Raw genomic sequence first — 57671 nt, 5'->3', positions numbered from 1 at the left:
TATTTGGCCTACACTAGCTCCCAGTACTTTACGTATCCCTATTTCTTTAATCCTTCTTTCGGCATTAAAAGTTGCCAAACCAAATAGCCCAAGACAGGCAATGATTATTGAGAGTATGGTGAATGTCATAAAAATACGACCCAATCGCTGTTCTGACTGATATGTATTATTAAAAGACTCATCCATAAAATAATAGGTAAAAGGTGCTTCTGGAGCTATATCATTCCAAATACTTTCTATTTGAGCAATAGATTCAGAAAAATTTCCAGCTTGAAGTTTGACAACCATCACGTCAGAATTTCTTTCTAAAGAAAGACTTAGTGCCCTAATATCATCTTTTAATGAAGTGAAATGAAAATTCTTTACCACTCCTATTACGGTAGAAAAAGTAGGATTCTCTAATTCTATGTCAGATGATAATCTCATTCCCAAAGCTTCCTCCGCATTAACACCCAAAATTTTTATGGCAGATTCATTTAAAATAATTGCTGTCGAATCGGCTATGAATTGTGGGTTAAAATCTCTACCCGCAATAATTTCAAGTCCTACCGTATTTATATATTCATGATCTACTTGCCAGTTTTGCATATTCACTGCATGCTCTTGGTCCTTCAAACCTTCTTTAAAAAAAGAAGCATCACTTCTTGAAGAAGGTGTAGGAAGAAAATTACTCATTGAAGCACTTTTTACCGATCCTAATTTTTGTACTTCTTCTTTAAAAGACAAAGCTTGATCACCAGCACTATACACATCTTCTATCACCAAAACCTGATCCCTAGAAAAGCCTAAATCTTTATTTTGAATGAATTTAAGTTGCTGAAAAACGATCAACGTACTTACCATCAAAAAAATTGAGATGGTAAATTGTACTACTACCAGAGAATTTCTAACACCACTACCCCCTACAGCGCTATTACCAGATCCTTTAAGTACTTTGACCGGAATAAATTTTGACATGAAAAAAGCAGGATAAAATCCCGAAAAGATTCCTAGTAATAATGCCGATACTAATAACAGTATCCAGAAATATGGATAATTAAAAGGAATTGTAATACTAGTGCCAGCAAGGTCATTAAAAAGAGGTAATACCAAAGTTGCTATTATGACTGAAAATAATAGTGAAATAAAAGAAATTAATGCAGATTCAGTAAGGAACTGGCTTACTAACCCGGTTTTGTTTGATCCCAATGTTTTACGAATTCCTATTTCTTTAGCCCTCTTAAGAGATATTGCTGTGGACAAATTCATAAAATTAACACTTGCCAATACAATTAGAAATAGAGCGATTACCGATAAAATATATACATTTTGTATGCTTCCATTTGTACTTAGCTCTGAAGACCTGTCTGAATACAGGTGGATATCTGTTAAGGCGATGGTGTCATACCGTAAATGATTTCCCGCTTCTATAAATTGCTCTTCGGTAATACCCGGAAAAAAATCTTGTGCCCATGGTATTACATAAGCCCCCAAGACAGTATTTAAATACTCTTGAAAATCATCTACCTTGGCATTTGGGCTTAGCTTTATAAATGTAGGATAGTTATGATTTCCCCATCCTCCTTCTCTAGAATCCTGATAGCCTGCCATGGCCATAAAGACACCATGATTTCTAAGAAATGAATTTTTTGGCATATCCTCAATAATACCGGTTACGGTATATGTTTGCTCATTATCTAAAATCAAAGTCTCCCCTACGGCGTTACTACTATCAAAATGTTTTTCTGCTGCCGTCTTGGTAAGTATTAACGTATTGGGTTCGGTTAATGCCGTTTTAGAATCCCCGTACAGCAAACTAATTCCGAACATATTGAAAAAAGTGGAATCAGCATAGGCAACACCATTTTCTTTTACATTTAACGACGCATTCTTTTTTCTGATCAGTATGCTCCCATTATTTCTAAATCGTGTAACCAATTCTATATATGGGTAATCTTCTTTAACGGTTTCTGCCATGGGAGCAGATACTTCGGCGAACTCTTGTTCACTACCTCCAAACTTTACATCTGCATTGATTCTGTAGATACGATCTGCATCTTTGAACATAGTATCAAAATTGAGTTCGCTGTGGATATACAAAGAAATAAGGATGCCTCCTGCCATTCCTATAGCTAGCCCAAAAGTATTTAAAAACGTAAAAAATGGTTGCCTTCTTAGGTTTCTCCACGCGATTTTGATATAATTCTTAAACATAACTTTTTGTTTTTTGATCCGCCTCGGCGGACAAGTTCATATTTATTCTGTTTGCAAGCTTTTTACCGGATTTGCAAGTGAAGCCTTAATGGCATGGAAACTAACAGTTCCCAAAGCAATGATTAATGCGCAAATTCCTGAAATTAAAAACATCCACCATTGCACAGATATTCTATAGGCAAAATCTGACAACCAAATATCCATGATAAACCAAGCTATCGGAGATGCTATAAAAAATGCAATGATTACTAATTTTAAGAAATCTGAGGATAACAATTTTACTACCTCGGCAACCGATGCACCTAAAACTTTTCGGATACCAATTTCTCGTCGGCGCTGAAGTATAGAATAAGCCGCAAGGCCTAAAAGACCTAAACAAGAAATCAAAATCGCGAGAATAGCAAAATTGAGAAATAAACTTCCAAATTGTTCTTGAGATCGATATTGTCTATCGAAAGCTTCGTCAAGGAAATAATAATCAAACGAGTCATTTGGTAAAATAGTTTCCCAAGTGCTTTGAATACTTGATAGTGTCTTTTCAATACTTTGACCACTTATCTTGATGGCCAACACATCTGTTCTATCAGGCATTATAGTCATAGTAAGTGGTTGTATATTATCTTGTAAAGATCTGAAGTGAAAGTCCTTAACCACTCCAATAATCTTACCCTCTTTTCCCCATTGAGAAAATTTCACCCCTAGAGCACCTTCAGGTGAGGTAAACCCCAATAATTTTGCTGCTTTTTCATTAATGACCATTCCCTCTGAAGAGTCTGTAACGAATTTTCTAGAAAATGCACGCCCTGCAACCACTTGTAATCCAAATTGTGAGATAAAATCATGATCTACAAAATAGGCATCAATACTAATTACTTGATCTTCTTGATTTCTATTCTCGATAATCGAATAAGCAGTACTGTTGGGAATTCCCGGGGCAGAAGAAGTAAGCGTGGCAGAAATAACGCCAGAAATGTCATGAATACTATTTTTTAGTGCTTTTTGAGTTGGTGATGGTGTTACTGGTAGCATTACCGTATGCTCTTTATTAAATCCTAACTCTTGGTTACGCATAAAATTCATTTGATAATAAATGATTATGGTACCAATAATCAGGGTAATCGAGATTGTAAATTGTGTGACAACTAAACATTTTCTTAATATTGTGCCTCTTGAACCCGTTGAAAAACTTCCTTTAAGCACATGAACAGGTTTAAAGGATGATAAAACGAATGCCGGATATATTCCGGCCAAACCACCAATCGTAATCGCCATCACAAATAGATACAGAATATTGGTTGGATTAGAGAATATTCCATCACTTATATTCTTACCTGCTAATTCATTAAAAACTGGTGTAATCAAAATCGTTAACCCTACGGCTATTACAAATGCAATCAAACTTATAATGATTGATTCACCTACGAATTGTAAAGATAAATGACGTTTTTCTGCTCCGATTACTTTACGCACCCCTACCTCTTTTGCCCTTTCGACAGATCTAGCTGTTGTAAGATTGATAAAGTTAATACAGGCAATTAATAAAATAAAAATCGCGATAATCGAAAAAACATAGGTTGTTACTAAATCTCCATTATATTCTGCTCCTCTATCAGAACGCAAGTATACATCACTAAGAGGTTCTAGAAAAAGAGACACAAATAATTTATCATTTCTCATCATTTCACCAGTATTTCGCTCTAAAAAAGCTGGCAATTTGGCCTCTAATTCTCTTGGATCTGTGTTTGGATTTAGCAATATATATGCTGAAGGATCATATAGTCCCCAAGCATCATTAACTCTAGGCATAATTCCCTCGGTATATGTAGTCATAGAGAGAATCATATTTGCCTTTATGTGAGAATTTTCAGGGATTTCGGCCATAATACCTGTAACCGTGAAGTTAAGATCGTTAATATCTTCATCTTTAATCTTTATCGTTTTTCCAATTGCAGATTCATTTCCGAAGTATTTATTGGCGGTTTCCTGGGTAAGTACAACACTATAAGGTGCTGTCAAAACAGTTTTTTTGTCACCTTGAAGGAGATCAAAATCGAAAACTTCGAAAAAAGCTTTATCAGCTACTGCCGCGTCGTTTTCTGTTAACTTCACGTCATTTCTTCTTACCAATAGATTAACTCTCATAAATCGTACTGCAGAAATAACCTCTGAAAACTCCTCTTCTAAATGAGGAGGTACCGCAAAGGATGGATTATTTAAATTCATCACGCCTGTTGGAGTTTCCAGATCAGCGACTACCCGGTATATAAAATTTTTATTAGAATGAAATGTATCATAACTCCTTTCGAAGTTTACATACTGTAAAATAAGAAAGCCAGCGGTTAACCCTATTGCTAAACCAAAGATATTTATCCCAGAATATATTTTATTTTTTACCAAATTTCTCCACGCGATTTTGATATAAGTTCTAAACATAACCGTTCTTTTTTTGATTGATGAATTAGGTTTGATTGATAGGTTTCTAGTCCATTTTTTGAATTTTGGCTTTGCCAATGATGATTCCCTTGTTTATTGCAGGGTTTCCATGATACGCCACAGTCGCTTCGCCATATGCCGTTACCTTTAAATTATTTGAAACCCTAATTCTGAAATTCCCTTCTCCATAGGCAGTAATTTTGGTGCTTTCATTACTAATTCCTAAAGTATTTACTTCACCTTCTCCGTATACAGTATATTTTTGATTATTTACAATCCCTTCTTTTATTTCCAGATAGCTCTCACCATACATCGTAGCCTGAAGTTTATTCACCTGCAAAGAATTCATAGTTATTTTGGACTCACCATAAATCTTCAGTTTAAAATCTTCCCTTTCGATAGGACTTTTGCAGAGGATTACTTCTTCACCTCTTATTGAAAGTTCTTGAAGGTTTTTGTATGTTACTTTGGCAACTACTTGTGTTCCTTTGTAAATAGATCTTTTTGTTTTCCATCCCTTCTCGTTGTATACTTTCTCATTCTTGGTGATCATTTTTGCACCATCCAGATAGATTCTCAGTGTTTTTCCTTCGACTTTGATATTGATCTTGTCTTCTGGGACATTTGTACTTTCGATAACTACATTTTCATCATTACCTTCTTCAAAAGTTATCTGAATATGTGGACTAATAATCACTTTGTCAAAATTATCAACTGCTACAGTTTTCTGAGCATACCCTGCAATGATCGAAACCAAAAAAAGTATGAATGTTACCAGGTATTGAGCTATTTTTGTCATGATGTAAGATTTTTGTGTGTTTTTATACTGCTATTATTATACATTCACCGCAAAGGGTTTGTTTTGACTTTCGGTAACAATTTGGCCATCAAAGAGATTAATTACTCTATGCGCATAATGAGAATCTCTGTCTGAGTGGGTTACCATCACGATAGTTGTTCCTTCTTGATTGAGTTCTGTAAGTAGATTCATTACCTCGATCCCGTTTTTTGAATCGAGATTTCCTGTGGGCTCATCTGCCAAAATTAATTTTGGGTTAGTAACCACCGCTCTTGCAATAGCAACTCGCTGTTGTTGTCCTCCTGATAGTTGCTGTGGAAAGTGTTTTTCGCGGTGGGCAATCTTCATACGCTCCAGTACTTTTTTTACTTTTTGCTCACGCTCACTTTTTTTCATATTAAGATAAATCAGTGGAAGCTCAACATTTTCAAAAACAGTAAGCTCATCGATAAGGTTAAAACTCTGAAATACAAATCCGAGGTTGCCTTTTCTAATTTTGGTACGTTGATTTTCTTTGAGCCCACCTACTTCCTGGTTACCAAAATGATAAGTGCCTTCAGTAGGATTATCCAGCATACCAATGATGTTTAATAATGTAGATTTTCCACAACCCGAAGGACCCATTATAGCAACAAACTCTCCTTCTTCAACTTTAAGATTTACACTATTTAACGCCAGGGTTTCGACTTCTTCGGTTCTAAAACTCTTTTTTAAGTTTTGTATCTGTATCATTTTTTGATTGATTTATTTTAATACTATTTTTTCGGCATCGCCAAAACTATCGTAATTTGAGGTTATAACTCGTTCTCCAGATTCCAGGCCTTCTAACAGTTCGTAGTATCTGGAATTCTGTTTTCCAATTCTGATTGGTCTTTTCCAGGCAACATCGCCGGAAGCATCCACTACAAAAATCCATTGTCCTCCGGTACTCTGAAAGAAACTTCCTTTTGGTAATAAAAGCGCATCATTAGAGGCTCCTAATTGTAACTTGAGGTTATAACTCTGACCGGATCTTATGGTTTCTGGCTTTTGGTCTACAAAAACCAGATCTACATTAAACTTGCCGTTACGAACTTCGGGATATACTTTTCTCAAGCGCAATTGATATGCTGTCCCATTACGTTCTAATATAGCTGTTAGATCCCTTTTTACACGATCAATATAGTGCTCGTCGATAGAAGCTTCTATTTTATAATCTGTAAGCACGTTTACTTGCCCGATTCGCTGACCTTGTTGTATATTTTGACCTATTTCTGCATCCAAAAACCCTAATTGCCCATCTGCAGGAGCTCTTACATTTAAATGATCAATACGTTCATAAACCATAGATAATGTTTTTTTCATACGGGCAAGATCTGCGTCTAACTCACTTAATGAAGTGCTGCGTAATACATTGTCCTGATCGGTTTGCAATTTGATAATTTCAAATTGCTTTTGTGAAAGTTCATAATTTTCTTTAGAAGTAAGAAATTCTTCTTTAGAAATCAGTTCATCTTCGTATAACGCTTTATTCTGTTCGTAGTTTCTTTTTAGTTTCTGTAATTCGTATTTAGAACTTACCAAATCTTTCCTTCCTTCTACTTGTCTAGAATCAAAAGTAAGTTTTGTAGATCTCAGGTCATTTTGTTTTAGCGCCAAGTTATTTTCGCTTGCCAAAATCTGTTCATAAAGTCCCCGGTTTTCCAGCTTTAATATAATATCGCCTTTTTTGACCATGGCTCCTTCTTCGATTAATTTTTCTGTGACCCTACCTCCTTCATAAGCATCCATATAAATAGTACTTATCGGTGCTACGGCTCCATTGATAGTAATGTAATCATCAAACTTTCCAAAGGATACTTCGGCAATTGACAATTTTTCTTTATCTGTTCTAAAAGTAGCCGCAGAATTACCGAATGCTATTTTCCATCCTGTAAAAAGTAATATCAAGCCTATAACGATATACCCATAATGTTTAGGTCGTAATCCCTTTTTCTTTTCAATTTTTATATCCATTTTTTACTGTGTTCTATTGATATTAAAAACAGGTAAGCCTTTATAAAAGTCAAGTGTACTCTCATTAACTTTTAACCGTAATTGTACCTGTAAATTCTCATTTTGCGAATTTGCAAAAAGATTTTTCGATTGATTTAATTCTATGGCATTGATCATCCCTTTTTGATATCTTTTTTGAGCTATTTCGAATGCCAGCATCTGAGCTTTCATTTTTTGCAAACTTTGCTCATATTCTGTTCTTAGCGCATCTCCTTCTTGCACAAGTTGTTGTATCAATTGATACATTTCCTGCTTCTGAATATCATAATTGTTCTCTGCACGCATCAATTCAACCTTTTGTTGTTTAATGCGAGAGTGGTTAGACCATCCGTTACTAATTGGTATGTTAATTGAAAGCCCTACAAACTGAGACGCATTATCTTTTATTTGTGTTGAAAAAGGAACAAGTATTCCTGTTTCTTCATTAAAATTATTATCCACATATCGAGACTGATATCCTGCTGAAACAGTTAATGTGGGAAACAAATTTCCTTTAGCAATAGCTAGCCGCTTTTTTGCAGCTTTTGCTCTAAGTTCTTGTGCTTTGATAATTGGCACGAACACTTTAGCCTTATTAAAAATTGAATCTTCATTTATTTCCAGAACTTCGTTAGTATTAGTTTCTACACTCAAAGATTGGATGGCAATGGTAGACGCTCCCTCGAGATTCATTTCCTGAATCAATCTCAATTTTGCGGCAACCACGTTATTTTGATTTTGAGTAACTAATAGTTGATCTGCAATCAGTGCCGATTCTGCCTCATATAAATCTGCTTTGGCTTTCTGACCCAGTTCTACTTGCCTTTCTACTAGATTGTAATTGTTCTGGGATACCGTTTCTTGCTCTTTTGAGATTGAAAGCAAACCCTCCATAAACTGAATATCATAAAAGGCTGCCATCACTCTAAATGCCAATAAATATTTTTGGTGTAGTGTCTCTTCGTTGGTTGCTTTGTATATAAACTTAGATGCTTTTATGGTGTTAACTTTCTGGAAACCTTGAAACAAATCAATCTGAGCACTTACCCTGTAATTGTTAGAAACAAACTCGTTATTTACAAACGTACTTGTATTTGGATCCAATGATCTACCAAAATTAAGATTGTAATCGGAATATGCATTGATGTTTGGTAGCAGACTTCGTACCGACTGGCGATATGTTTCTTTATTGGAGTCTTGATTATATTTAAAATCTTTAAGCTGAAGATTATGATCTACAGCATAGGTAACGCATTCGTCTAACGACCAATATTCTTGTGCGTAACTCATGCTGGATACAAGAAATAATAAAAATAATATGATGTTGTTCGTATAATTCATCTGTAGTGTTGCGTGTAATAAATATAACTAGCTGATAGGTAGAACTGATTCTATTATATTACAATAGTTTTATTTTGTTTTCTTATTTTCAAGTTTGATTGCTAATTCAATTGCTTTATCTTTCTTATTTTTCAAATCATCAAATAATTGATCAAAAAATATGTCTTTATCTGTTGAATATTCCAATGGGAAGTCTGGGGAAATCCCAATATTCTCATAATTATTACCTTTTAGGTCTTGGTAAACTTCGTTTGACAATTCATACTCCCACCCGTTTGGAAGCTTTTTATCTAAGGTAGATGAAAAAATTCCTTCTGTGGTCGAGCCAATTCTTGTGAAATTAGGATTTTGCATAGAAGCCAAAACAAGAATTTCAGATGCACTTGCCGTTCTACCACTTGTCAATAAATATACGTTCCCAGTAAAGTTTTGGTTATTTGGAAAAATATGTATCTCTTGATCTTTTGTAAATCCGCTTCCCAATCGTGCCTTTTTAGTAAAAGCAACTTTTTCTGTATTTGAAAAATGGTTTAAGATAGCAAGTGCAACTCCGTCTTTTCCGCCGCCATTAAATCGCAAATCCAATATATAGGATCTGGCATCTTTCAATTCTTTGATAATTGAGTTTAAAATTTTATGTATTCCGTCAACCTCTTCTTGTCGTTGTATTTCATCTTTGCTCTTTTCTGCAACCTCCCAGTATTGATTGAAAAAATTCATCAAATTTAAATCCCTTTGCAAATTATAATCTGCAAGCATGAGCATTGAATTAATTTGAATATAACCTACGTTCTTGTTTACAAGTCCGTATCTTATCATCCCTGCATTATAGTTCCTCAAGCTGTCGACATATAATTTTGCAATTTCCTCGTGCAATTCAAATTCGTCTAGTTTCGAGTACTTTTCCTTCTTTTGTTTTACTTTATCATTATATTGCTCTTCAATACTTTCGGGTACTTCCATTTTTACATGTCCATCATCAAGTAGTGTAATCATTTCTTGAAATATCATGTATAATTCTAGTTCTGTAGTATTTGAGGTAATTTTAGAATTATACGTCTCATACACTTTCTCCCAATCAATTCCTTTTATTTCGAAAGAAGAATAATGTTCATTAAATGTGTTCCAAAACACATTAAAGTTATGCTTTGGGTCATTTTTTAATTCTTTTACAGGTGTATTACATAATTCAGGTAATTTATCCAATCTTGTAAACAACCAATTATCAATTCCATGTTGAATTGTTAATGTATCTTTTGTCCAACTTTTAATTTTTCCAAAATCAAGAATTTCTTCCTCATACGATAAATCACAATTCTGTTTGGCTATATCATACACTTTGATAGTAGAATCTTTCACTTCAATGATATTTCCATATCCAATCTGTTTCCAAATCCCGTTAGGTTTAGGGTTTTCATGATCTGTCTTTTTATAGTTGTATGAGCAACAAATCAAAATGAGAACAAGAGTAGATAGAATTTTAGTTTTGGTCATTCTTTTTAGGATTTAGTATATAAAATTATGTGTACATAAATTTCTTGATGCCAAACTATAACCTAATGCTATGCCATAATTATAAAAATTTGAAAATCAAATACTTAAAAACAAAATCTATAATTCTGAAGTAACAGATTGTAAAAAAATTATACAAATAGTGTCCACTTTTTTTACACATTGTAGAATCTACCATCTCAAATTTGTAGTTTTGTTCAAGAATTCAAATCTTTAATCATGCAAGACGGAAAAATCTTAGTGATCGATGATAACAAAAGCGTTTTAAGTGCGCTAGAAATTTTATTGCAGTTCGAGTTTAAGACCGTAAATACAATTTCTAATCCCAATCAAATCTCGTCATTGGGTGATTTGAATACATTTGATATCGTATTATTAGATATGAATTTTTCAGCAGGAGTAAATACTGGTAATGAGGGATTATTTTGGCTACGAGAAATAAAGAAAAAAGCTCCACTTATTTCGGTAATAATGATGACGGCTTACGGTGCAGTAGATTTAGCTGTAAAAGCATTAAAAGAAGGAGCATCAGACTTCATTCTAAAACCATGGAATAACGAAAAACTGCTCGCAACTATTAAATCAGCCTATCTTTTACGCAAATCACAAAACGAAGTACAAGAATTAAGGCAAAAAGAAAGTCATCTTAAACAGGTAATTAACCAAGATAGTAATTTTATTATCGGAAATTCAAAAGCGCTAACGGCTGTTCTTAATTTGGTAAGAAAAGTTGCCAAAACCGATGTTAATGTTTTAATTACCGGTGAAAACGGAACTGGTAAAGAATTAATTGCTCGCGAGTTACATAGGCTTTCTTCAAGAAAAAATGAAGTGTTTATAGGAGTTGATATGGGTTCGATATCAGAAACTTTGTTCGAAAGTGAGCTTTTTGGTCACATCAAAGGTGCTTTTACTGATGCTAAAGAAGATCGTGCGGGTAAATTTGAAGCCGCCAATAAAGGCTCTTTGTTTCTGGATGAAATTGGAAATCTTTCTTTACAAACCCAAGCCAAATTGTTGTCTGCTATACAAAACAGAACGATTGTACGAGTAGGATCAAATAAAGTGATTCCGGTAGACATACGACTAATTTGTGCTACCAATTGTAATCTTGGTCAAATGGTTGCAGATGGTATCTTTAGGGAAGATCTACTTTACAGGATCAACACCATTCATATTGAAGTACCTCCGCTACGCGAAAGAGATAATGATATTTTGGTTCTTGCTGATTTTTATTTGAAAAAATTCGCATCAAAGTATAACAAACCTGCTCTTAGAATAAATAATGCTGCTGAAGACAAATTACTAACTTACAAATGGCCGGGAAATGTTAGAGAATTACAACATACGATAGAAAGAGCTGTAATCCTATCTGAAGGCAATGTTCTAAAACCAACAGATTTTTTACTGAGTAAAAATTCAGATTCGTTGCTGGATACCAGTCCAGAAACCCTTGATGAGATGGAGCGTGTCATGATTAATAAAGCATTAAATGCTAATAACGGAAATTATAGTGCTGCTGCCAATCAGCTGGGAATATCCAGGCAGACTTTATACAATAAAATTAAGAAATTTGATCACTAATGGCGAGTAGAAATTTTTACGTTAAACTAATTATAAAAGTATTGTTACTGGCCATTATTGCACTTCTTATGGCGTTTGCTTTTTTTAACAAACAGTATTCGATTTCAATTTTTTTATTATCATTATTTTCTGTACAGACCGCTTTTCTAATAAAATATCTAAATCATAATAACAGAAAAATAGCATTTTTTTTTAATGCTATTAAAAATGAAGATTTTACACTTAGATTTCCAGAAAAAGGGGATGTTGGCTCATTTAATGAACTAAATCAAAGCCTTAACACCTTAAACCACATGATGCAGGAGGTGCATCTAAAAAACCAGGCACAAGAACAGTATTATCAGGAAATAATAAAACAAGCCGAAATAGGTATGTTAACCTTCAATAATAGGGGACATATTCTATTTGCTAATCCTAAAGTCGAAAAACTATTAAATTATACTCCTTTAAATCACATTAAGCAACTAGCACAGGTTGATGTAAAATTATATGAGATCTTTAAAAACATTGAACCCTTTGAGCGGAAGCTTTTTCAGTTAACAAACGAACGAGAAACTATTCAGTTGGCTATAAAATCTAATGAGATCTTGTTAAACAAAGAAAGGCTAAATCTTATCACTATACAAGACATCAATAACGAGTTAGATAAAAAAGAAACCGATTCATGGATTAAGCTAATTCGGGTTTTAACACATGAAATTATGAACTCTGTCACCCCGATCACCTCTATTTCAGAATCTATCCTAAGTTATTATAAAGATGAGAAAGGAGTTGTTATGGCTGATCAAATAGATAGAAACAAAATATACAATACCGCCAAAGGGTTAGAGGTTATTAAGAATCAAGGAAAAGATCTTATGAGTTTTGTGCAATCTTATCGAAGCTTTTTAAACGTTCCGACTCCAGACAAAGAGCTAATTAAAGTGGATCAATTATTCGAAAAAGTAAAAGTTCTTACCAGTCAGGAAAAAGGATTCGATACGATCTCTTTTGAGCTTATTAACTTGTCAAAAGACCTCGAGATTTATGCCGATGAAAAACTAATTACTCAAGTATTGGTGAATCTTTCAAAAAATGCAATTCAATCACTTAAAAAAACGCCTGATGCCCAGTTACAATTTATTTCGGGTATTACCGAAAAAGGAAAAAAATATATGATCGTAAAAGATAATGGCCCCGGTATTCCATCTGAAATTATGAATCAGATCTTTATCCCCTTTTATACTACCAAAAATGATGGTACTGGTATAGGACTTAGTCTTTCTAAACAGATCATGCACCTGCATGGAGGGACATTAAATGTATACTCTATACCAAATCAAGAAACCTCATTTACATTAACTTTTGAATAACGCGAACTCTTCTGATGTATGTATAGCTTTAAGAAGCTTCTTTTAGTATATTGAGCACTCTACGCCATAGAATGTCAGAAAAAATCTCTGAATCCTCCATTCCTTCCATAATTGGAGCTAAATTAGCATGAGTAAGTTTGGCACTAACACTATCAATATCTATATCTCCTTTTTCGCCAAGGAAAGCCAATGACCAGTCTCCAAAAGTTCGCTTTGGTTTAACCCCCTGCCAGATCAACTCTACATCATAATGCCGTTTATCTTTTAAAAGTTTTTCATAAAGCCTTAAAATATCAGATTTAGAGCCTTCAATTATTTGAAAAAACACATTTGAGTAATATACAAGGGCACCCGTTATTGAATCGTTTAAATTATTAACCACAGCTTCTGCAACAAGATTCTCTAAATCTAGAATTGACATATCATTTGAAGCCTTTGATTTATAACTTAGTTCAAAAATCATCCCTTTTTTATCGATAGAAGCCTTAAAATCAGATGGGAGAATTCCAAAATGCTCTGAAAAAATTTTTGAAAAATAACTGCGACTCGAAAAGCCTATTTTATAACAAACTTCAGATACTGTTAATTCTGTATTTTGCAACAATTGCCTTGCCCGCTCAACACGTAGTCGCTGGATCAGATTCCCAACAGTTTCACCATATAGATAATTACAGGCTTTTTGCAATTTTTTTGGATTTAATCCTGATATTTTAGCAAGTTGATCAATACTTATTCTCGTACTAATATTATCTCGAATATAATCTCCAAGATCGATTATCTTTCTTAAATCACCTTTAGAAATTTTAGTAATTTTCGATGTATTTCTATATTGTTCATGATTTATCAATTGCGAGGCTAAAGTATTTAATATGGCACCCTCTGTAATTAACATACCAATGACATCAATTCTTTTATTTTCGACAAGTACTTCGGCAAACTGAGAAGTCTCGGGATTGATTTCACCAAAAAATTTGCTTTTCTGATCCAATTCAAAATTATTGGCAAGATTTTTCATAGCACTATCAAGACGTTTGGCTTTTCTGTTTTCTACTTTTTCGAACTTGTTTGCACTCAAAAAAAGTATACTTATTTGTAAATCAATAGCGCTAGGAAGAAAAATCTCATGACCATTAAGGTTGTTACCTGATAGGATGACGTTTTGATTTTTAGAAATTTTTTCTAGGGCAGATTCATTTTTAAACTTATGAAAATAATACCCTTTAACGCAGTATATAAAATAAGTGGGGTAATCATCTATTTCCTTTTTGGTGAATTTTAATTCCTTTGCTAGCCTAACATTATACACTTTGGCTACCAGTCCAGGAAATACCTGATAAGTAGAAATATAACCCTTACCATGTTCATTATTAAAAGTAAACCTTGCCGAGTTATGATTTTCTATAAAATCAGCCTGAAAATAATTTGCCATTTGGCGTAATTGTTCAATCTCATCATTCGTCTCAATGTGCAACATAAATTACCCTTAAATTAAATCATTGCAAAAATAAAGAATGGTAATAACATTATTCAAACAAATATTAACATAATCGAGTTAAATTACCCACAATGAGTTCGTTAAACCTAATGGATTATCCCTCTTAATTTCTTAAAACAATAACGTTCTGGTTGTGATCTCAATCTAGCTTTAAAGTTTTTATTAAAGCCTCAAAATAATAATCTTCCTGCTCAGGAACAATGATCGCCTTATACGCAGTATTTTTAATAACATAGTATGAATTGGTTTCTGGATCGAGTATGCCAGAATGAACATTAACAATCTTCTGAATAAAATCATTAATCAAAAGCACCTCATCATAGGTGATTTCCCGACGAATTGTTGGTTGATCACTTTTGTAAACTAGATAGTCATTTCTAAAACTTAATGATTCACAATCACCGCCTTTTTTATGAAACTCAAATGTAAAGTCTCTTGAAGCAAATATTTTATTGATATTTTCTATGGTAGGTTCTACTTTGCGAGCACAACTTACCAGAAAAATAAGCATTAGAAATAGTGCAATCCTTCTCATGAGCAATTTTTTATACCAATTCTGATGTTAATTTACGCAAAAGAAAAATAATAGATTTTTGCGTTAGATGAAAAAGAAAAATAAGTAATAGCCTTAGCTACGAGTTATTTTTATTTTAAAATATGACGTAAAAAGACATATTTTAATGGTGTAAATTAACATTGGAAATGGTATTAGAGATCAACCAAAAAGAAAAGTAGTAAATAAATAGTAAAATGCCGTATATAGACTCGTTAATTAAATCGTATATACGGCATTCAATAAGGTTGATACTATGATCAATTTTATTTTACGGCAAGGCGTTTGATAGAGTTTTCAAAGTCTACATCCTCAACATTGCTAATAGATAATCCGATACCTCCATTTTTGGAAGCTACAATATATTCGGTTTGAAATTTCTTTTTCGTTTTGTAAGCCTTCAGATATTTAAGTTTTACCACTTTTGAAGTTGGAGTAAAGAAATATCTCCCATGGATTCTTTTATATTTTACCTTTTGATTATTCGATTCGTCTTTCAATTGATCATTAAGACTTGCCACAACTCGAGCTGCTCTATGTTCATCCAATTTATAGAAGTCACAAGCATACACGAATATGTAGTTCTCTACATTATCTTCATGTACAAATATTTCGTAATCCACCTTTTTCTTTTCAATTTTCTCTAATTCCTGAAGTGCAACCGTTTTAAATTTTGCCTTATCCTCAAGCAAATTTACTCTCTTTTTAAACTCTTCTGACGTAGTCTTTGTATATCCACTTGTAAGAAGAATCGTATTGTTTTTAAACTCGATTGTGTTTTTCTTAAACTTAGGGAATTTTGAATTTTCTGCTACTCCGTTAGATAAGTATTCGCAACCAGTAGCAAGGATTACAATACACAATAGTAGAAGTTTTTTCATAGGGCACTTGTGTTAAATATTTAAATCACAATAAGATAATACTTAAGTGATTGGCCCGCAATATAATAAAAAAAAATCACATTATAACCATTCAACCGGTTTTTTGAGCACTTTAACCAATTTTTCTTCATCGCTTTCCGGTTTTGGATGATGGTCGTAGCGCCATTGTACATGGGGCGGAAGACTCATGAGAATACTTTCAATTCTTCCATTTGTTCTTAATCCAAATAAGGTTCCTTTATCATGAACCAAATTAAATTCTACATATCGCCCTCGACGAATTTCTTGCCAATTTCTTTGTTGCTCGGTATACGACAAATCCTTTCTTTTTTCTACAATAGGCACATATGCTTTTAAGAAACTATCGCCTACTTCGGTTACAAAATCATACCAATTTTGCATCGACATTTCCTCTGTTGCTTTACAATAATCAAAAAATAAACCTCCAATACCACGTGCTTCTCCCCGATGTGCATTATAAAAGTATTCATCACACTTCTTCTTATATAAAGGATAAAAGTCTGGATTATGTGCGTCACATGAAGTTTTACAAACCTGGTGAAAATGTTTTGCGTCTTCTTCAAAAAGATAATATGGAGTTAAATCTTGACCTCCACCAAACCAACTATCTACTATGGTTCCTTCTTTATTATACATCTCAAAATATCTCCAATTCGCATGTACGGTTGGAACCATGGGGTTTTTTGGATGCAGTACCAGTGATAACCCACATGCAAAAAAGTCAACATCACCCACCTTAAAATAATTTTGCATTGCCTCGGGAAGTGCTCCATGTACGCCAGAAATATTTACTCCTCCTTTTTCAAACACATCACCGTTTTCGATAACTCTGGTTCTTCCCCCACCTCCTTCTGTGCGCTTCCAGATATCTTCTTGAAACGTTGCTTTGCCATCTAATTCTTCAAGTTTGGTTGTAATTGTATCCTGAAGATTTTGTATGTAGTTGTAAAATTTATCTTTCATTATAATTTAAGTATCATTCTTTTTACTGAACAAAAGCCTACTCTTCTACTTCTTTAGGTTGTTCTGTAGAGATTTTACCAGTTATCAACCCTTTTTCATTCAAAATTTTTACGGTTTCTGTTGATGCAGCCACTACCGATATGGGCAAAGTAATTATAAAACCAATAATCGGTATAAAAAGCATCAATACAAATACCATCCCGTTACCAATAGCAGTTCCTCTATGTCTTCTTACAAACTGCACACTTTCTTTATAGTTAAAATGACGCTCCATCGTATAGTCCATATTCCCGAAACCGACATAATATGCCTGAATTAAAAATATAAGAATGGTGCCTATAATTCCGATTACCGGAATAAAACTTATAATCAACAGAGGAACCATAAAAAATAGTTCTTTGAGTAAATTACGCGAGTTGATACGAATTCCTCTTGCCAATTGTTTTCCAAATGATGATTGGGAGGTAGTATTTCCCTTATTTCCTAATAGATATCTTTCTATTTTTTCTGAAACCGGACTCATAAACGGTGCAGATAATGCCATAACTATATGCTTATATAAAATTAGCCCCAACACAATAATTACTAATCCACCGATAAAGGTGCTTATTGTCGAAAACGTTTCTGATCCCCACTCCCAAAGCCAAATCTTTGAAATAAAACGCCCCAAATTATCTGAAAAAGAATAGGCTAATGCAACAAAAGTGACCCCTGTAATTAGGCTTATAAGCACAGGTATTGCAAAATATTTCCATAATCCAAGTTTTGAAATCAGGTTGAATGTTCCAAAATAAGCTTTAATTGCATTAATAAAATTTTTTACCATAATTACTTTTTTGATCAATTTACCTGTAATTGACAGCTTTCTCAAAGAGTTATTTAAAACTAAACAGCTATATCTTCTTCTAGCACTTCTCTTTCTTCATTAGTAATTGTTTTGGACCATATCGCTAAACCAAAGGTAAGAACTCCAAGCCTACCAATAAACATTAGTAGAATAATGACAGATTTGCCTACACTCGATAAACCTCCTGTTATTCCGGTACTTAATCCTACGGTTCCCAGTGCCGAAGCCACTTCGAATAAGATTTTTTCAAATTCAAAGGATTCTGAGAAAGTAAGCAAAAAGGTTCCGAAAAAAATTATGGTGGTATAAAATATGAAGGAAGAAGTAGCAATGTATAGCCGTTCAAAAGGAATCGTTTTGCCTAAGAAAGTGATTTTTTTACTACCTCTTATTCTACTCTTCATAATAGAAAAAACCGCTGTAAGGGTTGTAATTTTCATACCCCCTGCAGTACCCGAGGGCGATGCTCCTATATACATCAAAAATGTAGTAACCAATAACATAGGTAGTACAAAACTACCAAAGTCAACAGTATTAAACCCGACCGTAGTCATTGCTGTCATCGATTGAAAAAATGCAGCTAAAAATCTCTCCTTACCCTGTAAATCTGCAACAGCAGGCTCTAAGAAATAAAAGAACCCAAAACCGAAGCTTAGTAAAAGTAAGAAGCCAATAAAAATAATCTTTGTGGTAAAACTCAATTTATGACTTTTTTTCTTAAACCAAAGAATAAAATCAGTCACTACGATGAAACCTAAAGATCCTCCAATCGCCAGAAAGGAGATAATGAAATTTATAAAAGAATTATCTGCGTATTCAGTAAAACCAGAATTGAAAAGACTAAATCCAGCGGTACAAAAAGCACTTATGCTATGAAATATTGATATCCAAATCGCTTCAGAAAAAGATTTACCTTCTTGCATAAATGCAACCAAAAAAAGTATAGTTCCCAAAACCTCCATGACCAATGTAAAAAGAATTAAAGATTTCAAGAAATCTTTAATTTTTATCGTTACTGGTAGTGTAAATTCCGATTTTAACAGGTTTCTATGCCAATGGGTTATTCTTCTGGTAGTAGACAAGATCATGAATGTGGTAAAAGTCAGGTATCCAATACCTCCTAATTGAAAGAGAATCATCACCACAAGCTGTCCCCCAATATTATAAGTATCGAAAACACTTACAGTAACCAACCCTGTAGTAGAGACTGCTGAAGTGGCAATAAATAAATGATCCAGTAGCGGCGCTGATTCCTTTTGTAACCAAGGAAGACTTAAAAGAATGAAGCCACCTAGAACATAGGTTAAAAAACCGTAGAATAAGTTTTGTTGTGGAGACCAGCTTCTTTTGAGTAAAACATACTTCTTGTTCAGATTGCTTAAAAATTCTTTCATTGTACTAAAGATGAACTAAGATTCCAGGAAATTTTTTTATCTCATTACTATTTTTAACACGAACAGACTTTTTTGTTTTTTGTATTAAACATTCAACTATTTCTGTGTCAGATTTGCCAGCAAGTGAATTAAAAAGCTCTCTTCCTACCCCATTATTATGAAGATCCATTTCTCTTTCAAGATGATTATTAGGAGAAAGATCCTCATGCAAATCTGTCACTTGCTTAGCCCAATCTACAGCTTTTTGTTGATTTTTATTAACTCTATACGCAACTTTACAAATCAAAAGATTCCACAATGCATGTCTGAATGCATTTTCTCTTCCATTAGCATGGTGAGTTTTTCCATAAAATTTATCGCTTATATGCAGTGTTTGCTTTGTTGCTTTTAGTGCTGGCCAAATCAAAAGAGGTTTGCGAAGCATTAAAAAAGTTAGCAAGAATACTTCTTGCAGACTTAACTTTTTTACGGTACCCCAGATATTCATTCCTACCCCTTATATTCTTTTACTGCATCTACAAATGCTCTGGCATTTTCAACAGGAATGTTGGGCAAAATACCGTGACCTAGATTAGCAATATATCGATCCTTGCCAAATTCATCGATCATTTGCTTGACCATTTTTTTAATTTCGGCCGGTGGTGACAATAATCTTGATGGGTCAAAATTACCCTGTAACGTGATATTACCACCTGTAAGATAACGCGCATTTCTAGCAGAGCAAGTCCAATCTATACCCAGTGCAGATGCACCCGATTTTGCCATTTCCTGTAACGCAAACCAACATCCTTTACCAAAAACGATTACTTCGGTGTCTTTTTTTAACGCGTCTACTATTTGTTGAATATATTTCCAGGAAAATTCCTGATAATCCACTGGAGATAACATGCCTCCCCAACTATCAAATACCTGTACCGCATTTACTCCGGCCGCAACTTTGGCTTGTAGATAGGCAATAGTAGTATCAGTGATTTTTTGCAACAACTGATGTGCTGCTTCAGGTTGCGTAAAACACAATTCTTTTGCCTTGTCAAAATTCTTAGATCCTTGTCCTTGTACAGCATAACATAAAATGGTCCAGGGAGAACCTGCAAAACCTATTAAAGGAACTCGATTATCCAAACGTTCTTTGGTAAGTTTGATGGCATCCATAACATATCCCAGCTCCTCTTGTATATTGGGTACAATGACTTGCTCAACATCTTTGAGCGATCTAATTGGGTTAGGCAACCAGGGACCAATGCCTTCTTTCATCTCAACTTCGATGTTCATCGCTTGCGGAATCACCAAAATATCACTGAACAAAATTGCTGCATCAGGACCAATAATATCAATGGGTTGCACGGTAATCTCTGAAGCTAACTCAGGCGTTCTGCAACGAGTAAAGAAATCGTATTTTCTCTTTAACGCCATAAATTCAGGAAGATACCTTCCCGCTTGACGCATCATCCAAACCGGCGGACGCTCTACTGTTTCTCCTTTAAGAGCCTTAAGAAATAGGTCGTTTTTAATATGTGTCATAACTTAGCTGTCATCCTGAACTTGTTTCAGGATCTTTTTATCGTTTTACGTTATTCTAGATGGATCCCAGATCAAGTCTGGGATGACAAATCTTGGTTAAAATATTTCACCGCTTGAACAATAACATTCTCTACGGTAGGCTTGTTTGCTATTACAACATGCTCTGTATATTTTTTAGCTTCAGAAGCTGTGGTGTTTCCAATACAAAAAACGATACTTCTGCCAATTGTATTCTCTTTAATATAGCTTTGAATTCCTGATGGACTAAAAAATAAGATTCCATCAAACGAGCGATTAAATTTCTTCGAATTTAAACTCGTTTTGTAGACTATTTGCTCTTTTAATGCTACTTTTTGATCTTTCAGAAGTTCTGGCAGCTCCTTTCTTCTTAAATTTCCGCAAAAAAACAAAAAAGACTCGTTTTTATGCTTTTTTACTATGAAATTAGCCAAATCTGAAGCATTTAAAGCAGTTTTGATTACTTTTTTTCCATTTTCCTCTAAAAGTCTTTTTGTATTTTCACCTACACAAAAACAATTTGAAACGTTTATTTCAGAATTCAATACCGCTTTTACGGCATTTTTACTCGTAAAGATCATATTTTGAATCTCGTCTTGCACATCAACATGCAATAATTCGATGTTAATAGCATCATACGCTATAAAACCAATCCCAGAATTAAGCAACAATTCTTTTTGAGCAGTTGTAAGCTTTTTGGTAGATAGTATTGTAGTGGATTTATTCCCTCTCCTTGGGGAGAGGGCTAGGGTGAGGGGATTTTTACCATCTGTCTTTTTTGGTGTTCCCTTGTTAACTGATTTTTTAATACTATCAAAAATTATTTTGAGATTCTCAAAAACTACTTCGTTTTCGAATCTAAGAACTGAATATCCCAAAGCTTCAAGATGCAAATCTCTTAATTGGTCCTTTTCTTGTTGAAGAATATCATTATGGTATTCTCCATCCAATTCAATAATAAGTCGATTATCTATATTTATGAAATCAACAATATATTTTTTTAATGGATGTTGTCTTCTGAATTTCAAATTTTCAAATCTGCGATTACGAAGATACTTCCAAAGTTTTGCTTCAGCTTTGGTTTGTTCTTTTCGAAGTAATCTTGATATTTGAGTTTTTACATTCATGCAACCCCTCACCCTAGCCCTCTCCCCAAGGAGAGGAAACAAGAGTGCGTTTTTATATTTTTACTTTAGATTCTTTTTTATCTTCGACATCAATTCCTTACCGCCATTATTCAAAATCTCACGTGCACAATTTTGACCAAAGTTTTGCTCTTCACCTATTTTTACCTTTTTGATGACCTCAATCTTATGTTGGCCATCAAGGCTAAACAAAGCTCCCCTAAAAAGAATTGCATCATTTTCTAGTGTTGCTAAGGCACCAATTGGTGCGGTACACCCTCCTTCTAATTCTCTTAAAAACGCTCGCTCTATATGCACACAAATTTCTGAGGGCTTATGATTTAAATGCGCAAGTGCCTCTTTACAATACACATCATCATCTTTGGCAACTACCAACATAGCTCCTTGTGCGGGAGCTGGTACCATCCAATTTAAATCAATGTAGTTTTCTGGTTTCAGATCAATACGTTCTAATCCTGCTGCTGCGAATATGGCGCCATTCCAATTACTATCCTGTAGTTTTTGCATACGGGTATTCACATTTCCTCTTAAATCCACGACAGCATGAGTTGGGTATTTATGTAACCATTGCGCTTTTCTACGAAGACTACCTGTTGCAATAGTCCCATCATTTTCTAGAAAATTTACTCCTTTATGTACTAAAATATCACTTACATTAGCTCTTTTTAATATTGCCGCTTCAACAATTCCCTTAGGCAAAGCAGTGGGAACGTCTTTCATCGAATGAACAGCAATATCAATATCGCCATTGATCATAGCTACATCCAGGGTTTTGGTAAAAATACCTGTGATTCCCAATTCATATAATGGTTTATCCAAAATAATATCCCCTGTAGATTTTACTGGTACAAGCGCTGTATTATAATCCAAATCACGAAGATGATTTTGCACCGTACGAGCTTGCCAAAGTGCCAATTCACTATCTCTGGTACCTATTCGAATTATTCTGCCCAAGACTATTTGTTTTGTAATTGGAAAACTTTCTGAATCAGTTCTAAACTTTCATCTGCCGAAGTGTTTTCATCTTTAAGATGATTGGCAAAGTGATTGGTAATTTTCTGGATTATTCTGCTACTGATAATATCTGCCTGTTCTTCATCAAAATCTGAATACTTCTTGCGTTGCAGATTAATCTCTGCTTCTTTTAATGAAGTTAGTTTGTTTTTTAAGGCTTTGATGGTTGGTGCAAATTTTCTAGTTTCCAACCAATTGTCGAACTCTACTTTTATCTCTTCAATAATAGTTTCGGCTTTTGGGATATGCTCTTTTCGACGTTGCAATGTCCGATCGGTCATTTTAGAAAGATCATCCAGGTGTACCAGGGTCACATTGGGCAACTCTGTGACATCGACCGCTACATTTCTTGGAATAGACAAATCCAAAATAAGCAAGGGCTTCTCAGAATGGATCAATTCTTTAGAAATTGTAGGTTTTTGTGCTCCTGTAGCTACAATAAGTACGTCAGAAGTTGCAATTTCAGACTGAATGTTAGCGTAGTCTTTTACTACAAGATTAAACTTTCCTGCAATTTCTTCTGCTTTGGTCTTAGTTCTATTGACTAAAACGATATGATCGTTCTTGGTATGTTTTACTAGATTTTCACAGGTGTTTCTTCCTATCTTTCCAGTACCAAAAAGCAATAAATTCTTGTCAGAAACATAAGGTACTCTTGCTAGTATATATTGTACCGCTGCAAAACTTACTGAAGTAGCACCACTAGAAATCTCGGTTTCATTCTTAATCCTTTTACTTGCTTGAATCACTGCATTCACCAAACGTTCCATAAAAGGGTTTACCATTTCCTCTTTCTTGGATTGCTTAAAGCTTATTTTTAATTGGCTAATAATTTCAAAATCACCAAGAATCTGGCTATCCAGCCCGGTACCCACCTTAAAAAGGTGAGCAACAGCAGCACTATTTTTATGAACATAGGCTACTTTCTCAAATTCTTCTATCGTACCGTGTGTATGTTCACAAAGTAATTTGATTAACTGAAAAGGATGCTCTGCAAAACCATATAATTCGGTTCTATTGCAAGTAGAAATAACAATAAGAGAAGAAATTCCCTCTTCTTTAGCTTGTAAAAGGATATTTTTTTTGGCCTCATTTCCAATACTAAAATGACCTCTCACCTCGGCATCAGCTTTCTTGTAACTAAGACCGATTGTATAAAAATGTTTTCCTTTGGCTCGCAGATGGGGCTCCATGTATTTTTTATTCCGTTTACTGAGGCAAAAGTATTTTACAAAATCCTTAAAAAATAACGCTAGAAGAATAATAAGTAACGGAATGTGGTATTATCGATAGTTTTTTACCTTAAAATCGTCTAAAACCTTTATTTTTGCTACAATCGAACAAAACTTTTCTCGATAGTTTAAATTGTTTCTAAATAAAATGTATTTGCCATTATGGAAATTGAACTAAAAAATAACGCTCCAGGGATTTTAGAGGAAACTCAGATTGAAGACGGTTTTTTAATTTTAAAATTTCAAAACGAAACTCATGATAATCAAAGAGTTATACGTGATATTAATAGTAACTTCATTCAATTTCACTTCTGTATAAAAGGAGCTATCAAGTTCAATTTTAACAACGGGAGCTATGCCATCAATCTTATTGAAGAAAACTCTCTTTTACTGTATAATCCGCAACGAGATTTACCCATGAACCTTGAAATGGAAAAAGATTCCTGGTTAATTACGATTCTTATTTCTATTAAGAAATTCCATTCTTTATTTTCTCGAGAGGCAGGCTTTATTCCTTTTCTTGGTGAGGGCAATCGCGATAGAAAATACTATACCGATGCCAGTATTTCACCTTCGATGGCAGTAGTTTTAAATCAAATAATGAATTATAGTCTTCATCGGTCTATTAAACTATTATATTTCAAGGGGAAGGCTTATGAACTGTTAAGTCTATATTTTAATCGGCCGGAAGATGCAGATACAGAGCAATGTCCTTTTCTGGTCGACGAAGAAAATGTATTAAAAATTAGAAAAGCCAAAGAAATTATCATTGCAAGAATGGCAGAACCTCCTACTTTGCAGGAATTATCTAAAGAAATAGGATTGCCATTAAAAAAATTAAAAGATGGTTTTAAACAAATCTATGGTGAACCAGTCTATGCTTTCTTGTTTGATTACAAAATGGAGGTAGCCCGACAATTGCTCGCATCAGGAAGTCATAATGTAAATGAAGTAGGCCTGAAGGTTGGATACAGTACGGCAAGCCATTTTATTGCCGCATTTAAAAAGAAATTTGGCACTACTCCAAAAAAATATGTGATGAGTCTTAATTAAAGACCATCTAGTCTGCTGATTCCACTCTGGGAATTCCCACTCCTTTTTGTAAAGATACTATTGAGTCATACATTCCTTGATCTTCTTCTGTAGTATCTACCAATACAGAGACGAAATCGAATTGCTCTAGTAATTCCAAAACAAAAGGTAGTTTGTCTTTTTCAACGTCTACGATTATACGTTTCATGTGTTCTAATTATTGTTTGTTAACGGTCACATGCAACCCATATCTGTATACACAGGATAAACAATTAAAAAAAATAGTTTTTGAAGACTAAATCTTTCTTAATTGAATCGGGTTCATCTTGCTTTTTTTATTCCATCTAAAAGTACTAAAATAAAATCAGTCAACTTTCAGTTTATCAGAATTTAACGTATTTATAAGGTTGATTGTTTTTTAGAAAATCTAAACGGTTCTCACAGTAACATTTATAAATCCTTGTATCAAAAACTCTTATGGTTTTTAGTATCATAACCCTTTATAGTTTGTATTTTTGTTTATGAAAAAAGAAAAATTATGAGTAAAGGAGTTCTTCTTGTAAATCTTGGATCCCCGGATAGCACAGATCCTAAAGATGTTAAGAAATACCTTGGTGAGTTTTTGATGGACCCCAGAGTGATTGATGTTCCTCTGTGGGCAAGAAACTTACTAGTTAAAGGAATTATTTTGAACACCAGGCCTAAAAAGTCTGCAGCAGCTTATAAAAAAATATGGTGGGATGAAGGTTCTCCCCTTATTGTTCTTTCAGAAAGATTACAAAAAAAAGTTGCCGCTCGCACTTCGATACCCGTAGGTTTGGCCATGCGTTATGGCTCTATGAGTATCAAAAAAGGATTACAAGAATTACATGACAAAGGTGTGGATGAGGTGATGATCATACCGTTATATCCTCAATTTGCAATGGCAACAACAGAAACTATACTGGTGCTTGCAGAAGAACTTAGGCAAGAACACTTTCCAAATATGAAATTTACAGATGTCCCAGCTTTTTATAATGAGTCTGAATATATTGATGTCTTATCAAATAGTATTGGTGAAAAATTAGAAAATCTAGAGTATGAACATCTGTTGTTTTCTTATCACGGTGTTCCAGAAAGGCATATCAGAAAAAGTGATATTACCAAATCTCATTGTAAAATAGATGGTTCATGTTGTCAAACCCCATCCCCGGCGCACGAATTTTGCTATCGACATCAGTGTTATGAAACCACAAAGCAAGTTGCAGAGAAGTTAAATTTAAAAGAAGGTACTTATTCTACCTCCTTTCAATCTCGTTTAGGATTTGATCCATGGTTACAACCCTATACTGATCGAACCATTGAGAGAATGGGAAAAGAAGGCACTAAAAAAATGGCGATTGTTACTCCGGCATTCGTTTCAGATTGTTTAGAAACCCTTGAAGAGATTGCCATGGAAGGTGAAGAAATTTTTCACGAAGTCGGCGGAAAAGAATTTACAACCATTCCTTGTCTTAATGATCGCGATGAATGGGCAGATGTTTTGGCAAATTGGGTTAATGAGTGGATTTCTGTTGAAACTCCGGTTTAGCCTCAATATAGACGAGACAAATTTATTTTAGCTATTTTAGGGAGTTCTTTTTTTAACTAACTCAACAATTTATGAAAAATGCACACTTTTCATTGCTTACGGTTATTGTTTTTTCTATAGGAATATCTTCTTGCGAAAACCAAGAAATTATTAAGGCCTCACCTCAAACTACTCCATACAGCAAAAAAAATATTGAAGCCTCTATTGGGATTGTGGGTGATTCTGGTGATGTTGATGCAAGCACCTCTGCCGGAACTCTTTTGATGGGTGGAAGCACCGATGTAGATGCAGCAATGTTATGGATGATTAATAAATCAGGTGGTGGAGATATAGTAGTGCTTCGATCCACAGGAACTGATGCTTATAACCAGTATCTTTTTGATCTGGGGAACGTAAATTCTGTAGAGACCTTACTTATCGACTCTAGAGAAAAAGCTAACTCATTGTCTGTCGAAAATACCATCCGTAATGCTGAGGCTGTTTTTATTGCAGGTGGAGATCAATACAACTATGTTCAATACTGGAAGGACACAAAGGTTGAAGCTGCTTTAAATTATCTTCGAAATACTAAAAAAGTAGTCATCGGAGGTACAAGTGCAGGGTGTGCCATACAAGGCGGAATATATTTTGATGCTATGAACGGAACCATTCGATCTGAAGACGCACTAAGAAATCCTTATCACAAGAATTTAACACTTCAAAAACATAATTTTATTGATAATCCGTATCTAAGAAATGTGATAACGGATACTCATTACGACGATCCTGATCGAAGAGGACGTCATATTACTTTTTTGGCACGAATTAATAAAGACTGGGGAATACGAGGAAAAGGAATTGGGATAGACGAAAGAACGGCTGTTTGTATCGATGAACATGGAAAAGCACAAGTATTCGGCGAAGGATATGCCTTTTTTCTTAATCAATACTTATATGGGCCAGAAAGATGCCAGCCAAGGCGTTCTCTAGATTGGTATCGAGAGCGAAGGGCAGTCGAAACTTACAAAGTATTAGGAAACAACTCTGGGACTAGTTATTTTATGCTGGATCTTTGGACCACAGGTTCTGGAGGTGATTGGCAATATTACTACGTAGATCGAGGAAGACTTAGAGTATCATATTAAACGTAAAAAAACAACCTAATTAATGGCAAAAGTCACTTCTGAAGCATTAGGAACCGAATCTGTTGGAAAATTATTGATCAAACAGGCTGTTCCTGCTTCTATAGGGATTTTAGTTATGTCATTAAATATTCTAATCGATTCGATTTTTGTTGGAAATTGGATTGGTTCTATAGCTATTGCTGCTATTAACGTTGTATTACCAGTCTCCTTTTTTATCGCTGCTCTAGGTATGGCAATAGGAATAGGTGGTTCGAGTATTATCTCCCGTGCTCTAGGGGCCGATAATACAGAAAAGGCACTACATACCTTTGGAAATCAAGTAATTCTTACCTTAATCTGCACCATATCCCTGGTAGTTATCGGGTTACTATTTGTAGACGAAATCATCCCAAAATTTGGAGGAAAAGGTGATATTTTTGATCCGGCAAAGATTTACTACACTATAGTTTTATATGGAGTTCCTATTTTAGGATTTGCAATGATGGGGAATACTGTCATACGTGCCGAAGGCAAACCCAAATTTGCGATGATCGCCATGATCATTCCTACGGTAGGTAATTTATTAATGGATTATGTTTTTATTAATCTACTGGATATGGGCATGCACGGCGCAGCCTGGGCAACCACAGGATCGTATCTGGCTTGTTTTTTATATATCTTCTGGTTTTTCTCTTCAAAAAACTCAGAACTTAAACTCAGTTTTCGTCATTTTGGGTTACAAAAAGAAATTGTTTCTGAAATTGCTTCTCTGGGTGGTGTTACCCTTGCAAGACAAGCTGTCGTAAGTATTACGTACTTACTAATGAATAACATTTTATTTAATCTTGGGCAAGAAGGGTTGGTGGCAGTTTATGCAATTATCGGAAGAATGCTCATGTTTGCCTTATTTCCTGTTTTTGGAGTTACTCAAGGGTTTTTGCCCATTGCGGGATACAATTATGGTGCACAACAATATCCCCGTGTAAGAGAATCTATAAATACCGCAATAAAATATGCTGCGTTTCTAGCAACTTTGGTTTTTATTGGATTAATGATTTTTCCAGAAGAAATTACTGCGCTATTCCTAAGCAAAAACCCAGATCTTAGTGAAAAAGAGCTGGCTTTAAATCAATTTGTTCTAACTCATACTGCGAAACCTATGCGCTGGGTATTTGCAGCAACACCAATTATTGCCTTGCAACTAATTGGTGCTGCATATTTTCAAGCGATTGGCAAAGCTACTCCCGCCTTATTACTTACACTATCCAGACAGGGGTTCTTTTTTATTCCGCTAATCTTGATTTTACCCAAATTTTATGGAGAATTAGGAGTTTGGATTTCATTCCCTATTGCCGATGTATTAGCGACTCTTGTTACCGCATATTTCTTGAATCGAGAGATACGAAAAACACTTATTACTCCTAAACCGGTTAACTAATTGATGTTAAGGTTATCCTTCTATAAAAGCATAGTTTCCTCTCCCTCTGGGAGAGGATTAAGGTGAGGGTTTTTGATTTGAAAACCCCTCATCCTAACACCTAGCTTCACCTCGCTCATTGCTACCACAACGTCGTCCAAGGAGAAGGAACTCAGAATATTACTTGTACAAGGATTGTTAACATAAATTAGTCAATCTTTTACTTCGTTCTTGTTGCAGCTTTACTTATAATTTTCCACTCACCATTAATTTTCTTCAGTATAAAAATATCTACATATCGTATGTCTTTTCCCTTGGATAGAATTTCAGCTTTTGCCGTTGCAATATCATTTTCTTGATCTACAGATAAAATTTTTCCTGTTCTACCATTGAATTTCCCAGATTCCTTTTTTTCAAACCAAGATGCATATTCTGACACCGATACGATCCATACTGGTTTTTCTTTATGAGAAAGAAATAGAGTAGCTTGCTTATAAAAAGCTTCTTTAATAGTGGAAGGCTTGTTATATGAGGTTCCTTCAAGATATTTATTAATTACTGCTTTAATTTGATCTTCTTCGGACTGAGCAACAATTATGCTACTAAATATTAAAAAAAGAGTTGTTAAAAAATAGATTTTCATGTTTTCTAGTTTTTAGTATAAATTACATTGGTATCGAGCACTTCGACTTCGCTATGTACAAGCTGAGTTAAGGTGCAAAAAAATATCAAAATCTTTCAAATTGGATCGAGAAAACAGCTAATTTGTTTTGTTTTTGATCCTAACTATTTTACCATTATCTTCATCGGTAAGCATATACAACTTTCCTTCGGGACTTTGAGCAACTTTTCTGGATCGCACGCGATCATCAATAAATAATTCCTCTGCACTTTTGATCGTATCATTTTCTATTCTAAATCGCCATAGGCTTCCTTTTGATAATCCCGGTACCAGGAGATCATTTTTCCATTCTGGAAACTCATCCCCGGTATAAAACATAAGCCCGGTTGGTGCTACCGTATGTTGCCAGTACCAAATGGGATCAGTAAAAACCGCTTCTTCAATAATTGGAGGCACGTAGTCTCGACTTCGATATCCCCCGGTAGTGATAATCGGCCATCCATAATTTGCTCCAGCTTTTAGTTGATTTACTTCATCCCCCTGTCGTGTGCCGTGCTCACTAAACCATATTTCGCCTGTTTCGGGCTGCACTGTGATTCCTTGTGCCGCTCTAATACCCAATGCGTACAATCCGGGTACAGCTTCCTTACCAAAATCTGGATTATCATCAGGAATATTACCATCGGTATGAAGACGATAGATTTTACCCCGTTTGTCTTTCAAGTCTTGCGCTATAGGAATTTTAGGCTCGTCAATTTCCTTAAACAATCGTTCTCCTATCGTAATATAAAGTTTACCATCAGTTCCAAAAGTCATTCCGCCACCATAATGATGATACTCTTTTAGGTATGGTCCTGCTTCGAGTATAGTTTTTATATCAATCAAAGAGTCGTTATGCAAAGCAGCTCTAACAACTTTTGTAGCACTCCCCTTATTTAATTTCTTGGCTGCGTACGAAAGATATATTTGATTGTTGTTTTTGAAATCTGGATGTAGTAGTACTTCAAAAATACCTGAGTTATCCCCCCGCCAAACTACGCGAATACTATCTGTCAAATCACGAGGAAATCCCTTGATCACTTTTTTCTTTTTTGAAGAAAGACTTACCTTTAAAAGATCACCATCCTTTTCCGAAACCAATACCTCTTCTTCAGAAAGAAAGGCTATACTCCAGGGATGTTTCAGGCTATCAACAATAACTTCCTTAATAGGTTTTGTTTTGGTTGAAACATGAACCAGTTTTTTCTCTTTGCCACAACCTACTATGGCCGTGAGAAATAATAGGAAAACAAGTTTTTTCATTTTTTGATTTTTGGTGTTTTTCAATCGCAAAATGGGAAGATTTTGTTCAAAAGCCTTTAAAAAACATGATTTTTAAAATGAATTATTGGGGTTTTGAAGAAAGAAACTCTTCGAATAAACTAAGGTTTTTTCGAAGAGGTAAAAAGTCCTTTTTTGAAGAATTTTGGCTTTCAAATAAATCAAATGCTAGTTAATAATTTATTATCAAAATAACAGTTTCCTCTCCCTCTGGGAGAGGACTAAGGTGAGGGCTTTTGATATGAAAATTCCCTCATCCTGACCTTCTCCCCAAGGAGAAGGAACTCCAAAATGTTTATTAAAAAGATACTAGTACTTGAGTTAATTCTAAAACTCAAGCAACTCTAAACCTATTTCTGTATTGCGTTGGGGTAATTTCAGTTTCAGCTTTAAAAGCCAGATTAAAAGAAGTTACGTTACCAAATCCGCAATCATAGGCAATCGTGGCAATTTTTTCATTAGAATACTTAGGGTCGATCAAGAAGGTTTTCGCTTTTTGGATGCGATAGTGATTAATGAATTCAGAGAAATTCTTTTGTTCATTTTCATTAATCACCTGTGACAATTCTCGTGGAGTTACAGAAAGTTTCTGTGCAATGCTATTTAAAGAAATACCACTGTCCAGATATACTTCATTTTCTTCCAGCAAACTCTTTACCTGTTGAAGCATTTTTTGTGAAGTTCGCCTGTCAATACTAGAATTGCTATATTTCTCTAAAGTAAATATATGCCGCTTCAATAAAAGGTATGAAAACAGATACGTTAAGAATGAAAAAGAAATCGCACCCAAAATATAGAATGGAATCCATCTCATCAAAATTCCAACATATAAAATCCAGATCAGGCTCACTCCGATTACGATATTGCGATACCATTTTAAAAGCTGCGGTGTAATTTGGTCTTTTACCTTTAAAATATGCCACCAACAAATACTCAGATAAATTCCGAGATGAACAAAAACCAGCCCATAGGCAAAATAGGACTCCAAATCTCCTCTATTTGGAATTATTGGGCTGAATAGAACAAACAATCCAAAGGGTAACAAATGTAAATATTGTTGGCTTGAAAAAGTGCTTTGTCTTTCAAAAAGTGACTTCCCATAAAACAACAAAAAAGGCCCTACTGCCAAAATGGTAGAAATGGCTAAATTTCTAATTCTTGGATCTACCTCGATATAGTAATGAAATACAGATTTGCCTATACGAATCGTTAATGCTAATAAAATAAAAGCTAGGAACCGATTAGCCCTTCTATTTCCTTTTTTTAAAGTAAATAAGTAAAAGCACAGAAACATAGCCTGGATAACACCAAGACAGCTAAGTACTAATATGAAACCCTGTTGAAGCATTACTTCAAATTTAAGAATGATCTGATCGTATACAAGGTTAAAATTACGTGAAAATCTTTTAAAATTATTTTTAATTCCAGACTTTAGTGTCCCATCAAATCTACATGTATAAAATGCTAAGGTATTTTAACTAAAACTCAACTAACCATGCACTCACATTTCTATAGAGTACTTTGTGTACTCTTTTTCGCTTTCGGAAGTATTTTTACAACCAATTCTCAAACCTATAACCAAGAGCTCTATGATGCTCTCGAGTATCGTTTAATAGGACCATTTCGAGGCGGGAGAAGTGCTGCTGTGACTGGTGTTCCCAACAAACCAAACTTGTTTTATTTTGGAGCTACAGGCGGTGGTATCTGGAAAACAACCGATGGTGGTCGTACCTGGGAAAACATTTCAGATGGATTTTTTGGGGGTTCTATCGGTTCTATTTCGGTGTCCAAAAGTGATCCCAATGTGATCTATGTAGGTGGAGGCGAGAAAACACTTCGCGGTAATGTATCTTCAGGGTACGGTATATGGAAAAGTGTAGATGCCGGTAAAACATGGGTGCAATCCGGTCTCCCAAAAAGTAGGCATATCCCCAGAATAACGATTCATCCAACCAATCCAGATATTGTTTATGCAGCGGTATTAGGAAATATTTATAAACCTACGCAAGATCGAGGTGTTTACAAAAGTACTGATGGTGGTAAAACATGGATCAAAGTGCTTTTTGCTAATCCCGATGCCGGAGCTGTAGACTTAACGCTGGACCCCAATAACCCAAGGATTTTGTATGCCTCTACCTGGAACGCCAGAAGAACTCCATATAGTCTAAGTTCTGGTGGTGACGGTTCTGCCTTATGGAAAAGTACTGATAGTGGTGAAACCTGGAAAGAAATCTCAAAAAATAAAGGTTTTGCCAAAGACACTCTGGGGATTATGGGAGTTACCGTTTCACCAGTAGATAGCGAACGTGTTTGGGCCATTGTTGAAAACAAAGAAAAAGGAGGTGTATATCGTAGTGACGATAGTGGTGAAACCTGGAATCTATTAAATAGTGATCGTGGTCTACGCCAACGTGCCTGGTACTATTCCCGAATCTATGCCGATCCAAAAGATAAAGATGTGGTGTATGTTGTAAACGTTTCGTACCATAAAAGTAAAGACGGCGGAAAAAACTTTAGTAGTTACAGAGCTCCGCATGGGGATCATCACGATCTTTGGATCGCGCCAGAAAATTCAAATCGTATGATTATTGGGGATGACGGTGGTGCTCAAATCACGTATGATGGTGGAGAAACATGGAGCACGTACCACAACCAACCAACTTCACAGTTTTATCGCGTAACTACAGATAATAGTTTTCCGTATCGTATTTATGCGGCACAACAAGACAACTCAACCATACGTATTAACCATAGGAGTACCGGTTCTTCAATTTCTGATGATGATTGGGAACGCACCGCAGGTGGAGAATCGGCTCATATAGCTGTCGATCCTAAAAACAATGATATCGTATATGGCGGTAGTTACGATGGATTTTTAACCCGTGTTAATCACAAGACTGAAACCGTTCGATCGGTAAGCGTTTGGCCAGATAATCCTATGGGGCATGGCGCCGAGGATATGAAATATCGCTTTCAGTGGAATTTCCCGATCCTATTCTCAAAACATAATCCTAACAAATTATATACCTTCTCGAATCACGTACATGTTACCGAAAATGAAGGGCAAAGCTGGGAGGTAATTAGCCCGGATCTAACCAGAAACGACCCTGAAAAATTAAAATCATCTGGCGGACCTATTACACAGGATAATACTTCGGTAGAGTACTACTGTACCATTTTTGCTGCAGCCGAAAGCCCGCTAAAAGAGGGATTGCTATGGGTAGGAAGCGATGACGGATTGGTTCATGTAAGTCAGGACGGAGGAAAAACATGGAATAACGTGACTCCAAAAGGCATGCCCGAATGGATGATGATCAACAGTATCGAACCTAGTGCTTTTAACCAAGGCACCTGCTACATTGCAGGAACCAAATACAAATCTGGTGATTTTGCTCCGTATCTCTACAAAACTACAGATTACGGTAAATCTTGGACCAAAATTACGAATGGAATCGCACCAGAACATTTTACACGTGTTTTACGTGAAGATCCCAAACGTAAGGGGTTATTATATGCTGGAACGGAAACCGGCATGTACGTCTCTTTTGATGATGGAAAAAACTGGCAATCTTTTCAGCTAAATTTACCAATTGTACCCATTACTGATCTTACCATCAAAGAAAACAATCTTATTGTTGCAACACAAGGCCGAAGCCTTTGGATTATCGACGACCTTACCGTTTTACATCAACTAAACAATAACCTAAAAACAAAGGATTATATTTTGTATCAGCCAAAAAAAGCATATCGAATGGCCGGGGGAAGTATTAAAAATTCTAAAACTGAAGGTACGAATCATCCGGCTGGAGTGATGACCTATTTTTATCTTAAGAATTTCGACAAAGAAAAAGATACCATTTCACTTACCTATTTCAATATCAAAAATGATACGATCAAATCTTTTAGCACTAAATCCAAAGAAGAAAAAAACAAATTAAAAGATATTGAAAAAGGAGCTAATAAGTTTACCTGGAATATGAGAGGTGACGGAGCAGAAAAACTAAAAGGAATGATTCTATGGTGGGCTAATCTTAATGGTCCAAAGGCGGTACCAGGTAACTACACAGTAAGCTTGAGTGTAAATAAAACAGAAGTTTCCAAACAGCCTTTTACCATAGTAGCTGATCCCAGGACAGAAGCAACGTTACCACAAATGCAAGCACAATTTGATTTTATTACCAGTATCAATGAAACTGTAGACAGAGCGCATAAATCAATTAAAAAAATCAGAAAGATCAATACACAGCTCAAGGCATTTGAAAAACAATATAAAGATGAAGAAAAGACCAAAGATTTGGTAAAAAAGGCTTCAGAATTACAAAAACAGTTTGGTGAGATTGAAAAAGCTTTGTACCAAACCAAAAATAAGAGCAATCAGGATCCACTCAACTTCCCAATTAAGTTAACCAACAAGTTAGGGCACCTCAATTCTTTGGTGGGCATGGGTGATTTTGGCCCTACAGAGCAGGATATTGCAGTAAAAAATGAACTCTCTAAAAAGATAGAAGAGCAATTGCAGGCATTTGATACATTAATTTCAAAAGAAATTGCAGCATTTAATGCAGCGTTTAATACCTTGCAACTTAATTATCTTTTTGTGGAATAAAGTGTATGGATTGCACCACTGTCATCCCAAGCAAAGTCAAGGGAAAATTTAAACTTTTAAGTGTTTAATGTATCTCGACTACGCTCGAGGTGACAGTACCTGATTATTTTATACCTTTGAATCTAATTTAAAGGGCGCTGTCATCCCGAGCGGAGTCGAGGGACAATTTTACTCATTTACACCTTGACTCCAATCCATGTGACTTGCCAGTAATCTTAGCCTAATAAATGCTCGAATATTATAATTACATAAAAGCCCTGCACCTGATTTTTGTAATCACTTGGTTTGCAGGGCTATTTTATATCCCCAGATTGTTTGTATACCAGATTGAAGCTTTTCAAAAACCTTCACCAGAAAAAGAAATATTAGGCAAACAGCTTAAATTAATGGCCAAGCGGTTGTGGTTTATCATAACTTGGCCTTCTGCAATTTTGGCTACACTTTTTGCGATTTGGCTACTAATTTTAATGCCAGCCTGGTTACAACAACCCTGGATGCATGTTAAGTTAGGATTTATAGTGTTACTTTTTGCATATCACCTCAAATGTCACCAAATCCACAAACAACTTCAGGTAGATATCATGAAATGGTCGTCCAATCAAATGCGTATATGGAATGAAGGGTCTACGATCATTTTATTCTCTGTAATCTTTTTGGTGATTGTTCGCGATGCCGTAAACTGGATATATGGAGTAGTCGGAATTGTACTATTATCCATTTTACTAATGCTGGGTATTAAATTATATAAAAAGATTCGTGATAAAAATCCAAACGCATAGTCTTGGATTATTCTTCAAAAACATATCAGTCCAAATCTAGTCAATCAATTCTAATACGAGAAGCTAGTCCTGAAGATGCAAATCAACTTCTTCGACTCAAACTACAATATATAAAAAATACAGATACCCTTCCTTTGTTTGGTTATGAATATCCAAATGATGAAGGTGAAGAAAAAGAACTCATCCAAAGCTATCAAAACCAAAATAACAGTCTTCTTTTGGTAGCCGAAAATAATGGAGTTCTTATTGGAAACATTGATCTGACCGGAAGCTGGCGCAAGAAAATACAACATACTGCAGTACTGGGAATGGGCATTCATACACAATGGCAAAATCAAGGAATAGGTACTATTCTAATTCAAAATGTATTAGACTGGGCAAAACAGAATAAATTACTAAGAATAATTTGGTTAGAAGTTTATACAACTAATATGTCAGGGATAGCTTTGTACCGTAAAATGGGTTTTCGGGAATCAGGAAAGATTAAAGGTTTTTTCCTCGAAAAAAACAAGTTCATCGATAAGATTATAATGACCACCAGTGTTTATTAGTTTATTACTTCAACTTTTATTATTCATCATACTGCATTCGTAATTACTTCGTATCTTCGTGCAACTTTTTACCACAGTTTTATGATCAAATCGATGACCGGCTTCGGGAAATCAATCCTTCAGCTACCTACAAAAAAAATTACTATCGAAGTAAAGTCGCTTAATAGTAAAAATCTAGATCTAAATGCCAGAATTCCTTCTCAGTATCGTGAAAAAGAATTGCAAATGCGTAACACCATTGCAAAATCTTTGGTAAGAGGCAAAGTAGACTTTGGATTATATGTTGAAATCACAGCCGAAGAAACCTCGACAAAAATTAATGAAGCCGTTGTTAAAGATTATATCAAACAATTAGAGGCCATTGATGCTTCTGGTGATGTCACCGAACTTCTGAAAATGGCTGTTCGTATGCCAGATTCTTTAAAAACTGTGAGAGAGGAAATCGACGAAGAAGAGTTTAAAGCGATCAATAAGGCCCTTATCGAAGCCTTAGTTAAAATTGATTCGTATAGAATTGATGAAGGCAAGGCTCTGGAAAAGGATTTTGATTTAAGGATTAAAAATATTGGTGATTTACTTGAAAAAGTAATTGCTATGGATCCAGAACGAATAGAAGGGGTACGAGAGCGGTTACACAAAGCGGTTTCTGATCTTAAAGAAGAAGTAGATCAAAATCGATTTGAGCAAGAACTGATCTATTATCTGGAAAAATTTGATATCACCGAAGAAAAGGTGCGATTGGCTAATCACGTCAAATATTTCACTACCACCCTTGACTCTGATGATTCTAACGGAAAAAAATTAGGTTTTATCACTCAGGAAATAGGTCGGGAAATTAATACCATCGGTAGTAAATCCAACTATGCCCCGATGCAACAATTGGTTGTACAGATGAAAGACGAACTCGAAAAAATTAAAGAACAATTACTTAACGTTTTATAAATGAACCAAGGTAAGCTTATTGTACTTTCTGCACCGTCTGGTAGTGGAAAAACAACGTTAGTTAGGCATTTATTAAATAAAAAAGAACTCAATCTTGGATTCTCAATCTCGGCAGCATCTAGAGAACCTCGCGGAGCAGAAGTACACGGTAAAGATTATTATTTCTTGTCCCTGCGCGAGTTTAAAGATAAGATCAAAGCCGATGAATTTTTAGAGTGGGAAGAAGTATATCGGGACAATTTTTATGGGACTTTAAAATCTGAAGTGCAACGTCTCTGGGATAGTGGCAAACATGTGATTTTTGATATTGATGTAGTTGGAGGCTTGGATATTAAAAGAATTTATCCCGATCGTACGTTGGCCATATTTGTAAAGCCTCCAAGTATCGAGGAATTAAAAATTCGTTTAAAAAAGCGTAAAACCGAATCTGAAGACAAAATCAATATGCGCGTGGCCAAGGCTTCAACAGAGATGGCAACCGCCCCACAATTTGATGCTATTGTAACTAATGATGATCTTGAAAAAGCCCAGGAAGAAGTGTATCAATTGGTAAAAAAGTTTCTTTTGGCGTAATTCTTTATATTTAAAAAAGATTCCCGTCTTCACGGGAATGAAAACAGGGTTTTCATGAAAAAAGTTGGATTATATTTTGGAACCTTTAATCCAATTCACATTGGTCATCTGGCCATTGCCAATCATATAGCCGAATTTTCTGATCTTGATGAAGTTTGGATGGTCGTAACTCCACATAATCCATTTAAAAAGAAAAGCTCTTTACTCGATAACCATCATAGATATGAAATGGTATATCGCGCCACAGAATCTTATCCAAAACTAAAACCCAGTGATGTTGAATTTAAGTTACCTCAACCTAATTATACAGTGAATACGCTGGTGCATCTTCAGGAACAGTATCCCAAATATCAATTTAGCCTTATTATGGGTGAGGATAATCTAAAAAGCTTCCACAAATGGAAGAATTATGAAATAATTCTTGAAAACCACCACATCTATGTGTATCCCCGTATTGCTGAAGGAGTGATGAAAACCCAATTTGAGGATCATCCAAAAATACATCGAGTAGACGCACCAATTATGGAAATCTCTTCTACTTTTATTCGTAAAACGATTGCTCTAGGTAAAAATGTGAGGCCATTACTTCCTAATGAGGTATGGCAATACATTGATGAAATGAACTTTTACAAGGTATAAAAGTATTTAAAAAGTATCATTGCCAATAATCTCCTTTGCTCTCTTTATAAGACGATGCATTCTATCGCTTCCTCCAGCGATAATTCCTGCGGTAAGAACAATATCAATAGAGATGATGACTTTTATTTGTATTTCAGAAAGCTCTGATGCCGATTCTGGCAATATAATACCAGACATGAGCCGTAGACCCGATAAGGAAAGTATTAAGCCAATGACAAAAGCGATAGTAATCGTTCTTTGTTGCCTGAGCTGACCATGGGTTAACAAAAAATCTTCTATTTCTCTTTTTTCTTTCATTAATCTAATCACCTTTTCTGTATTTGTTTCCTCAGGCAAAGATTGTATATCTACGATCATAGAATTATCTGGATCATTTAGACTTTCTAGGTATTTATTGATCTCTTCTACCCGTCTTTTGTTTTTAACCTTTGTTTTTTGATTAGGATCAAATACAAATATTTCTATAACCTGTTCTACAACTAACATTATAACAGACAAATAACCAAGTATAGATATAATATTGCTTAGTTCTAAGTTTTTGAGATGTACAGAAGGTAAATATTCTTTAAAATATACAAAACAAAAAATTGAAAGTACAATGAGAATAATAACCAATGGATTTTTATACAAAACTTTCATATTTTATTTGGTTTAAGAGTAACGATAAAAGTACAAAAACTCTTTCTGATGATATCTGAGTTTTTTAAAATCAACGATAAAAAAGATCTCTTAGTGTTTCTTCAAAGAGGTCTTTATCATTTTATTTCAAGATTTTGACTTATTTTCAAGGAAAATCGGCCTTACACTTTTCTAAAAAGGCGGTAGTTTCTTCTTTCAAATATTCCGCACCAAAAACACTTGCAAATACCTTTAATCTGCAATTTTATTAGAAAAATAATTGTTGAGAGTTGCACTTACCTAAAAAACCTAGAAAATGTATTGAGGCCAGTTTCTATAAAACTCTTCCTGTTTTTTTAAACCTTCAGCCATTTTGTGAGTCTACACTATAGTAACTAAACTTAAATATAAAGAACATGAAAAAAATCATTTTGCACTTGAAAATCTTACTCATTGGATTTTCAGTAACAACATTTGCTCAGCAAAACAATGTTTTAATTATCATTGCTGATGATCTCGGTGTAGATTATATGTCTACTTATGAAGAAGGGTCAGATTTTGCCTCTACCCCTAATATTAACGAATTATCGGCTACTGGAATCCAATTTAACAACGCCTGGTCTAATCCGGTATGCTCACCTACCCGTGCTGGTATATTAACAGGACGATATGGATTTAGGACAGGAATTACAAATGTAGTAGGAGGAAGAAACGGCGGCCAAGGTATCAATACAGAAGAATTTACCCTTCCTGACGTGATTAAAACTTCACTGTCTGGTTATGCTAATGCGTGTATTGGCAAATGGCATCTAAGTGATGATACTAACGGTGGTGATGACAACCCTAATCTTATGGGATTTGATTATTATTCAGGGTTACTAACAGGTGCTTCCAACTATTTTGAATGGAATAAAACCACAAATGGTATAACTGTAACTGTTTCTAATTATGCTACTTCCGAAAATGTTGACGATGCTATTCGATGGATAGATCAACAAGCAGGCCCATGGTTTCAATGGCTTGCTTTTACGAACCCGCATACTCCCTTTCATCTACCTCCAGTTGAACTTCACAGTTTCGATAATTTAAGTGGGTCATTCAGGGATATAAGAACAAGGCCTATCCCTTATTTTAAAGCAATGGTTGAAGCAATGGATACTGAAATCGGAAGACTTTTTCAGCACCTAAAACAAACAGGGCAGTTCGATAATACCAATATTATTTTCATAGGAGATAACGGCACTACCGAACAGGTGGTCCAGGCTCCTTTTGATCCTAACCGTTCCAAAACCACCTTATATGAAGGCGGAGTAAATGTTCCTATGATTATTTCAGGTCCCGCAATAAACAGTGGTGGAAGGCAAAGTAATGCACTAATCAACACACTGGATATATTTGCAACTTCACTTGATTTAATGGGTATAAATACTTTAAATACTATTCCTAGCAACATTATAATCGACTCTAAAAGCTTGTTGCCAATTATCAAAAATGAAAGCACTTCTGTAAGGAATTGGGTTTTTTCTGAACTTTCAGGTCTTAACGAACAAAGTGATGGAAAAACTATTCGGAATACTACATTTAAGTTAATTAGGTTTGACAACGGAATTGAAGAATTTTATAATTTAAACAATGATCCTTTTGAAAACAATAACTTGTTAAGTCAAACCCTTTCTGCCAATGCACAAAATAATTATATTGAATTATCTGATCAACTCAATCAATTAACAGGAGCTACAAACATATCCAATACCACGGTAAGAGACGATCGCTTTATAGATGTACAGATATATCCAAATCCTTCTTCTGAACAAATAACCATTTCCGCTTTTGACGAAGTAGGCACATTCAAATATAACATTGTAGATATTTACGGAAACATTGTAATATCCGGTTCTTCTGATAATAAAATAAAAATCGTTAGCCTAACTGAAATTGATCCGGCTCTTTATTTTATTGAAATTGAATTTGACAAAAAGAAAATAATAAAGCGCTTTTTGAAGAAATAGTTGTATTTAAAAGGCCGGGGATTTTTACACCCGGCCTAATTTTTATTTCCCAGGAAAATCGGCTTTGCGCTTTTCTAGAAAAGCAGTAGTTCCTTCTTTAAAATCTTCGGTACCAAAGCAATTACCAAATTGTTCAATTTCGGTTTTAAAACCATTTACACCATCCTCATAACCAGCATTTACAGATGTAATAGCAGCACTTATCGCTACAGACGAATTTCTCATAATTTTACCCCCTATTTTCTCTGCAAGCGGAAGTAATTCGTCTAATGTTGTCACGTGGTTTACCAATCCATATTGCAGTGCTTGATTAGCATCAATCATTCCTGCGGTCATAATCATTTCCATAGCTCTACCCTTACCTATTAATTGGGGTAAACGTTGTGTGCCCCCATAACCAGGTATTACACCCAAAGAAACCTCAGGCAGTCCCATTTTTGCATTAGCACTTGCAATTCTAAAATGCGCAGCCATGGCCAACTCAAGTCCGCCGCCTAGTGCAAATCCATTTACGGCTGCGATTACGGGTGTAGAAAGATTGGCTACAAAGTCAAACAATAGCTCTTGTCCTTTTGCCGCAAGTTTGCCTCCTTCGCTAACCGAAAAATTAGCAAATTCGCTAATATCTGCCCCGGCAACGAAAGCTTTTTCACCACTACCTGTTATAATAACTACTTTGGTATCGTGATCAAGATCTGCCACTCTAAAAGCAGCGTGTAATTCTTGAATGGTCTCTTTATTAAGAGCATTCAGTTTTGATGGTCGATTAATAGTTATTGTTGAAATTCCGTTGTTTTGAGAAGTAAGAATATTAGTGTACATATTGTATATTATTTTTTGTGATAGTTAATTGTTGTTTACGGTCTCTTTTAAAGTATAAAGCTGTTTAAAAATTTGTTTTTACAAAAAAATGAATGCATCTGTCAGGTTTCAGCTACTAATAAACAAATTACTAAGAAATTACAGGTTCCCTTGGAAACTTAACTTTGAAAACAGTTCCTTTTCCTTCTTGCGAGGTAAAGGTAATACTTCCGTTATAGGTTTCCACTATATTTTTTACCATTCCCAATCCTAATCCCATACCACTTGTTTTTGTGGTAAACTTAGGTTCAAAGATTTTCTTTTTGTTTTCTGCAGTAATTCCCGCACCATTGTCTGCTACGGTAATAACCACTTCACCATTTTCAGAAAACACATCCACAATAATTTTTGGAACTCGATCTTCAGGAATGGCCTGTATCCCGTTTTTTACTAGGTTAGTCACTACTCTTATCAACTGTGTTCTATCAAATTTGGCAATGATTTCCTCTTTTTCTGAAGGGAAAATAATATAATCTTCATTAAAAATATCTAACGCCAGACCTACAATTTTAACTACATCTAATGTTTCATTTTTTTGTGCCGGCATTTGTGCAAAATTAGAGAATGCAGAGGCAATCGAACTCATGGTGTCAATTTGCTGTATTAAAGTATCGCTATATTCCTGAACTTTTTGATATGCATTCGGATCATTGGGATCAAATTTTCTTTGAAAGCTCTGGACAGTTAGTCGCATTGGGGTTAACGGATTCTTAATCTCATGGGCTACTTGCTTTGCCATTTCCCTCCACGCAGCTTCTCTTTCGCTCCTGGCTAATTTTACAGCACTTTGTTCAAGCTCATCAATCATACTATTATACGCATTAACCAAAGAATGAATCTCATCACTGGCATCTCCTATATCAATTCGTTTATTTCGTTTGTCTAACCTCGTCTGATCAATGGTTTCTGAAATAGTTTTGAGGGATCTGGTAATATATTTAGATAAAAAATAGGCCAATACAATGGCAATCAGAAACATGAAAATATAAACTTGCCCTACTCGCTGAAGAAATTCTATGAGCTCCCTGGTAATTAGATCATCATCCTCTAAATAAGGTAAGTTTAAAATACCTAAAGGTTTAGATCGAATATCAGTAATATACGTATATGAGGTCAAGAATTTTTCTCCGTTTTTTTCTGATTTAACAAGATATTTTTTATCGTATAATGATTCTAAGGTATCTAGAATTAAAGGACTAAGTTGTTTATCGGTAGTATCTTTTGCAAAAACACCTTCAGATTTTACCAAAAGCTCACCAGATAGTGAATATACATTGATGGGTAGCGAATGTTCTTGCGAAATCTGATAGATCCGATCCCGCTCTCTAAAAATTAATTTAAGATTTTCTTCGTTTACCGGATAGGTGGTGCTTTTTAAGGCATTATTGATTGCAATCTGAATTCGTTCTTCTTTTCTCTCTAATCGCTCCTGGTGATATTCTTCTGCCTCTTCTTTATATTGATAAATGGAAACCGCACCTATTAATATCGAAGCTATTAACACCAATAAAGTCATAGAAATAAAAATGCGGGTACGAAGGGAAAGTTTTGATAGCTTCATAGTATTCTTTGAGCTATAAATATAACAAATATCACACCAAAATAGTTGGTAAAACGAATCCTGAAAACTATTGAATTCCCTAAATTTACCTAGCTTTATTATTATGGAAGATACAACGTTACTTTCTGTACGACATCTATGCGTTTCTTTTTTTTCAGAAAAAACTGAAAATCAAGTGCTTCACGATATTTCTTTTACTATCAAAAAAGATGAAATATTAGGGGTTGTTGGAGAATCAGGAAGCGGAAAATCGGTAGCCTCTTTAGCCGTTCTTGGTTTATTGCCAAGTAAAACAACTAAAGTAACTGGAGAGGTCCTATTTAATGGAGCATCAATCACAAATCTTACTGAAAAACAATATCAATCCATAAGAGGTAACCAAATTGCCATGATTTTTCAGGAGCCTATGAGCTCTTTAAATCCTTCGATGAGATGCGGAAAGCAGGTTGCAGAGGTTCTTTTTCAACATACTTCATTGTCAAATAAAGAAGTGAAAGCTGAAGTATTGTCTTTGTTTGTAAAGGTAAAACTCCCAGATCCCGAAAGGGCTTATAGATCCTATCCTCACGAATTAAGTGGCGGACAAAAACAGCGTATCATGATCGCTATGGCTATTGCCTGCAAACCCAAGCTTCTTATTGCAGACGAACCGACCACTGCCCTGGATGTAACTGTGCAAAAAGAGATCATACATCTTTTGAAAAGCCTACAAAAGGAGTATAAGATGAGTATTTTGTTTATCTCTCATGATCTCTCTTTGGTATCTGAAATTGCAGACCATGTTTTGGTAATGTACCAGGGGAAAATGATTGAATACGGATCGGCAAGCCAAATATTTCATCATCCAGAAGAGGAATATACAAAAGCATTGATTAGTGCAAGACCAGATCTGGATGTAAGATTGAAAGAATTACCTACTATCGCAGATTTTCTAAATCATACCAATCAACATCGAGAAATTATTACCAAAGAACAACGAGAACAACATCATAAAGATTTGTATAGCGGCCCACCCTTATTAGAAGTTATCAATGCAGAAAAAGTTTATTTTTCCAAAGTAGGCTTATTCGAAAAAAAAGAACTTAAAGCTGTTAATAGTGTAAGTTTTAAACTTTATGAGGGAGAAACGCTGGGTCTTGTTGGTGAATCTGGTTGCGGTAAATCAACGCTCGGAAATGCAATTTTGCAGCTAGACAAAGCTACAGCTGGTCAAATACTCTATCGTGGAGTCGATATTACTCAATTGCCTTCATCTCAAATACGAAGTCTTAGAAAAGAAATGCAATTAATTTTTCAGGATCCCTTTGCGTCATTAAATCCAAGATTAACGATTGGTAAAGCCATTATGGAACCCATGAAAGCTCATGCATTGTACGGTAATGATACAAAGAGAAGAGAAAAAACAATAGAATTATTAGAACGTGTTGGCTTAGAAAAAGAACATTTTGATCGTTATCCACACGAATTTAGTGGAGGTCAACGGCAACGTATAGGTATTGCCAGAACTATCGCTTTAGAACCAAAACTTATTATTTGCGATGAATCTGTAAGCGCATTAGATATATCCGTACAAGCTCAAGTCCTGAATCTATTGAATGAACTGAAAGAAAAATTAGGTTTTACCTATATATTTATATCTCACGATCTTGCTGTAGTAAAATATATGTCTGATCAGTTATTGGTCATGAACAATGGTAGTATCGAAGAGCATGGAGATGCAGACATCATTTACGAACATCCTAAAAAAGAGTACACAAAAAAACTGATAGCCGCTATACCCAAAGGAAAATGATTCTAAAAATAAAAAGTAGAAACTATTGATGAATCCATAAAGAGCTATCCTGGAAGCCACCACCTAGGAAGACCTTAAGAAATCTGCACAATATAAGATTTAGAAACAGACTTCTTCAAAATTAAATTAATGAGTAATGACACATTTAATTCTTTTTAAATCTTCAGCTTTACAAGTGCATTATCTTAAACCTGGTTTATGCATTAAAAGGTATAATCACAAGTCGATTTAACAAATGAAAAAACCTGTTAAGCTTAACAGTTTAACAGGTTTCATTCATCGCGACTTGGGGGTAAAGATTGCGCGATTTGTTAATAACAAAAAAATCACATCAACAAAAAAACTTTCTTAGCTAAATAAATACAGTTAGAAATCAATTCCATTGTAGGTTTAACTGACTTCTGTAGACGATTCATACGCTTTTTCATAATAGGGATAACTGTGTGGGTTAATAATTCATTTTCTAAACTTAAAAAACAATGTATATAGGGGCACTGTTTATTAAGGGGTTACTAATATGCAAATTATTTTCAATAATGACGTTTAAATACATTAAAAAATCGATAAAATACACTAAATTTTAACATTTAAACTGCTTTTACCTGTTTTTATGGGTTAAAGCAAAGGTTTAAGACATAACAAAACCTCTTGAAAGTGTAGTATTTTTCTTTCAAAATCCATTTTGTAAAGACTTAAAAGTAAATAACGCCATTGTTGCTAAATTATTATTTGTGATCATCCAATTATTATTCGTTTACTATTCGAAAGAATTAGTACAAAATTTAGCTCAAAGACATTTCGGGGATATTTCCTTCGATGATAAGATTTCCTTCGGTAGCATTTTTAATTTCTTCGACACTTACCCCAGGGGCTCTTTCTAAAAGTCTGAATCCTTTATCGGTAATTTCAAGCATGGCTAAATTTGTAACCACCTTTTTTACACAATTCACCCCGGTTAGTGGTAATGAACATTTTTTAAGTAATTTAGAAGCTCCCGCCTTATTGGTATGCATCATAGCCACAATAATATTCTCAGCGCTAGCAACCAGGTCCATGGCTCCCCCCATTCCTTTAACCATTTTCCCGGGAATTTTCCAATTTGCAATATCTCCATCTTCAGAAACTTCCATGGCTCCCAAAATAGTAAGATCTACGTGCTGGCCACGAATCATGTTAAAACTTGTTGCCGAATCAAAAAATGACGCTCCCGGCATGGTTGTAATGGTCTGCTTACCGGCATTAATAACATCCGGGTCCTCTTCTCCTTCAAAAGGAAAAGGTCCCATACCCAAAACCCCGTTTTCGCTTTGAAACTCGACTTCGATTCCTTCGGGGATATAATTCGCTACCAATGTGGGTATCCCAATACCTAGATTAACAAAATATCCATCTTTTAGTTCTTTTGCTATGCGCTTTGCGATTCCGTTTTTATCTAGCATACATAAATTCTATAATTATTGTTAATTCAAATTAGGTTGTGGTGTCATTCTTAGATAAGGCTTTATCTCTTTGTGTCCTTTGGGAAATAAATCCGCAATTTCTTCAGTAGTAACCGAAGGCACAATAACACAATCTTCCCCTTGATTCCAGTTGGCAGGCGTAGCAACTTTATGATACGCCGTTAATTGTAATGAATCGATAACCCGTAGCAACTCATCAAAATTTCTGCCTGTAGATGCCGGATAGGTAAGGGTAAGTTTGATTTTCTTATCTGGCCCGATTACAAAAACAGAACGCACTGTTAATTGACTATCAGCCTTTGGATGGATCATATCATACAACTCAGAAACTTTTCTATCTTCATCTGCAATAATTGGAAAGTTAACCGTAGTACTTTGCGTTTCATTAATATCCTTTATCCAACCATGATGGGATTCTAATCCGTCTACGCTTAACGCGGTAACTTTCACATTACGTTTGTTAAACTCGTCTGTATATTTTGCAACCGTTCCTAATTCTGTCGTACAAACAGGAGTATAATCTGCCGGATGTGAGAATAGAATCCCCCAGCTATCTCCCAGCCAGTCGTGAAAATTGATTTCTCCTTCTGTAGTTTGTGCAGTGAAGTTTGGTGCTTCATCTCCTAATCGTAATGCTGCCATGATTTATGTGTTTTTAAGATTTTTGAAATATCATTCTCTTTTACGAACAGTGCGTTGTTCTATTCGTTTTTCGTATTGTTCTCCTTGAAAGATTCGCTGAACAAAAATTCCTGGAATGTGTATGTGATCGGGATCTAATGCTCCTGCAGGGACCAATTCTTCAACCTCGGCTACGGTAATTTTTGCAGCTCCACACATACATGGGTTAAAGTTCCTTGCCGTTCCTTTGAAAATTAAATTCCCGGCCTCATCCCCTTTCCAGGCTTTTACAAATGCAAAATCTGCTTTAAATGCATGCTCTAAGACATACATTTTTCCATTAAACTCTCTGGTTTCTTTTCCTTCGGCGACTTCTGTGCCATAGCCTGCCGGAGTATAGATTGCAGGAAAACCTCCTTGTGCTGCACGACATCTTTCTGCTAACGTTCCTTGTGGTATCAATTCTACATCTAATTCGCCACTTAACATTTGTCGTTCGAACTCATCGTTTTCTCCTACATAAGAAGAAACCATTTTTTTAATTTGCTTTTTTTGAAGTAACAGACCCAAACCAAAGTCATCCACCCCAGCGTTGTTTGAGATGCAGGTTAGTCCTTTCACATTTAATTTTACGAGTTCTGCTATTGCATTTTCAGGAATACCACATAGACCAAAGCCCCCTAGCATCAAGGTCATGTCATCTTTTATACCTGATAAAGCTTCAGAAACATTGGGTACCGTTTTACGAATCATACTGTTCTAATTTTAGCCAACTAAAAGTACTAAAAAAATAGGATTACAATGTTTGAAAAGGAATAGTTTTATCAATGAACTTATCTTGACTCTTTCATTTCCTAAAAAATGATTAAAAGTCAAGATGAGTTCAATAATTTAATCGATAGCCAAACAACACTTATAGACTAAATTCGTCTTCTGAATTATTATTTATAATATTGCGCTTTTTGTAGGCTTCGCAATCAATTTCGATAGAAAGATTTTCTGGTGCAGCGAAGGCCTCTTTTGAAACCTCTAATGTTTTATCTGCATAGCATTTCTTCATATATAATGCCCAAATAGGCAGCGCCATGGTAGCACCTTGTCCAAATTCTGTATCCTTGAAATGAGTAGATCTATCATCTCCCCCAACCCAAACTCCGGTACATAGGTTAGGAACAATACCCATAAACCAACCATCACTTTGATTTTGTGTAGTTCCGGTTTTACCGGCAATAGGATTATCAAATCCATAGGGATGGCCCGTGACTACATTTTTGATAGAATATCTCGTAGATGGCCCGGTTCTTAGTCGGGTTCCTGATCCAGATCTGGTTACACCTTCCATCAAGTTAATGGTTACAAAAGCAGCTTCTTTGCTGATTACATCGCGTGTTTCTGGAACAAATTGGTATAATACCGCTCCATTTTTATCTTCGATACTGGTGATCATTACCGGTTTCGTATAAATTCCTTGATTGGCAAATGTACTGTATGCTCCCACCATTTCTGACAATTTGATATCCACAGATCCTAGAGCAATCGAAGCTACCTCCAGAATATCTGATTGTATTCCTGTTTTTCGTGCAAGTTTAGCAATAGGTGCCGGACCTATTTTATCCATTAACCTTGCAGAAATTGTATTAACCGACTTTGCCAACGCCTCCTTAAGGCTCATGTAGCCCGTATACTCTGCATCACTGTTTTTAGGGGTCCAATCTTCTTCTATCACTCCGTGTGAACCTGCCGGAATTGTAATTTGAGACATGGGTAAGGTATCACATGGTGACAATTTTAATTGATCGATTGCAGTTGCATATACGAATGGCTTAAAAGTCGAACCTACCTGACGAGCTCCTTGATATACATGATCGTATTGAAAATGTTTGTAATCTACTCCCCCGACCCATGCTTTTACATGCCCGGTTTGAGGCTCCATAGACATTAATCCCGATCGCAAGAATTGCTTGTAATATATAATGGAATCTTTTGGGGTCATAATAGTGTCTATTTCCCCTTTCCAGCTAAAGACTGTCATTTCAGTCTTTTCATCAAAAGATGCACGAATTTCTTTTTCGCTTTTTCCTTCACTTAGCATTTTCTTTCTTCGTGCAGAACTTCTTATTGCTCTTTCGATAATCCTATCCTTTTCTTCTTTTGTTATATCTCTAAACGGGCTGGTTTTGTTATTTTTTTCTTGCTTATTAAATTCTTTCTGAAGGTTTGCCATATGTTCTGCTGTGGCCTCTTCAGCATATTTTTGCATCCTTGAATCTATAGTAACATTAATTCGCAGACCATCTCTATAGATGTCAAAATATTCTGTTTCACCTTCTTCGTTCTCGCCTTTTGGATTATTTTTTACCCAGTCTGCCATCCAACTACGTACATATTCTCTAAAATACGTTGCTGTCCCATCTGAATGGCCTTCTGGAGAATAATCTAAGTCTAGGGGCAATTGTTTTAGGCTGTCACTAACTTTTTCTGAGAGGTAATTGTACTTTTCCATCTGGCCAAGTACAACATTTCGTCTGTTTTTAACCATTTCAGGTCGTCGTAACGGATTGAAAAGCGAAGAGTTTTTAAGCATCCCTACTAATACGGCTGCTTCTTCCACCTTTAATTCGCTTGGCTTTTTTCCAAAATAAATTCGTGATGCCGAACTTATACCGATAGCCTGATTTAAGAAATCATACTTATTAAGATACATGGTGATGATCTCATTTTTGGTATATTGTCTCTCTAAACGAGTGGCGATTACCCATTCTTTTAATTTCTGTTTAAAACGCTCCCAAATATTTCTAGACCCACCGGTAAATAATTGTTTTGATAACTGTTGAGAAATGGTACTGGCTCCCCCTTTACTACCCAGAAAAATAAACGCCCGCAACGTCCCTCTGGCATCAATTCCTGAATGATCATAATATCTGGCATCTTCAGTAGCTACTAAAGCATCTACCAGATGTTGTGGCAGATCTTCAAAACTCACCGGAGTACGATTTTCTTTAAAAAAAGTACCGATTTGCACCCCATCTGAAGATATAATTTGCGTAGCAAGATCGTTTTGCGGGTTTTCTAACTCTTCAAACTTTGGCATTTCGCCATAAAATCCCCAGCTTGCAAAAAGAAACAACAGGACAATTAGAAAAATTCCTGATGCAAATGTTATCCAAAAGGCTTTTATATACTTAAGTGTACTAAGTCCTGAGCTTTTTATATTGGTTCTTTTCTTTTTTGTCAATTTAGGTGTTGCCTTTGCCATTTTTTAAGGGTTTTGAGCATGTTCTATTCTAAATCCAATATCAGTAATTCCTTCCAAAGAATATATACCATCTACTTCGCCATTCTTTCGCATGGCATGTTGTAATTTGATCGTATAGCTACCTTGCTCTGCAAAACTAACATTTTCTTTATACCACAATTTATTTTCTTTAAGGTCAGAAAAACCAGTTCCTAACCATTCTCCATTAGGTGCAGCCATATCGTACTCAAGGGTATCGGTGATCACTTTCCCGTTTGGAAACTTCATTTCACTAATTAAAAACAAATTACTATATCTGTACGAATTATTGTTGCGCACGTTGATGAATAAATTGTATGTTTTTAAGGTATCTAATTCTGGTAAGGTAAAGTTGATTTCTTCTTCGATTTCCCAGGCATCAGATACTGTTTTATATTCGTCAAAAACTTGTTTTTTGTCACAAGAAATTATAGCAATTAGTGTAAAAAATAATATAACAAACCTACGATTTATCATTGTTCCTGTTACGTGACCGATGTCTTTTATTACGTTGATTTTTTGGTTTACCCGTGTTTTTATTTTCAGAATTTCCTCCTTTTGATTTATTTGTAGCGACTGTCTGTTTTTCTGAAGAACCTCCTCCTTTACTTGTATTTCTTCTTTTGTTTCGATTTTTTCTCCTTCTTCTACTGTGTTTGGGTTGATCAAATCGAGTAAGACTATCTTGCCCTACAACGTTCTCAAAATCTGTTTTAGTATCTTCTAATAGTTCTGAAGCAAATTCTTCAAGGCCTGCAACTTTTTCTTTATTCGTATTCGCTGCAATTATTTCTTTGGCATGCTCGGTAGAGATCTTATGCCAATTCATCCATTCTCCTTCGTAGGCATACCATAGATATCCTTTAAAGATGTCTATTTTTTGACAAACCGCTGTACCCTTTTCTGTATACAGTTTGGTTTCAGCTTTAGGAAAATCATTTAATGCATCTATATAGGCATCTAACTCATAGTTTAGACAACATTTTAATTTTCCGCATTGTCCGGCCAATTTTTGTGGGTTAAGAGACAATTGTTGGTATCTTGCCGCACTGGTATTTACCGATCTAAAATCGGTAAGCCATGTAGAACAGCACAATTCGCGTCCACAAGAACCAATCCCCCCTAACCTAGCCGCCTCTTGTCTAAAACCAACTTGACGCATCTCTATGCGGGTACTAAATTCGTGTGCAAACTCTTTAATTAATTGTCTGAAATCAACACGCTCTTCGGCAGTATAATAAAAAGTAGCTTTAGATCCATCCCCCTGAAATTCGATATCAGAGATTTTCATTTGCAAATCAAGTCTAATAGCAATTTCTCTTGCCCTGACTTTCATTGTTTCTTCTCTATCTCTGGATTTTTGCCAAATATCTATATCTTTTTGTGAGGCTTTTCTGTAGACTTTCTTAATCTCATCACTATCCAAATCAACTTTTTTCTTTTTCATTTGGATACGAACCAATTCGCCGGTAAGAGAAACTATCCCTACATCGTGTCCTGGTGAGGCTTCTGTAGCTACGATATCGCCAATACTTAAAGAAAAATTCTCTGCATTTCTAAAAAAACCCTTTCTTCCGTTCTTAAATCGTATTTCGACACAAGAGAAAGGAGCAGCACCACTAGGAAGTGACATGTTGGAGAGCCAATCAAAAACTGTTAATTTATTACAACCATCGGTACCGCAAGTACCATTATTCTTACATCCTTTTGGTTGTCCGTCTTTTCCGGAGGAACAACTACTACATCCCATATGTACTCTTATATTGAAATTTGCCTGCAACCGCAATCACAGCAAATATGGTTCTTACTATTGTCAAAACCGATAGATCTTGACATCTTAATCGTTAAAGATACTAGGAAAAGAGGATAAAAAAAATTATCTTCTACAGTATCTTAGTCTCTGTGCGTATTACTTCTTGTATTTCAATGCTTCAGAACGTCCTTTTTTAAATATTTTATTACTGTTTCCTTTCCCTTTTCTAAGTGCTTTTTGCTCTTCATAAGGCAATCTGTTAATTTCCATACATGCCGTTGAACAACAGTTTTCTAATTCTACCGCGCAATTCTCACATTGAATAAATAATAAATGACAGGCTTCATTATCACAATTTACGTGCGTATCACAAGGTTTTCCACATTGATGGCAATTTGAAACTATTTCATCAGATATACGTTCGGCCCTTCTATGATCAAAAACAAAGTTTTTACCAAAGAACTTATTCTCAAGACCTTTCTCTTCAACTTGTCTTGCATATTCGATGATACCACCCTCTAACTGAAATACTTTTTTGAAGCCTTTGTGTTTATAATATGCACTGGCTTTTTCGCATCGAATACCACCTGTACAATACATCACCAGTTTTTTGTCTTCTTTATGATCTTTAAGGTCTTCTTCGATAATATCGAGAGAATCTCTAAAAGTATCTACATCTGGAGTCACTGCATTTTTGAAATGCCCGATCTCACTTTCATAATGATTACGCATATCGACCAAAACGGTCTCTGGATCCTCGATCAATTCATTAAATGTTGACGCATCTACATGAACTCCTTTGTTGGTTACATCAAAGGTCTCATCATTTAATCCGTCTGCAACAATTTTATGACGCACTTTCACTTTCAGTTTTAAAAACGACTTGGCATCTTGTTCCCGGGCAATATTGAGCCTCACATTTTCTAAAAAAGAAATACTATCTAAGTGCTCTTTAAAAGCTCTGAAATTTGGTGCCGGAACCGATAATTGTGCATTGATACCTTCTTTAGCCACATAAATTCGACCTAATACATCAAGCTCGTCCCAATGAATAAAAAGATGATTTCTGAAGATTTCTGGATTGCCAATGTGTGCGTATTGATAGAAAGATAGCGTTAGCCGGTCGGTACCGGCCTCGTCGATGAGCGCTGCTCTTTCTTTTGCACTTAATTTATTGTACAGTTGCATGCTATACTACTATTTTAAGTTAAAAGATTTACTATTTCGAGCAAAATTACAAATCATAGTGTAATATGCAAGAATAACAGCAACTTGAATAAAAAAATCCCTGGAAATAGATTTCCCAGGGATTTTTTGGCTAATTCGTTATTTATTAATTTTAACGATTAAAATCATATAATAACGAAGCTAGCCACCTTCAACGATACAATTACTAATATTAGTAACCGTACAGCCATCATGGTGATGTCTTATAACTCTTTTAAGAAATTTCATAACTCACCTTTCTCCTTCTTTGTTCATTTTTGCTTTTAAGGTAGATGCAGACGAAATAAAAGGGTTGCGTGACAAAATCACAATAAATAGGTATGGTTCTCAATCTTTGTACTACATACTTTGGTAACGAGATGAATAGCTGATCTATATCTTTGGCACTGTTTTTTGTTGTTATAGATTTGGGGGGTTGGTTGATTATACCATTTCTCACATGAAATTACCGTATAAAATTGTCTCTTTTGACTTGATGCTTCGTTATAAAATTGATCGATAGCTATGGCTATCCATAAATTTTTTGCCTTGCCTAAAATCAAAATAGTTCAATTCGTATATCAGTTACTTCATATAAGAACTGGTATTACTTCACTTTTAGAGCATAAAAAAACCACTCCATTAAAGAGTGGTTGATATCAATCTTTGCAATTTTTTTACACTAGATTTAAGTACCGTTGGCTGTTAACATAGTATTCTGTTGCGTGTAAAACCCAAAGCTAAATTGTACTTCTTTTTTATAAGTATACGTTTCTAACATCGTATTGTACTCTATAGGTGCATTAAAGTCTTTCATCATATTGATGATACGGTACAATTTTGATTTAGACACCTCTAATTTGTAAGCCAATTCTTCTGGGGTACCTGTGGCTTGTAGTCTAATAAGCTGGTCTACTCTTTTGATTAGGTTGATTTGTTTAGTGACATTCATTTGGCTCACCTTTTTTGGTAATTCAAGACCAAACCTACTACTAATAATAACCCATGTCAAGACCCACAGCAGGGGAAAAATACCCTTTAACGGTGACTTTTCGATCACTTACCTTAATTAAAGATGAACTGCACTAATTTGATGAAGTATTAACGATATTTTTTGATTATTTTATTTTGGAACATAAAAAACCAGCTGCAAATCATTGTAGCTGGTCCTTATCATTTATTACTCTTATCACTTACTTATATTCAGCACGGAATGCAATTCCGCGCGATCGGGATTACTTAGTTTCCCTCGCATTAGCTTGGGGATCTCTATATAATCTATTCTTTAGAACTAAATTAATAAACGCTATAATTGTAAACACAAATACTTGAAGCCAAATATTGGTTCTAACATTATCAAATAGAGCAAAAATATGACGAACATAGTCCGCATCTAATAAGATAAAAACCACTAGTCCTAAGATCATGCAAATTATGTAATACAACCAATTAATATCAAAAAATCTTTTAATTGAAATTGAAACTATTAAGCCTAAAATATAAGTGATTAGAAAATATACTCTATCGTAAATAAACCTTTTTTCAGAAAACTGTTCTTTTCCAAAATCAAAATTATAAAAATAGCTGTCACTATAGGCTAAGAACAATAATCCAAGTGATCTCACAACTGATAAGATACAATATGTAGTAAGTATAATTAAAATAATTTTTAATAGCATTTTCATATTCATAACATATATTTTTTTAAAACTTTTTCATAGATTCCCATAAGTTTTTTTCCATAGATTTACTTGCTCCTTTGGCTTTATCAGTTGCAGATTTCAATGCATTAATAACATTATTCTTAGCTTCTAATTTTGCATCATTCTTAAGATCTTGATCTGCTTCATCAAAATTAATAGTTGACATACTTGATTCACTAGAAGTCAAATTTGCATTGGTAAGCTCTTTGCCTCCTTCTACATCAGGATTATTTGTAACATCATAAGAAACAGTTGTTGATGTGTTTGTAACATTCACATCTTTTGAAATATCATCAATATTGACATCTACCGTGCTAGTTGTTGTATTTGTATTTACCATATAATTACTAGCTTCGTCGATACTAGAAACTTTGTTTCCTTCACTATCAAAATATTGAGCTGTAGTAGTTGTAACTTCCTTGCTAACAGAGTATGTTAACTCTAAAGATTTACCACCTGTTAAAATATTACCAAGAGTTGTATTTAAATCATCAGCAACCTTAGAGTATTCAGTGCTCTGTCCATTACTAGATTTTCTTGATGTTGGTACAGAGTGATTTCTAGGACCACAACGCAAACAATTATTTTTAAACCCAGAAGATACGGTCCTGATTGGATTTACATTACCAGACTTACTTGACCTTATTTTTTTCTTAATTGGACCTCCAAAAGGCTTCATCCCATCCGGATCAATAAAATAAACAGGATTATCAAATCCATAATTATAAGGAGAGTGTCTTCTCATTTGTTCTGCCAAAGGATCAATATTCATCCATCTCCCTAATGCAGGGTCATAGTTTCTAGCAGTAATATCAATCCAACCCAGACCTATCTCATCCTGCTCCTCTTTATTCCCAAAACCATAAGTATGATTCCTACCTCTAGTCACATCATTGTACCCTTTATGAGCCAGCCCAAAAGGATAATAATTCTTCTCTTGGATGATTTCACTTTGAGAGATGGATCCATCTTTGTTTTTGTCTGAGTACGATAACCTGCTCTGCGAAGTTTGTAACTTCGTAGCCTACCAAGATAAACTATTCCAAAATTTATTATCGCTTTGGACATCAATAACTGGATTATCGGCAAGCGTAATTTCTAAAATACCATTCCCTTCTACATAATTTGATGCGCTTGAATATATGTAGTGAGAAGCTTTATTTACCCAACCAGCTCGTATAGGATTTAAATGAATATAATCTAACTTTGACCATAGAAATTTATTACTATAAACTTCTTCAGAATGATTACCATATCGCCAGAATTGAAACTCTTTATTACGGTTATGCGTTTTTGCTGCTTTTGCAAACAAATCAAGCATCCATTCCTTTCGACTCTCTGGTTCTGA

The 57671-nt window shown here is 35.0% G+C and carries 48 protein-coding genes and 1 pseudogene (1 of these 49 running past the window's edge); 14 read left to right on the top strand and 35 right to left on the bottom strand.

Annotation, left to right across the window (positions count from 1 at the left end):
• The 7 genes from ACFSJT_RS08685 to ACFSJT_RS08655 all read right to left on the bottom strand — a co-directional run.
• Positions 1-2193, bottom strand: the 5' portion of a protein-coding gene (locus ACFSJT_RS08685) for an ABC transporter permease (protein ID WP_378319864.1). It extends 240 nt beyond the left edge of the window; the window shows 2193 of its 2433 coding nt (coding positions 1-2193); it begins with the start codon at positions 2191-2193; its stop codon lies beyond the left edge, outside the window.
• 42 nt (positions 2194-2235) lie between these two features.
• Positions 2236-4626 carry an ABC transporter permease gene (locus tag ACFSJT_RS08680; protein WP_378319863.1) on the bottom strand — a complete coding sequence of 797 codons (2391 nt, stop codon included), beginning with the start codon at positions 4624-4626 and terminating at the stop codon, positions 2236-2238.
• A 46-nt stretch (positions 4627-4672) separates the two neighbouring features.
• A complete protein-coding gene (locus tag ACFSJT_RS08675; protein WP_378319862.1) occupies positions 4673-5425 on the bottom strand; it encodes a head GIN domain-containing protein in 753 nt (250 codons plus the stop codon).
• 36 nt (positions 5426-5461) lie between these two features.
• Positions 5462-6157 (bottom strand): ABC transporter ATP-binding protein, encoded by a 696-nt coding sequence (locus ACFSJT_RS08670; protein ID WP_378319861.1) that lies wholly within the window; start codon positions 6155-6157, stop codon positions 5462-5464.
• Between the two features lie 12 nt (positions 6158-6169).
• On the bottom strand, positions 6170-7420 hold the full coding sequence (locus ACFSJT_RS08665; RefSeq protein WP_378319860.1) for an efflux RND transporter periplasmic adaptor subunit: 1251 nt from the start codon (positions 7418-7420) through the stop codon (positions 6170-6172).
• A gap of 3 nt (positions 7421-7423) precedes the next feature.
• Positions 7424-8779, bottom strand: a complete 1356-nt coding sequence (locus ACFSJT_RS08660; protein WP_378319859.1) for a TolC family protein — start codon at positions 8777-8779, stop codon at positions 7424-7426.
• Positions 8780-8848: 69 nt separating this feature from the next.
• Positions 8849-10273: a S41 family peptidase gene (locus tag ACFSJT_RS08655; protein ID WP_378319858.1), complete on the bottom strand. Its 1425-nt coding sequence runs from the start codon at positions 10271-10273 to the stop codon at positions 8849-8851.
• Positions 10274-10510: 237 nt separating this feature from the next.
• On the opposite strand from ACFSJT_RS08655, the gene ACFSJT_RS08650 reads away from it, so the two are divergent.
• Both ACFSJT_RS08650 and ACFSJT_RS08645 read left to right on the top strand, forming a co-directional pair.
• Positions 10511-11875, top strand: a complete 1365-nt coding sequence (locus ACFSJT_RS08650; RefSeq protein WP_378319857.1) for a sigma-54-dependent transcriptional regulator — start codon at positions 10511-10513, stop codon at positions 11873-11875.
• Complete coding sequence (locus tag ACFSJT_RS08645; RefSeq protein WP_378319856.1) at positions 11875-13227, top strand: sensor histidine kinase; 1353 nt, start codon at positions 11875-11877, stop codon at positions 13225-13227. The genes ACFSJT_RS08650 and ACFSJT_RS08645 overlap by 1 nt, the downstream gene beginning before the upstream one ends.
• A 28-nt stretch (positions 13228-13255) precedes the next feature.
• Here ACFSJT_RS08645 and ACFSJT_RS08640 read toward each other — a convergent pair whose 3' ends face one another.
• The 11 genes from ACFSJT_RS08640 to hemA all read right to left on the bottom strand — a co-directional run bounded on the left by ACFSJT_RS08640 (position 13256) and on the right by hemA (position 24272).
• Complete coding sequence (locus ACFSJT_RS08640; RefSeq protein ID WP_378319855.1) at positions 13256-14701, bottom strand: BLUF domain-containing protein; 1446 nt, start codon at positions 14699-14701, stop codon at positions 13256-13258.
• A 160-nt stretch (positions 14702-14861) separates the two neighbouring features.
• Positions 14862-15257 carry a hypothetical protein gene (locus tag ACFSJT_RS08635; protein WP_378319854.1) on the bottom strand — a complete coding sequence of 132 codons (396 nt, stop codon included), beginning with the start codon at positions 15255-15257 and terminating at the stop codon, positions 14862-14864.
• A 284-nt stretch (positions 15258-15541) separates the two neighbouring features.
• Positions 15542-16156, bottom strand: coding sequence for a hypothetical protein (locus ACFSJT_RS08630; RefSeq protein ID WP_378319853.1), 615 nt, complete (start codon positions 16154-16156; stop codon positions 15542-15544).
• An 81-nt stretch (positions 16157-16237) separates the two neighbouring features.
• Complete coding sequence (gene hemF, locus ACFSJT_RS08625) at positions 16238-17140, bottom strand: oxygen-dependent coproporphyrinogen oxidase (protein ID WP_378319852.1); 903 nt, start codon at positions 17138-17140, stop codon at positions 16238-16240.
• A 37-nt stretch (positions 17141-17177) separates the two neighbouring features.
• The gene (locus ACFSJT_RS08620) at positions 17178-17966 is read right to left on the bottom strand and encodes an EI24 domain-containing protein (RefSeq protein ID WP_378319851.1); all 789 of its coding nucleotides are present in this window, start codon (positions 17964-17966) and stop codon (positions 17178-17180) included.
• A gap of 59 nt (positions 17967-18025) precedes the next feature.
• On the bottom strand, positions 18026-19381 hold the full coding sequence (locus ACFSJT_RS08615) for a TrkH family potassium uptake protein (RefSeq protein WP_378319850.1): 1356 nt from the start codon (positions 19379-19381) through the stop codon (positions 18026-18028).
• 4 nt (positions 19382-19385) lie between these two features.
• On the bottom strand, positions 19386-19868 hold the full coding sequence (locus ACFSJT_RS08610; RefSeq protein ID WP_378319849.1) for a DUF6973 domain-containing protein: 483 nt from the start codon (positions 19866-19868) through the stop codon (positions 19386-19388).
• A gap of 2 nt (positions 19869-19870) precedes the next feature.
• Positions 19871-20902 (bottom strand): uroporphyrinogen decarboxylase, encoded by a 1032-nt coding sequence (gene hemE, locus ACFSJT_RS08605; protein ID WP_378319848.1) that lies wholly within the window; start codon positions 20900-20902, stop codon positions 19871-19873.
• Between the two features lie 71 nt (positions 20903-20973).
• Positions 20974-22047, bottom strand: coding sequence for a DUF559 domain-containing protein (locus tag ACFSJT_RS08600; RefSeq protein WP_378319847.1), 1074 nt, complete (start codon positions 22045-22047; stop codon positions 20974-20976).
• A gap of 60 nt (positions 22048-22107) precedes the next feature.
• Positions 22108-23019: a hydroxymethylbilane synthase gene (gene hemC, locus ACFSJT_RS08595; RefSeq protein ID WP_378319846.1), complete on the bottom strand. Its 912-nt coding sequence runs from the start codon at positions 23017-23019 to the stop codon at positions 22108-22110.
• Positions 23020-23021: 2 nt separating this feature from the next.
• Complete coding sequence (gene hemA / locus ACFSJT_RS08590) at positions 23022-24272, bottom strand: glutamyl-tRNA reductase (RefSeq protein WP_378319845.1); 1251 nt, start codon at positions 24270-24272, stop codon at positions 23022-23024.
• A 201-nt stretch (positions 24273-24473) separates the two neighbouring features.
• On the opposite strand from hemA, the gene ACFSJT_RS08585 reads away from it, so the two are divergent.
• Entirely contained in the window at positions 24474-25364 is an 891-nt protein-coding gene (locus ACFSJT_RS08585) for an AraC family transcriptional regulator (protein ID WP_378319844.1), read from the top strand.
• A 7-nt stretch (positions 25365-25371) separates the two neighbouring features.
• Here ACFSJT_RS08585 and ACFSJT_RS08580 read toward each other — a convergent pair whose 3' ends face one another.
• Positions 25372-25551 carry a hypothetical protein gene (locus tag ACFSJT_RS08580; RefSeq protein ID WP_378319843.1) on the bottom strand — a complete coding sequence of 60 codons (180 nt, stop codon included), beginning with the start codon at positions 25549-25551 and terminating at the stop codon, positions 25372-25374.
• Positions 25552-25881: 330 nt separating this feature from the next.
• On the opposite strand from ACFSJT_RS08580, the gene hemH reads away from it, so the two are divergent.
• From hemH to ACFSJT_RS08565, 3 genes are all read left to right on the top strand, one after another.
• On the top strand, positions 25882-26913 hold the full coding sequence (gene hemH / locus ACFSJT_RS08575) for a ferrochelatase (RefSeq protein ID WP_378319842.1): 1032 nt from the start codon (positions 25882-25884) through the stop codon (positions 26911-26913).
• Positions 26914-26984: 71 nt separating this feature from the next.
• Positions 26985-28037, top strand: coding sequence for a cyanophycinase (locus tag ACFSJT_RS08570; RefSeq protein WP_378319841.1), 1053 nt, complete (start codon positions 26985-26987; stop codon positions 28035-28037).
• A gap of 22 nt (positions 28038-28059) precedes the next feature.
• Positions 28060-29454: an MATE family efflux transporter gene (locus ACFSJT_RS08565; RefSeq protein WP_378319840.1), complete on the top strand. Its 1395-nt coding sequence runs from the start codon at positions 28060-28062 to the stop codon at positions 29452-29454.
• A 199-nt stretch (positions 29455-29653) separates the two neighbouring features.
• On the opposite strand, the gene ACFSJT_RS08560 is transcribed toward ACFSJT_RS08565, so the two are convergent.
• From ACFSJT_RS08560 to ACFSJT_RS08550, 3 genes are all read right to left on the bottom strand, one after another.
• The gene (locus ACFSJT_RS08560; RefSeq protein ID WP_378319839.1) at positions 29654-30076 is read right to left on the bottom strand and encodes a nuclear transport factor 2 family protein; all 423 of its coding nucleotides are present in this window, start codon (positions 30074-30076) and stop codon (positions 29654-29656) included.
• A gap of 117 nt (positions 30077-30193) precedes the next feature.
• Positions 30194-31357 carry a PQQ-dependent sugar dehydrogenase gene (locus tag ACFSJT_RS08555; protein WP_378319838.1) on the bottom strand — a complete coding sequence of 388 codons (1164 nt, stop codon included), beginning with the start codon at positions 31355-31357 and terminating at the stop codon, positions 30194-30196.
• 352 nt (positions 31358-31709) lie between these two features.
• Positions 31710-32723 (bottom strand): helix-turn-helix domain-containing protein, encoded by a 1014-nt coding sequence (locus ACFSJT_RS08550; protein WP_378319837.1) that lies wholly within the window; start codon positions 32721-32723, stop codon positions 31710-31712.
• Positions 32724-32870: 147 nt separating this feature from the next.
• Between ACFSJT_RS08550 and ACFSJT_RS08545 the strand changes: the two genes are divergently transcribed.
• The 6 genes from ACFSJT_RS08545 (at position 32871) to nadD (ending at position 39465) form a co-directional block, all read left to right on the top strand.
• Positions 32871-35981, top strand: a complete 3111-nt coding sequence (locus ACFSJT_RS08545; protein WP_378319836.1) for a VPS10 domain-containing protein — start codon at positions 32871-32873, stop codon at positions 35979-35981.
• Between the two features lie 227 nt (positions 35982-36208).
• Positions 36209-36760, top strand: coding sequence for a CopD family protein (locus ACFSJT_RS08540; protein ID WP_378319835.1), 552 nt, complete (start codon positions 36209-36211; stop codon positions 36758-36760).
• A gap of 2 nt (positions 36761-36762) precedes the next feature.
• Positions 36763-37311 carry a GNAT family N-acetyltransferase gene (locus ACFSJT_RS08535; RefSeq protein ID WP_378319834.1) on the top strand — a complete coding sequence of 183 codons (549 nt, stop codon included), beginning with the start codon at positions 36763-36765 and terminating at the stop codon, positions 37309-37311.
• A gap of 81 nt (positions 37312-37392) precedes the next feature.
• Complete coding sequence (locus ACFSJT_RS08530; RefSeq protein WP_378319833.1) at positions 37393-38253, top strand: YicC/YloC family endoribonuclease; 861 nt, start codon at positions 37393-37395, stop codon at positions 38251-38253.
• Positions 38254-38826 (top strand): guanylate kinase, encoded by a 573-nt coding sequence (gene gmk, locus ACFSJT_RS08525; RefSeq protein WP_378319832.1) that lies wholly within the window; start codon positions 38254-38256, stop codon positions 38824-38826.
• 54 nt (positions 38827-38880) lie between these two features.
• Positions 38881-39465, top strand: coding sequence for a nicotinate (nicotinamide) nucleotide adenylyltransferase (gene nadD / locus ACFSJT_RS08520; RefSeq protein WP_378319831.1), 585 nt, complete (start codon positions 38881-38883; stop codon positions 39463-39465).
• A gap of 6 nt (positions 39466-39471) precedes the next feature.
• On the opposite strand, the gene ACFSJT_RS08515 is transcribed toward nadD, so the two are convergent.
• Entirely contained in the window at positions 39472-40104 is a 633-nt protein-coding gene (locus ACFSJT_RS08515; RefSeq protein WP_378319830.1) for a hypothetical protein, read from the bottom strand.
• Between the two features lie 395 nt (positions 40105-40499).
• Here ACFSJT_RS08515 and ACFSJT_RS08510 point away from each other — a divergent pair, with 395 nt between their 5' ends.
• Positions 40500-42092 carry a sulfatase-like hydrolase/transferase gene (locus ACFSJT_RS08510; protein WP_378319829.1) on the top strand — a complete coding sequence of 531 codons (1593 nt, stop codon included), beginning with the start codon at positions 40500-40502 and terminating at the stop codon, positions 42090-42092.
• Between the two features lie 42 nt (positions 42093-42134).
• On the opposite strand, the gene ACFSJT_RS08505 is transcribed toward ACFSJT_RS08510, so the two are convergent.
• Both ACFSJT_RS08505 and ACFSJT_RS08500 read right to left on the bottom strand, forming a co-directional pair.
• A complete protein-coding gene (locus tag ACFSJT_RS08505) occupies positions 42135-42914 on the bottom strand; it encodes an enoyl-CoA hydratase/isomerase family protein (protein WP_378319828.1) in 780 nt (259 codons plus the stop codon).
• Between the two features lie 130 nt (positions 42915-43044).
• On the bottom strand, positions 43045-44514 hold the full coding sequence (locus tag ACFSJT_RS08500; protein WP_378319827.1) for a sensor histidine kinase: 1470 nt from the start codon (positions 44512-44514) through the stop codon (positions 43045-43047).
• 103 nt (positions 44515-44617) lie between these two features.
• On the opposite strand from ACFSJT_RS08500, the gene ACFSJT_RS08495 reads away from it, so the two are divergent.
• Positions 44618-46306 (top strand): ABC transporter ATP-binding protein, encoded by a 1689-nt coding sequence (locus ACFSJT_RS08495; protein ID WP_378319826.1) that lies wholly within the window; start codon positions 44618-44620, stop codon positions 46304-46306.
• A gap of 782 nt (positions 46307-47088) precedes the next feature.
• On the opposite strand, the gene ACFSJT_RS08490 is transcribed toward ACFSJT_RS08495, so the two are convergent.
• The 10 genes and pseudogenes from ACFSJT_RS08490 to ACFSJT_RS08445 all read right to left on the bottom strand — a co-directional run.
• On the bottom strand, positions 47089-47745 hold the full coding sequence (locus ACFSJT_RS08490; RefSeq protein WP_378319825.1) for a CoA transferase subunit B: 657 nt from the start codon (positions 47743-47745) through the stop codon (positions 47089-47091).
• A gap of 21 nt (positions 47746-47766) precedes the next feature.
• A complete protein-coding gene (locus ACFSJT_RS08485) occupies positions 47767-48408 on the bottom strand; it encodes a peroxiredoxin (RefSeq protein ID WP_378319824.1) in 642 nt (213 codons plus the stop codon).
• 30 nt (positions 48409-48438) lie between these two features.
• The gene (locus ACFSJT_RS08480) at positions 48439-49140 is read right to left on the bottom strand and encodes a CoA transferase subunit A (protein WP_378319823.1); all 702 of its coding nucleotides are present in this window, start codon (positions 49138-49140) and stop codon (positions 48439-48441) included.
• Between the two features lie 160 nt (positions 49141-49300).
• On the bottom strand, positions 49301-51643 hold the full coding sequence (locus ACFSJT_RS08475) for a penicillin-binding protein 1A (RefSeq protein ID WP_378319822.1): 2343 nt from the start codon (positions 51641-51643) through the stop codon (positions 49301-49303).
• Positions 51644-51646: 3 nt separating this feature from the next.
• Positions 51647-52138: a gliding motility lipoprotein GldH gene (locus ACFSJT_RS08470; RefSeq protein ID WP_378319821.1), complete on the bottom strand. Its 492-nt coding sequence runs from the start codon at positions 52136-52138 to the stop codon at positions 51647-51649.
• The gene (locus ACFSJT_RS08465; protein ID WP_378319820.1) at positions 52125-53411 is read right to left on the bottom strand and encodes a PSP1 domain-containing protein; all 1287 of its coding nucleotides are present in this window, start codon (positions 53409-53411) and stop codon (positions 52125-52127) included. The genes ACFSJT_RS08470 and ACFSJT_RS08465 overlap by 14 nt, the downstream gene beginning before the upstream one ends.
• A 159-nt stretch (positions 53412-53570) precedes the next feature.
• Entirely contained in the window at positions 53571-54602 is a 1032-nt protein-coding gene (gene trhO, locus ACFSJT_RS08460; protein ID WP_378319819.1) for an oxygen-dependent tRNA uridine(34) hydroxylase TrhO, read from the bottom strand.
• 706 nt (positions 54603-55308) lie between these two features.
• Positions 55309-55572, bottom strand: a complete 264-nt coding sequence (locus ACFSJT_RS08455) for a hypothetical protein (protein ID WP_378319818.1) — start codon at positions 55570-55572, stop codon at positions 55309-55311.
• Between the two features lie 752 nt (positions 55573-56324).
• Positions 56325-57266 carry an RHS repeat domain-containing protein gene (locus ACFSJT_RS08450; protein WP_378319930.1) on the bottom strand — a complete coding sequence of 314 codons (942 nt, stop codon included), beginning with the start codon at positions 57264-57266 and terminating at the stop codon, positions 56325-56327.
• Positions 57267-57347: 81 nt separating this feature from the next.
• Positions 57348-57671 (bottom strand): annotated as a pseudogene (locus ACFSJT_RS08445) (REP-associated tyrosine transposase); the annotation flags it as partial.

The sequence above is a fragment of the Aquimarina celericrescens genome (genome assembly GCF_042682765.1).
GTDB classification, from domain to species: domain Bacteria; phylum Bacteroidota; class Bacteroidia; order Flavobacteriales; family Flavobacteriaceae; genus Aquimarina; species Aquimarina celericrescens.
This window is presented reverse-complemented; position numbering and strand designations above follow the sequence as displayed.

What these genes read in the sequence shown, in the direction of transcription:
- ACFSJT_RS08680 (WP_378319863.1), bottom strand. Translation starts at nt 4,626, where the DNA reads ATGTTTAGAACTTATATCAAAATCGCGTGGAGAAATTTGGTAAAAAAT.
- ACFSJT_RS08675 (WP_378319862.1), bottom strand. Translation starts at nt 5,425, where the DNA reads ATGACAAAAATAGCTCAATACCTGGTAACATTCATACTTTTTTTGGTT.
- ACFSJT_RS08670 (WP_378319861.1), bottom strand. Translation starts at nt 6,157, where the DNA reads ATGATACAGATACAAAACTTAAAAAAGAGTTTTAGAACCGAAGAAGTC.
- ACFSJT_RS08665 (WP_378319860.1), bottom strand. Translation starts at nt 7,420, where the DNA reads ATGGATATAAAAATTGAAAAGAAAAAGGGATTACGACCTAAACATTAT.
- ACFSJT_RS08660 (WP_378319859.1), bottom strand. Translation starts at nt 8,779, where the DNA reads ATGAATTATACGAACAACATCATATTATTTTTATTATTTCTTGTATCC.
- ACFSJT_RS08655 (WP_378319858.1), bottom strand. Translation starts at nt 10,273, where the DNA reads ATGACCAAAACTAAAATTCTATCTACTCTTGTTCTCATTTTGATTTGT.
- ACFSJT_RS08650 (WP_378319857.1), top strand. Translation starts at nt 10,511, where the DNA reads ATGCAAGACGGAAAAATCTTAGTGATCGATGATAACAAAAGCGTTTTA.
- ACFSJT_RS08645 (WP_378319856.1), top strand. Translation starts at nt 11,875, where the DNA reads ATGGCGAGTAGAAATTTTTACGTTAAACTAATTATAAAAGTATTGTTA.
- ACFSJT_RS08640 (WP_378319855.1), bottom strand. Translation starts at nt 14,701, where the DNA reads ATGTTGCACATTGAGACGAATGATGAGATTGAACAATTACGCCAAATG.
- ACFSJT_RS08635 (WP_378319854.1), bottom strand. Translation starts at nt 15,257, where the DNA reads ATGAGAAGGATTGCACTATTTCTAATGCTTATTTTTCTGGTAAGTTGT.
- ACFSJT_RS08630 (WP_378319853.1), bottom strand. Translation starts at nt 16,156, where the DNA reads ATGAAAAAACTTCTACTATTGTGTATTGTAATCCTTGCTACTGGTTGC.
- hemF (WP_378319852.1), bottom strand. Translation starts at nt 17,140, where the DNA reads ATGAAAGATAAATTTTACAACTACATACAAAATCTTCAGGATACAATT.
- ACFSJT_RS08620 (WP_378319851.1), bottom strand. Translation starts at nt 17,966, where the DNA reads ATGGTAAAAAATTTTATTAATGCAATTAAAGCTTATTTTGGAACATTC.
- ACFSJT_RS08615 (WP_378319850.1), bottom strand. Translation starts at nt 19,381, where the DNA reads ATGAAAGAATTTTTAAGCAATCTGAACAAGAAGTATGTTTTACTCAAA.
- ACFSJT_RS08610 (WP_378319849.1), bottom strand. Translation starts at nt 19,868, where the DNA reads ATGAATATCTGGGGTACCGTAAAAAAGTTAAGTCTGCAAGAAGTATTC.
- hemE (WP_378319848.1), bottom strand. Translation starts at nt 20,902, where the DNA reads ATGACACATATTAAAAACGACCTATTTCTTAAGGCTCTTAAAGGAGAA.
- ACFSJT_RS08600 (WP_378319847.1), bottom strand. Translation starts at nt 22,047, where the DNA reads ATGAATGTAAAAACTCAAATATCAAGATTACTTCGAAAAGAACAAACC.
- hemA (WP_378319845.1), bottom strand. Translation starts at nt 24,272, where the DNA reads ATGGAGCCCCATCTGCGAGCCAAAGGAAAACATTTTTATACAATCGGT.
- ACFSJT_RS08585 (WP_378319844.1), top strand. Translation starts at nt 24,474, where the DNA reads ATGGAAATTGAACTAAAAAATAACGCTCCAGGGATTTTAGAGGAAACT.
- ACFSJT_RS08580 (WP_378319843.1), bottom strand. Translation starts at nt 25,551, where the DNA reads ATGAAACGTATAATCGTAGACGTTGAAAAAGACAAACTACCTTTTGTT.
- hemH (WP_378319842.1), top strand. Translation starts at nt 25,882, where the DNA reads ATGAGTAAAGGAGTTCTTCTTGTAAATCTTGGATCCCCGGATAGCACA.
- ACFSJT_RS08570 (WP_378319841.1), top strand. Translation starts at nt 26,985, where the DNA reads ATGAAAAATGCACACTTTTCATTGCTTACGGTTATTGTTTTTTCTATA.
- ACFSJT_RS08565 (WP_378319840.1), top strand. Translation starts at nt 28,060, where the DNA reads ATGGCAAAAGTCACTTCTGAAGCATTAGGAACCGAATCTGTTGGAAAA.
- ACFSJT_RS08560 (WP_378319839.1), bottom strand. Translation starts at nt 30,076, where the DNA reads ATGAAAATCTATTTTTTAACAACTCTTTTTTTAATATTTAGTAGCATA.
- ACFSJT_RS08555 (WP_378319838.1), bottom strand. Translation starts at nt 31,357, where the DNA reads ATGAAAAAACTTGTTTTCCTATTATTTCTCACGGCCATAGTAGGTTGT.
- ACFSJT_RS08550 (WP_378319837.1), bottom strand. Translation starts at nt 32,723, where the DNA reads ATGCTTCAACAGGGTTTCATATTAGTACTTAGCTGTCTTGGTGTTATC.
- ACFSJT_RS08545 (WP_378319836.1), top strand. Translation starts at nt 32,871, where the DNA reads ATGCACTCACATTTCTATAGAGTACTTTGTGTACTCTTTTTCGCTTTC.
- ACFSJT_RS08540 (WP_378319835.1), top strand. Translation starts at nt 36,209, where the DNA reads ATGCTCGAATATTATAATTACATAAAAGCCCTGCACCTGATTTTTGTA.
- ACFSJT_RS08530 (WP_378319833.1), top strand. Translation starts at nt 37,393, where the DNA reads ATGATCAAATCGATGACCGGCTTCGGGAAATCAATCCTTCAGCTACCT.
- gmk (WP_378319832.1), top strand. Translation starts at nt 38,254, where the DNA reads ATGAACCAAGGTAAGCTTATTGTACTTTCTGCACCGTCTGGTAGTGGA.
- nadD (WP_378319831.1), top strand. Translation starts at nt 38,881, where the DNA reads ATGAAAAAAGTTGGATTATATTTTGGAACCTTTAATCCAATTCACATT.
- ACFSJT_RS08515 (WP_378319830.1), bottom strand. Translation starts at nt 40,104, where the DNA reads ATGAAAGTTTTGTATAAAAATCCATTGGTTATTATTCTCATTGTACTT.
- ACFSJT_RS08510 (WP_378319829.1), top strand. Translation starts at nt 40,500, where the DNA reads ATGAAAAAAATCATTTTGCACTTGAAAATCTTACTCATTGGATTTTCA.
- ACFSJT_RS08505 (WP_378319828.1), bottom strand. Translation starts at nt 42,914, where the DNA reads ATGTACACTAATATTCTTACTTCTCAAAACAACGGAATTTCAACAATA.
- ACFSJT_RS08500 (WP_378319827.1), bottom strand. Translation starts at nt 44,514, where the DNA reads ATGAAGCTATCAAAACTTTCCCTTCGTACCCGCATTTTTATTTCTATG.
- ACFSJT_RS08495 (WP_378319826.1), top strand. Translation starts at nt 44,618, where the DNA reads ATGGAAGATACAACGTTACTTTCTGTACGACATCTATGCGTTTCTTTT.
- ACFSJT_RS08490 (WP_378319825.1), bottom strand. Translation starts at nt 47,745, where the DNA reads ATGCTAGATAAAAACGGAATCGCAAAGCGCATAGCAAAAGAACTAAAA.
- ACFSJT_RS08485 (WP_378319824.1), bottom strand. Translation starts at nt 48,408, where the DNA reads ATGGCAGCATTACGATTAGGAGATGAAGCACCAAACTTCACTGCACAA.
- ACFSJT_RS08480 (WP_378319823.1), bottom strand. Translation starts at nt 49,140, where the DNA reads ATGATTCGTAAAACGGTACCCAATGTTTCTGAAGCTTTATCAGGTATA.
- ACFSJT_RS08475 (WP_378319822.1), bottom strand. Translation starts at nt 51,643, where the DNA reads ATGGCAAAGGCAACACCTAAATTGACAAAAAAGAAAAGAACCAATATA.
- ACFSJT_RS08470 (WP_378319821.1), bottom strand. Translation starts at nt 52,138, where the DNA reads ATGATAAATCGTAGGTTTGTTATATTATTTTTTACACTAATTGCTATA.
- ACFSJT_RS08465 (WP_378319820.1), bottom strand. Translation starts at nt 53,411, where the DNA reads ATGGGATGTAGTAGTTGTTCCTCCGGAAAAGACGGACAACCAAAAGGA.
- trhO (WP_378319819.1), bottom strand. Translation starts at nt 54,602, where the DNA reads ATGCAACTGTACAATAAATTAAGTGCAAAAGAAAGAGCAGCGCTCATC.
- ACFSJT_RS08455 (WP_378319818.1), bottom strand. Translation starts at nt 55,572, where the DNA reads ATGAATGTCACTAAACAAATCAACCTAATCAAAAGAGTAGACCAGCTT.